33 protein-coding genes and 1 tRNA gene (1 of these 34 cut by a window edge) are annotated in these 57,671 nt (G+C 49.7%); 24 read left to right on the plus strand and 10 right to left on the minus strand.

The features are described 5' to 3' along the window. Positions 1-43: 43 nt before the first annotated feature. Entirely contained in the window at positions 44-856 is an 813-nt protein-coding gene (locus ACYVF1_RS21035) for a lysophospholipid acyltransferase family protein (RefSeq protein WP_461082521.1), read from the minus strand. A gap of 288 nt (positions 857-1,144) precedes the next feature. Between ACYVF1_RS21035 and ACYVF1_RS21040 the strand changes: the two genes are divergently transcribed. Together ACYVF1_RS21040 and ACYVF1_RS21045 are read left to right on the plus strand one after the other, a co-directional pair. Continuing rightward, the gene (locus ACYVF1_RS21040; protein WP_461082523.1) at positions 1,145-1,837 is read left to right on the plus strand and encodes a porin family protein; all 693 of its coding nucleotides are present in this window, start codon (positions 1,145-1,147) and stop codon (positions 1,835-1,837) included. 215 nt (positions 1,838-2,052) lie between these two features. Continuing rightward, complete coding sequence (locus tag ACYVF1_RS21045; protein WP_461082525.1) at positions 2,053-3,084, plus strand: fatty acid desaturase; 1,032 nt, start codon at positions 2,053-2,055, stop codon at positions 3,082-3,084. 72 nt (positions 3,085-3,156) lie between these two features. On the opposite strand, the gene ACYVF1_RS21050 is transcribed toward ACYVF1_RS21045, so the two are convergent. Beyond that, a complete protein-coding gene (locus ACYVF1_RS21050; protein WP_461082527.1) occupies positions 3,157-3,504 on the minus strand; it encodes a DoxX family protein in 348 nt (115 codons plus the stop codon). Between the two features lie 114 nt (positions 3,505-3,618). Then, a complete protein-coding gene (locus ACYVF1_RS21055; protein WP_461082529.1) occupies positions 3,619-4,794 on the minus strand; it encodes a glutathionylspermidine synthase family protein in 1,176 nt (391 codons plus the stop codon). Between the two features lie 81 nt (positions 4,795-4,875). Between ACYVF1_RS21055 and ACYVF1_RS21060 the strand changes: the two genes are divergently transcribed. The 3 genes from ACYVF1_RS21060 (at position 4,876) to ACYVF1_RS21070 (ending at position 7,532) form a co-directional block, all read left to right on the plus strand. Continuing rightward, positions 4,876-5,874 (plus strand): nucleoside hydrolase, encoded by a 999-nt coding sequence (locus ACYVF1_RS21060; RefSeq protein ID WP_461082531.1) that lies wholly within the window; start codon positions 4,876-4,878, stop codon positions 5,872-5,874. Between the two features lie 83 nt (positions 5,875-5,957). Continuing rightward, complete coding sequence (locus tag ACYVF1_RS21065) at positions 5,958-6,416, plus strand: regulatory protein RecX (protein WP_461082533.1); 459 nt, start codon at positions 5,958-5,960, stop codon at positions 6,414-6,416. Positions 6,417-6,476: 60 nt separating this feature from the next. Continuing rightward, complete coding sequence (locus ACYVF1_RS21070) at positions 6,477-7,532, plus strand: glycosyltransferase family 4 protein (protein WP_461082535.1); 1,056 nt, start codon at positions 6,477-6,479, stop codon at positions 7,530-7,532. A gap of 99 nt (positions 7,533-7,631) precedes the next feature. Here the strand turns inward: ACYVF1_RS21070 and ACYVF1_RS21075 are convergent, their stop codons facing one another. Continuing rightward, a complete protein-coding gene (locus ACYVF1_RS21075; protein WP_461082537.1) occupies positions 7,632-8,456 on the minus strand; it encodes an FkbM family methyltransferase in 825 nt (274 codons plus the stop codon). A gap of 156 nt (positions 8,457-8,612) precedes the next feature. Here ACYVF1_RS21075 and ACYVF1_RS21080 point away from each other — a divergent pair, with 156 nt between their 5' ends. The 6 genes from ACYVF1_RS21080 (at position 8,613) to nagB (ending at position 17,813) form a co-directional block, all read left to right on the plus strand. After that, positions 8,613-10,088: a M48 family metalloprotease gene (locus ACYVF1_RS21080; protein WP_461082539.1), complete on the plus strand. Its 1,476-nt coding sequence runs from the start codon at positions 8,613-8,615 to the stop codon at positions 10,086-10,088. 45 nt (positions 10,089-10,133) lie between these two features. Continuing rightward, positions 10,134-10,778: a 2OG-Fe(II) oxygenase gene (locus ACYVF1_RS21085; RefSeq protein WP_461082541.1), complete on the plus strand. Its 645-nt coding sequence runs from the start codon at positions 10,134-10,136 to the stop codon at positions 10,776-10,778. Positions 10,779-10,850: 72 nt separating this feature from the next. Beyond that, the gene (locus ACYVF1_RS21090; RefSeq protein WP_461082543.1) at positions 10,851-12,746 is read left to right on the plus strand and encodes an NADH-quinone oxidoreductase subunit 5 family protein; all 1,896 of its coding nucleotides are present in this window, start codon (positions 10,851-10,853) and stop codon (positions 12,744-12,746) included. A gap of 52 nt (positions 12,747-12,798) precedes the next feature. Further along, on the plus strand, positions 12,799-14,463 hold the full coding sequence (locus ACYVF1_RS21095; protein ID WP_461082545.1) for a complex I subunit 4 family protein: 1,665 nt from the start codon (positions 12,799-12,801) through the stop codon (positions 14,461-14,463). A gap of 106 nt (positions 14,464-14,569) precedes the next feature. Beyond that, complete coding sequence (locus tag ACYVF1_RS21100) at positions 14,570-15,712, plus strand: Gfo/Idh/MocA family protein (RefSeq protein WP_461082547.1); 1,143 nt, start codon at positions 14,570-14,572, stop codon at positions 15,710-15,712. Between the two features lie 124 nt (positions 15,713-15,836). Then, positions 15,837-17,813 (plus strand): glucosamine-6-phosphate deaminase, encoded by a 1,977-nt coding sequence (gene nagB / locus ACYVF1_RS21105; protein ID WP_461082550.1) that lies wholly within the window; start codon positions 15,837-15,839, stop codon positions 17,811-17,813. A gap of 53 nt (positions 17,814-17,866) precedes the next feature. Here the strand turns inward: nagB and ACYVF1_RS21110 are convergent, their stop codons facing one another. The 4 genes from ACYVF1_RS21110 to ACYVF1_RS21125 all read right to left on the minus strand — a co-directional run bounded on the left by ACYVF1_RS21110 (position 17,867) and on the right by ACYVF1_RS21125 (position 23,203). After that, the gene (locus tag ACYVF1_RS21110) at positions 17,867-19,459 is read right to left on the minus strand and encodes a leucine-rich repeat domain-containing protein (RefSeq protein WP_461082552.1); all 1,593 of its coding nucleotides are present in this window, start codon (positions 19,457-19,459) and stop codon (positions 17,867-17,869) included. A 147-nt stretch (positions 19,460-19,606) separates the two neighbouring features. After that, positions 19,607-20,365 carry a succinate dehydrogenase/fumarate reductase iron-sulfur subunit gene (locus ACYVF1_RS21115; protein WP_461082554.1) on the minus strand — a complete coding sequence of 253 codons (759 nt, stop codon included), beginning with the start codon at positions 20,363-20,365 and terminating at the stop codon, positions 19,607-19,609. Between the two features lie 76 nt (positions 20,366-20,441). Continuing rightward, entirely contained in the window at positions 20,442-22,379 is a 1,938-nt protein-coding gene (locus ACYVF1_RS21120) for a fumarate reductase/succinate dehydrogenase flavoprotein subunit (RefSeq protein WP_461082556.1), read from the minus strand. Between the two features lie 128 nt (positions 22,380-22,507). Beyond that, a complete protein-coding gene (locus ACYVF1_RS21125) occupies positions 22,508-23,203 on the minus strand; it encodes a succinate dehydrogenase cytochrome b subunit (RefSeq protein WP_461082558.1) in 696 nt (231 codons plus the stop codon). A gap of 391 nt (positions 23,204-23,594) precedes the next feature. On the opposite strand from ACYVF1_RS21125, the gene fabD reads away from it, so the two are divergent. The 7 genes from fabD to ACYVF1_RS21160 all read left to right on the plus strand — a co-directional run bounded on the left by fabD (position 23,595) and on the right by ACYVF1_RS21160 (position 34,564). After that, on the plus strand, positions 23,595-24,467 hold the full coding sequence (gene fabD, locus ACYVF1_RS21130; RefSeq protein ID WP_461082560.1) for an ACP S-malonyltransferase: 873 nt from the start codon (positions 23,595-23,597) through the stop codon (positions 24,465-24,467). Positions 24,468-24,582: 115 nt separating this feature from the next. Next, positions 24,583-24,653, plus strand: a tRNA-Gln gene (locus tag ACYVF1_RS21135). 231 nt (positions 24,654-24,884) lie between these two features. After that, positions 24,885-25,130, plus strand: a complete 246-nt coding sequence (locus ACYVF1_RS21140; RefSeq protein ID WP_461082562.1) for an adenylyl-sulfate kinase — start codon at positions 24,885-24,887, stop codon at positions 25,128-25,130. A gap of 624 nt (positions 25,131-25,754) precedes the next feature. Next, positions 25,755-26,300 carry a hypothetical protein gene (locus tag ACYVF1_RS21145; RefSeq protein ID WP_461082564.1) on the plus strand — a complete coding sequence of 182 codons (546 nt, stop codon included), beginning with the start codon at positions 25,755-25,757 and terminating at the stop codon, positions 26,298-26,300. A gap of 76 nt (positions 26,301-26,376) precedes the next feature. Next, positions 26,377-27,009 carry a leucine-rich repeat domain-containing protein gene (locus ACYVF1_RS21150; protein WP_461082566.1) on the plus strand — a complete coding sequence of 211 codons (633 nt, stop codon included), beginning with the start codon at positions 26,377-26,379 and terminating at the stop codon, positions 27,007-27,009. Between the two features lie 48 nt (positions 27,010-27,057). Continuing rightward, positions 27,058-27,597, plus strand: coding sequence for a phage tail protein (locus ACYVF1_RS21155; RefSeq protein ID WP_461082568.1), 540 nt, complete (start codon positions 27,058-27,060; stop codon positions 27,595-27,597). Between the two features lie 280 nt (positions 27,598-27,877). Continuing rightward, on the plus strand, positions 27,878-34,564 hold the full coding sequence (locus ACYVF1_RS21160; protein WP_461082570.1) for a putative Ig domain-containing protein: 6,687 nt from the start codon (positions 27,878-27,880) through the stop codon (positions 34,562-34,564). A gap of 591 nt (positions 34,565-35,155) precedes the next feature. On the opposite strand, the gene ACYVF1_RS21165 is transcribed toward ACYVF1_RS21160, so the two are convergent. Together ACYVF1_RS21165 and ACYVF1_RS21170 are read right to left on the minus strand one after the other, a co-directional pair. Next, on the minus strand, positions 35,156-35,830 hold the full coding sequence (locus tag ACYVF1_RS21165; RefSeq protein WP_461082572.1) for a CAP domain-containing protein: 675 nt from the start codon (positions 35,828-35,830) through the stop codon (positions 35,156-35,158). Between the two features lie 395 nt (positions 35,831-36,225). After that, entirely contained in the window at positions 36,226-36,657 is a 432-nt protein-coding gene (locus tag ACYVF1_RS21170; RefSeq protein ID WP_461082574.1) for a response regulator, read from the minus strand. 954 nt (positions 36,658-37,611) lie between these two features. Between ACYVF1_RS21170 and ACYVF1_RS21175 the strand changes: the two genes are divergently transcribed. The 6 genes from ACYVF1_RS21175 to ACYVF1_RS21200 form a co-directional block, all read left to right on the plus strand. After that, complete coding sequence (locus ACYVF1_RS21175; RefSeq protein WP_461082576.1) at positions 37,612-38,970, plus strand: serine hydrolase; 1,359 nt, start codon at positions 37,612-37,614, stop codon at positions 38,968-38,970. Between the two features lie 278 nt (positions 38,971-39,248). After that, positions 39,249-39,443: a hypothetical protein gene (locus tag ACYVF1_RS21180; RefSeq protein ID WP_461082578.1), complete on the plus strand. Its 195-nt coding sequence runs from the start codon at positions 39,249-39,251 to the stop codon at positions 39,441-39,443. A 401-nt stretch (positions 39,444-39,844) separates the two neighbouring features. Further along, entirely contained in the window at positions 39,845-43,957 is a 4,113-nt protein-coding gene (locus tag ACYVF1_RS21185) for a hybrid sensor histidine kinase/response regulator transcription factor (protein WP_461082580.1), read from the plus strand. Between the two features lie 353 nt (positions 43,958-44,310). Then, positions 44,311-45,066 (plus strand): DUF5602 domain-containing protein, encoded by a 756-nt coding sequence (locus ACYVF1_RS21190; RefSeq protein ID WP_461082582.1) that lies wholly within the window; start codon positions 44,311-44,313, stop codon positions 45,064-45,066. A 107-nt stretch (positions 45,067-45,173) separates the two neighbouring features. Then, complete coding sequence (locus ACYVF1_RS21195) at positions 45,174-51,098, plus strand: choice-of-anchor Q domain-containing protein (RefSeq protein ID WP_461082584.1); 5,925 nt, start codon at positions 45,174-45,176, stop codon at positions 51,096-51,098. 117 nt (positions 51,099-51,215) lie between these two features. Then, positions 51,216-57,671 carry the start of a putative Ig domain-containing protein gene (locus tag ACYVF1_RS21200; RefSeq protein WP_461082586.1) on the plus strand. The gene runs 8,178 nt beyond the window's last position, so the window shows 6,456 of its 14,634 coding nt (coding positions 1-6,456); the start codon lies at positions 51,216-51,218; its stop codon lies beyond the right edge, outside the window.

Genomic DNA, 57,671 nt, shown 5'->3' on the forward strand with positions numbered 1-57,671 from the left:
TAACCTGCGGACACAATGTCCGCGTTACAGTACCGCTACGTTACTAGTTCTGCTGATTCGACCACTCCGGCGGCTCTTGTTCAATGGCATGCCGAACGCGGGCCACGAGGTCTTCAACACTATCTTCGGGGCTGTAGGCCATGGGTTTTTTGAATTGGACGGTCAGCAGCGTGTTTCGTTTCTTAAAACGTAGCCCTTTTTTGTCGAACGCCCGCCGGAAGCCGTTGATCACGACCGGTACTACAATCGGTTCATTATTTTTAATTAGGTAACCCGTTCCTTTACGGATCGGAGCATAAGGCGTTGTGGTTCCCTGCGGAAAACTGACCACCCAGCCGTGCGCCAACGCTTTGGTAATCTTATCGTTGGCCGACGTATCAACACTGCGCTGCACTTCACGACCTTCGGCTCGCCACGAACGCTCGATGGTTAATGCACCACCAGCGGCAAAAACGCGGGGCACAAACCCTTTTTTCATGGTTTCGGAAGCAGCAACGTAGTATTGCCGGGCACGGGGACCGAATAGATACACAGGCGGTACGATCGTATTCTGAAACCCCCATTTAACTGCGCAAAAAATCTGAAAGAACGCAATTACATCTGCAAAATACGTCTGGTGATTCGACAGAAACAGTACGTTGTTGATGGGCAGATTTTCCAGGTTTTCAGTACCCTCAATCTGAATTCGATTCACTACGGTGTAACGTGCATACGTCAACCAGCCCACAATGCAAATCAGTATTCGTCTGACTAACAACGAACTACCAAAGGGATCACACTCAAATAGGCCCAATACGTCCAACGGCATCAGAAACTTAGGAAGGTAGCTGAATTTAGTTGGCTTTATATATTTCATCGTCCAGGTTAAGTCGTAGGTAGAGGGTAAAGTTAAATGTACGCTGCAATGTTTTCAAGAAAAAATACAAGTGTCTGATTTCTAAACGCTATTCAATGGCGATGTCTGGTTTTGATACGTCGATCAAAATAAAACGTAAAAATTTATTCAGGGCCATTAATCCTTTTCAACGTAGCACTCTCTAACCATCGTAATCAGTTAACAAAACAACTTTTTCGCCTATCGCCGACGGTTTACACAATCTAGTTCAGGTTTAATTTTTACCATCATTTTTTTCCCTTCAAAACCATGAAACGAATTGTGCTTGCCGCTGTCATTGCTTTAGCTGGCCTGTTTTCTACTCAAACTTCCTACGCTCAGGTGCAAATTGGCGTCCGGGGTGGTGCCAACTGGGGCTTTGCATCCAAACCTGATTTTTTAGGCAGCCTAACTCCCGATTTTCACGCAACCGTTGGCCCAACAGGTGCTCTTTTTCTGGAAGTTCCTTTAAGTGACTACGTATCGTTCCGGCCAGAAATTGCTTATATCCAAAAAGGAGTTGCCATTAAAGAAGGGTTCGATCTCAATTTGGGCGGATTTAATTTACCGCTAGGGGCCACAATCGCTTATCAGTCGCAAAATCTGGAAGCTCCTCTGCTGCTGAAAATCAATATGAGCGATGGTCCCGTCCAGCCTTACCTGATAGCTGGTCCGGCGGTTAGCTATGCACTTGATGGTCGGATTCGTACCCGCGCGTCGGCTCTATTTACCACTAAACCGTATGATATCGACGTGAATTACGGCGGAATGATGAATCGCTGGGATGTTAGCGCGGTTGGCGGCTTAGGGTTAGCGGTAAACGCCGGCCCGGGGAAATTCTTCGTCGAAGGTCGTTACACACACGGTTTCACGCGTCAGATTCAGGTTCCGGTAGTAAACGTAAATGTGCGCAACCGGGGCGTCGCTCTCTCGCTAGGATACTCATTTGCAATTGGTTATTAATACTTATATCCAATCCCCCCATTCCTGTTCCATTTTAATTTTTAGTGAATCAACCTGAATTAGTAAAGGCGGGGCTATTTAGCCTCGCCTTTCTTGTTAGAAAGAAATATGATTAAAATCAGGTAAATTTCAGCGGATTGCATAGAATTGCCAGATAAAATTGTGTTAATTTTACTGTCCGTTTTTCACCGACTTGTTCTGAAGACACCTCATCTATGACAAAAGTGACTGATTTTGTCCGTTCGAATGTTTCTGAGCCGCACCGGATACGTACCCGGCAGATTCTCAAAGCACACCCCGAAATCAAACAATTGATTGGTCAGAAGAACCCGACGACGTTTTGGGTAATTCTCGGCTGCGTATCCATGATGGTGGGCATGTCCTGGCTTGTCCGCGATCAGTCGTGGTGGATTGTGGTAGGAGCTGCCTGGCTTATTGGTGCTTTCCCGGCCCACACGCTGTTCGTTTGTATTCACGAAGCGGCCCACAATCTGATTTTTCGCAAACCTACGGCCAATGCATGGGCGGCCATTTTTGCGAACCTGCCCACGGTATTGCCAACAGCGCTTTCGTTCAAGAATTTTCACATCAAACACCACGCGTTTCAGGGTGTTCATGAGTTAGATGCCGATTTGCCGGACTGGTATGAAGCTAAACTCATTAACAATTACTCCATTGGTAAGGCGCTCTGGCTGCTGTTCTTCCCCATTTTTCAGGCGATACGTACGCTACGTATGCACGAGCTTGCGGTTATTGACAAATGGGTGGCGGCTAACATCATCGTTCAGTTCGCGTTCGATGCGTTGATCGTTACGTTATTTGGCTGGAAGGCCCTGGCGTTTTTGCTGCTTTGCCTGTTTTTCTCGGTTGGTTTTCACCCACTGGGCGCCCGCTGGATTCAGGAGCACTACCTGACGCTCGATCCTGAGCAGGAAACATACAGCTATTATGGCCAACTGAACGGCGTGAACCTGAACGTAGGCTTCCATAACGAACACCACGATTTCCCGTCTATTCCCTGGAATAAGTTACCACAGATCAAGAGTTCGGCGCCGGAATATTATGATACGTTGAAGTACCATACTTCGTACGTCAAGTTATTCTTCCGCTTCCTGTTCGATCAGGAAATATCGCTGTACTCGCGTATTGTGCGTAAAGAGCGCGGTCGCGTAACGGTTGCCGATCAATCGAAACCGGATTTAGAGCTTGTGCAATCGCAGGCAATTAAGCCAGAGCCAGTTGCCTAAGCAACGTAATAGTTCGCCAAAAAAGCCCGCCAAATTCTGGCGGGCTTTTTTGATGGTTAAAAATTTAATTCACTACGTATACTGATAGGCCCACCATATTAAGACACCTTGTAAAGGAAGCCGTAACCAACGTAACCAGGCCGGAAACTTTCGGAACCGGCTTGAGGTAGCCATATAAACGTTGGCTGGAAAAACGGCTACCAGCAGCAAAATGAGTCCCCAGGCCGAAATCGAGCGCGTCTGCGGAAACAACAACCCGATCCCCAAAACTACCTCTGCTACACCACTCAACTGCACCATGAGCGAGTGAGCCGGAATGTAGGGCGGCATAATACTCAAATACATTCTGGGGTTAACAAAATGATTAGTACCAGCAGCAACGTAAAGCAGGGCTTGAATATACAGACTGAGTTTATGCATGATTTATGAAAACAAGCCCAATGTCTTAATACGTCATTTATTTGACGAATAAGTAGAAGACTCACACCAAATATGCATTAATAACTCAGATTTGATACGTATTGATTTTGCCGCTTACTCCACAAGGTGTCCAACAAAACCCGACGTATTATCCAGAATAAGCCCACCCCGCCGGAAACCAAGCCCGCAGGCTTCGCCCGCGTAGAAAACGCCCGCCTGATAGCTATGCCCGACGGTGTCCTGCGGAAAATCAACGTACTGCTGGTAAATTTTTGGGTACGTATCATACTCTCCCACAGTGGCCTGACGCTCAGAACCATCCGTGTTTAAAATGCGAGTATTAGCTCCTTCACGCCCAAATATCACCTTCTCAACGCAAGGTTTACCCGGTAAGGGTTTCACGGCTGTTTCCAGAAGCAAGGGATGATACGGATACAGCTCCCACAACACTTTCAGAATGTATTTCGACTGGAAAAGCAATGTATAAGCCGGATTCAGGATAACTGCTAATCGCTTCCGCACAATTTCGGTCAGAATCTGTAATAGTTCGGGTTCTTCTTCAGCAATCGATTCCCAGGGCACCAGCTTAAACCAGAAATCGAGTTTTTCGAACTGCCCGTTTTTAGGGTTTTGCCAGAAAATTCCTTCATCGGCCGAAAACTCTACGTTATCAATAAATTCAAACTCCGTCTCGAACCCAGCTTCACTGGCTGCTTCTCCCAGAAGTGCTACGTTGGCATCGTCTTCGGGGCAATCGCGCACGGCCGATAAGAGCAGCGTCGGTTGCAGATCCGGGTTGAGCGCGAGAAGTTCTTCAAACTGGCTCGTCAGCGTTTCGAACACGGCGTTGAACTGATGGCTTTCATCCAGGCTGTTGGCCTTCAAATGGGCGTATTGCACCACGGCCGTCTCCGGCAAACACGTAGCGGTATCGGCGTTAAATTCAATCAGTTTGATGGACGATTGCCCACCTATGCCACCTGCCAAATCGAAGCGACCATAAAGATGAATATGCCGGTCATCATCCCACGATAGTTTGATAAGATCGATAAGATTGGCAGGAATGCCCAGTTCAGTAAACCGATTGTTGTCGATAATGTGCTGACCAGCAGTTACGTACATATCGAATAATTCATTGGCTGCTTCGGCATAGTCATCTGCTTCAGACGGAGTGACCCGTACTACTTCGTTAGCCAGATAAGGAAGCGTGTCCTGACCGAGCATCCAGTCCCAACCCAGATTTCGAAGCTGGGTGTTGGGGGGCGTTGTAAGCGGTTTCAGGGAAATCATACGTTAAAAATTTATTAGGGATGAATAAAGATTCCTGCGAAAACAGACCGTAATTCGCAAACCGCAAATTTCGTCATTCCTATGGCCCGGACGTATCTATTTTTGTTTTTTCTACTACTTATTGTGACAGTCGGTCCAGTATATGGACAACCGGTCAGTCAAAAAGTAACTGTTCCCGTTATCTTCGATACCGATATGGGCCCCGATTACGACGATGTTGGTGCTATTACGTTGCTTCATGCATTTGCGGATAATGGGGAAGCCCGGATTTTAGCGACGATTGCCAGTACCAACTATCCGAAAGTAACGCAGGTGCTAAGCGTGCTCAATACGTATTTCAAACGGCCTGACCTGCCCATCGGCGTTCCGAAAGGAAATGCTGTCAACGATAAAGACACGCAGCACTGGTCTGATACCATCACCGCCCGCTATCCTCACGCGATACGTTCGAACGACGACTTACCAGATGCTGTCGCCCTCTACCGACAGATTCTGGCCAAACAACCTGATCGAAGTGTAACCATCATCACGGTTGGTTTTCTCACTAATATGGCCAATCTGCTCAATTCAAAACCTGATCAATACTCTAAACTCTCTGGAAATGAATTAGTACGTCAGAAAGTGAAGCAACTGGTCAGCATGGCCGGTACGTTTCCAACGGGTCGTGAATACAACGTACACCGCGATACGCCAGCCTCAAAAACTGTCTTCGCCGATTGGCCGACGCCGGTTTTATTAAGCGGTTTTGAGATTGGAAAGCAAATTCATTCGGGGTTGCCGCTTGCCCAAAACAAAAGCATCCAGCACAGTCCGGTTAAAGACGTATTTACCATTTCATTACCAAAAGCCAAAGAGGACGCAGCAGGCCGGATGAGCTGGGATCAAACTGCCGTACTCGCGGGCGTTCGTGGTTATGAACCTTATTATAGCGTAAAATCAGGACGGCTGACCCTGAATGAAGATGGTTCCAACGGTTGGGATGACGCCGGGAAAGGCCACGAACATCTGGTCGTGAAAATGCCTCCATCCGAAGTTGAAACGCTCATTAATACGTTGATGCAGCATCAGCCGAGAAAGTAGAGCGGGTGGAACCTCACTCTACTTCCCCAAAAATATAGCTCAGAACGAAGCCTTTCAGCCCATAATTTTGTTCTATAGATACGATGACAGACGTAATAAAAGACGCGCTTCGAAAAGGCGCCATGTTTTGCGCGTATCAGGAGCGTACGCAGCAGGAAGTGCGCGACCGATTGAAAGAGTGGGGCATATGGGGCGATGATGCCGAGGAAGTAATTGCGTTGTTGATTGAGCAGAACTACCTAAATGAAGAGCGATTTGCCAAAACGTTTGCCGGAAGTAAGTTTCGGGTGAAAGGTTGGGGTAAGCGCAAAATTAAACAACACCTTCAGCAACGTGGCATCGCAGGCTACAACCTCGATCAGGCCATGAAAGAAATTGCATCCGACGATTATAAAAGCACATTAACGGATTTGTTAGACCGAAAGCGCCGGAGTATCCGTGACGATAATCCGCTAGTGGTGAAGCAAAAACTGGTACGTTATGCGCTCAGCAAAGGCTACGAATCAGACTTGATTTTTGCGGTACTCGGGGGCGAAGAATAACGAGTATTTCCAGAAGCGACCTTTTTACTCTATTTTGCGGACTCACCGTCTGTGCTGCTCATGCCCCATCTATTTCTGGATACCGAACGAATGGCCAATCTCAATAGTGGTCTGGGGCAACTTTGTCTGCATCTGGGCCGTGAATTGGTACGTCAGAAACCAGCCGGTTGGGACATTACGTTTCTGGTTAAGGAACATCAGGTTGATATGTTCGGCCCGACAGTTAATTACCGTGTGGCTACCCGTTGGGCTCGGCTGTGGCGCTGGTGGAAATACGATGTTTGGCATTGTCCTTACCAGGATACGCGCTTTTACCCGACACGGTCCACAAAATTCGTTTATACCATCCTCGATTTTAATTACCTGTCGCTCCCGCAGTATTCAGAACAACGTAAAGACCGCCGGAAGCGTCACTATCAGGTGATGGCCAACAAGGCGCAGGTGATTACCACGATCTCAAACTACGTAGCAAAGGACGTTCCGCAACGATTGAACGTAGCGCCTACTACGCCGATACGTACCATTTATTGCGGTGTCGATATTCCTGATAATAAACCGATTACCGAACCGGCAGTAGTGCCTGGCGGACCGTTTCTTTTTTTTATCGGGATGTTACAGTCGTACAAGAATGTACATACGATGCTCCCCATTCTGGCTGCCAATCCGAATCTCTGGCTAGTGCTGGCCGGTCCTGACAAGCCGGAATACAGTCAGCAGATTTGGGAACAGGCCCGCGAATTAGACGTTGCCGACCGACTGATGATGCCGGGGCCAATCGACGAATCGACAAAATGGTGGTTTTACGCCAACTGCGAAGCTTTTGTCTTTCCGTCGCTGATGGAAGGGTTCGGGATTCCGGTTGTGGAAGCAATGGCGTTTGGAAAACCCGTTTTCAGTTCGGCCCTGACCAGCCTGCCCGAAGTGGGTGGCTCCGAAGCCTTTTATTTTCCTTCCTTCGAGGCCGAGGCCGTTGTCGATACGTATCAAAAAGGTATGGATACGTATCGAAATGACCCCGCCATGCCGGAGCGATTGAAGGCACAAAGCGCAAAATTTCGCTGGGAAATCGCAGCCGCTACGTATTGGGAGTTATATCAAGGGTTGTTACGTAAATAGGCTCCGACAGCCTCTGGCTGTCGGAGTTGCGATAGCAACTAAGTCTGTAGCTACAAACTATCCGGCAACTCCAACAGCCAGAGGCTGTTGGGGCCTGTTTTACTTTCGCGTTGCCGTCAACGCGTAGCAAAATGAATTGATTGGTTCGTAATCCGTTACGTATCCCAATGATTGAACGTATTGATTAAAGTTTGCTACGTTGTTCTGCTTATCATCCAAATCATGAACTTCGACTATCATTCGATCAATTCTCTTTACCAGATCAGGCGATGTGTTGTAGATAATATCGTATTCGCTGCCTTCACAATCCAGTTTTAATAGATTGATTTTCTGAAGGTTATTTTCGTTGATAATGTCAGTCAGAGTAATGCAGGGAACCGTTATTTTCTCGGTGTTATTTTCGTGGAAATCCGAAAAAACCGATGCTACTACCTGATTCTTTCCGGCAGCTTCCATGAATAGTTCCAGTTTGTCGAGTGGCTTTCCGGTAACTGCTTTCTGAAAAAGCCGAACGCTCTGCATCATTCTTGGATTTTGCCCGACGGTTAGCCCAAAGGCTTCTACGTTGGCGGGTACTGGCTCGTAGGCGTAGATGGTTGCCTTGTCGATTTTCGATAGGAGTTGGATAGGAAAAAATCCGGCATTAGCGCCAATATCGAGCACAACGGGTGAAGCGGGTAAGTCACGGACCAACGTATCAATCTCGTACACATCGGCCATAAATATTTCCTTGAAAAGCTGATAGAGACTTTCGGGAACCTGAAATTTTATCTTTAAAGGTCGAGTCGTGAAAACAAGATCGCGTTTGTTGCGTTCGCCTTTATTAAATGCGTATTCTCCTGGATTGGCTATGTGTTTCCACAACCTGAAATACCGATTAATACCCGTTACGGCCATAAGACTATTTTTGAGGAAATGGCACAAGGTAAGAAGGTTAGCCGGAAAAATTACGTTTTATAGGCCAGCAAAACCAATTGGATACGTAGCAGGATCCTGTACGAATGCACACTATTTTGTTATACCGTAACGACGTTTAAGCTGAATTTTTATTCATTCAAATCGACCATAATCACTACGCTGATGAAAACATTTACGTATTGGCACCGGGCGGCAGTAGTCGCTGGTTTACTTATCATCTCGGCTTGTTCACGTAATCCTGTAACGGGTAAACGAGAAGTTATCCTGATGTCGAAAGAACAGGAAATTGCGCTTGGCCAGGAATCCCATCCGTCAGTGGTGGCAATAATGGGGCTTTATGAAGACAAAAAGCTTCAGGATTTTATCAATCAGAAAGGAAAAGCGATGGCACAAATTTCGCACCGGCCCGACTTACCGTATCAATTTTACATTGTCGATTCGCCGGTTGTCAATGCTTTTGCCGTACCGGGCGGCTACGTCTATTTTACGCGGGGCATTATGGCTCACTTCAACAACGAAGCCGAATTTGCCGGTGTGCTGGGTCACGAAATTGGTCATATCACCGCCCGTCACTCGGCTCGCCAGCAAACCAGTCAGCTATTCGGAACGGCCGGGCTGATTTTAGGCTCGGTCTTTCTGGACAAAACCGGCCAGTTTACGGAAGCCGCAGCCCAGGGTTTGCAACTGGCTATGCTCGGATACAGTCGCGCTCACGAGTCGGAATCGGATAAAATTGGGGTCGAATATTCCAGTAAAATCGGCTATGATGCGCACCAGATGGCTAATTTTTTCGGTACGATCAAACGGATTCAGGATAATTCCGGACAGGCCGTTCCGCAGTTTATGTCAACGCATCCGGACCCCGGCAACCGCTTCAACAAAGTGCATGAAATGGCGAAGGAATATCAGGCCCAAAACCCAGCTACGTACAAATCGGATCGGGAGTCTTACCTAAGAATGATTGACGGAATTATTTACGGAGAAGATCCAAAACAGGGCTTTGTTGAAAATAACGTCTTTTATCATCCAGAGCTGAAATTTCAGTTTCCAGTGCCGAGCGGCTGGCAGCATCAGAATTCGCCAGCGCAGTTTCAGATGGCCCCGAAAGATGGAAAATCTGCTATGATTCTGATGCCCGCAAAAGGAAATTCATTGGATGAGGCCGCCCAAAATCTGGTTAAAGAACTCAGCCTGAACGTACTGGAAAATAGCAAAACCACGATAAACGGCATTCCGGCTTTCGTACTGGTTTCTCAGCAAAAACAGCAGCAGCAACAGGGTCAGCCACAGCAAACTCCTGATCCAAAAACGACGTTACAAATCGGTACGTGGCTTATTCAGTACAATGGAGCGATTTATGCGCTTCACGGCCTATCGTCGGCCGCCGATTTTAACAATTCGTTCAATGCGTTTCGTCAGGTTGCTACCAATTTCCGGTCGCTTAACGACCCGGATAAACTCAATCGGAAACCAGAGCGCGTGGTCATTAAAACGGCTCCCCGCGATGGTACATTTCAGGAAATTATGACTGCTTTGGGTATGCCTGCCAAACGTGTCGAAGAGCTGGGTGTGTTGAATAGCCTGAAAGCTGCCGACCGCGTTACGCGAGGAAGTGCCATCAAAATTATTAGTCAGTAATGAAGTAACGCGGACATTCTGTCCGCACAGCTACTTGCGGACAGAATGTCCGCGTTACGTATGAGTACACTCGACGAACAGACAATCCAGCAATTTGAAACCATCATCGATGGCATTTTAGCCAGTGGATATGGCGTTGCCGACGATTTTTTGACCAATACCAACGTAGCAGCCCTCGCTGGTCAGTTGCACCAACGTAGAACGGCGGGGCAGTTTAAGGCAGCTGGAATTGGTAATCAGAACGTAACGGTTGAGACGGCGATACGTGGCGACGAAATTATGTGGCTCGATAAAGCCACTGCTACGTCCGCCGAAGCGGCTTTCCTGAACCGGATTGATACGTTTATAGAGTATGTAAACCGGACCTGTTACCTGGGCCTGCGCGAGTTTGAGTGCCACTACGCTCTTTACCCGCCTGGTACGTTCTACAAGCGCCATTTGGATCAGTTTCGTACCGACTCCCGCCGAAAACTATCGGTTATCTGCTACCTGAACACAGATTGGCAGGAGGCCGACGGCGGGCAGTTGGTACTCTATTTGCCAGCTAATGAAGAGCGTAGTGAACAACCGATAATCATAAATCCGACAGGCGGCCGACTGGTTTGTTTTGAAAGCGCCCGGCTCGAACACGAAGTTCTACCCGCCATCCGCGAACGGCTCAGCATAACGGGCTGGTTAAAAACTGCATAAAAGTCGTTTGGTTCCCCATTTCAGAATCGGGATATTTGCGCCGGAATTACGTTTTATCGGATGCCGCCTACCATGTCGTTTTCATTTCCTGCGTTGATTGCTACGTTGTTAAGTCTGCCCTTTGCGGGTTTTCTGACATCGGCAATCGCCGGACGACGACTGGCGGGTGGACTGGCCATTGGGTTAACCAGCGTCGGCTTGTTGCTCTCAACTTATCTGGCTTTATATCAACCGGTCAAAACCGAAATTGTACAGCTCAACTGGGCTGTGCTGTCGAACGTAGCGTTTGGGCTTAGTTTTCAGGTCGATACGCTCACGACGATGATGCTGGTGCTGGTGCATTTCATTGCGCTGCTGGTTCAGATTTATTCCCTCTCGTATCTGCACGACGAGCCGAAACTAAGTCGTTATTTCGCTTCGCTTCAACTGTTTATCGGAGCTATGCTTGGTATCGTACTGGCGGGTAATCTGCTGGTACTCTATATTTTCTGGGAATTAGTTGGTCTGGCGTCGTATCTGCTTATTGGTTTCTACGCCGAGCGATTATCCGCCAACCGGGCTGCGAAAAAAGCCTTTCTTATGAATCGGATTGGCGATGCGGGGTTTCTGCTTGGCATTTTTCTAACGTATTACCAGTTCGATACGCTTGAACTGGCTACGTTGGCCGCCAACGAGAACGGCGTCATGCCGCTTACCATACTCGGCGTTTGTCTGTTCATGGGATGCGTCGGAAAATCAGCACAATTTCCGCTGCTATCGTGGCTGCCCGACGCCATGGAAGGCCCCACGCCTGTATCGGCGCTGCTTCATGCCGCCACGATGGTGGCCGCTGGTATTTTCCTACTGGCACGTATCCACCCGCTTCTTTCGCCTGATGCGTTACTGATTGTTACGTTAGTCGGAACGATCACAACCCTTTGGGGCGGATATTCGGCTGTTTTTCAGACCGATATTAAAAAAGTACTTGCTTTCTCTACAGTTTCTCAACTGGGTTTGATGGTGGCGGGAATGGGAACGGGTAACGTAGCAGGGTCTTTATTTCATCTGCTGACGCACGCCTTTTTTAAAGCGGGGCTGTTTCTGGGTGCCGGAGCCGTTATTCATGCGGTTCACACGCAGGATATGCGCCAGATGGGAGGTCTTCGGAAAACGTTGCCTGTTACGTTTGTTGCCTATTCTATTTGTGCAGCAGCTCTCTCAGGACTTCCATTTTTCGCTGGTTTTTTGTCGAAAGAAGCGATTTTGGGAGGAGCTTTCCACTGGGCGCATGAACAACATAGCGAGTTACTAACAATCGTTCCCGTATTGCTGCTGTTTTCATCGGGACTGACCGCTTTCTACATGGTCAGACAAATAAAACTGGTTTTTTTCGGGCCGTACCGAAACAGATTAGTGCGATTGAAACAAACGCATGAACCGGACTGGCTTATGCGAGGGCCCATTGTGCTTTTAGCTGGCTTATCGATCTGGCTGTGGTTTTCCGTCGATCCATTTTCGGCGGATTCCAGTTGGGCATATACTCTTTTTCAGCCGGTAGCAGAAAGTCATCCTGGCTGGCTGGCCCCGGTTTCTATCGCGATTGTTCTGGTTGGTGGCTGGCTGGGGTTCCGGCTGCAGGAACCATCGCCTAACCAACGCTACGTTCGTCTTTCGGTTTACTACGGTTTTCTTGATACGTGGTATCAGTACTTTGTTATTATCCCTACCCAAAAACTAGCAACCCTCCTGAATCGGGCCGATCAGCGTGGTGTCGATAAGGTTGTGAACGGCGCTGGGGTGACAACAGTAGTATTGGCCCATCTTACGTATGGCGTTGATCGTCTGGGTGTTGATGGTCTGGTGAATGGATTGGCCTGGCTGGTTGGCCGGTTTGGCCGAGTAACGCGTTACGTGCAGAACGGACGCGTACAATCGTATATAACGGCTGCTGTAGTTGGGCTGTTGCTCATGCTCTGGTGGCTGCTGTAACGCGAGTGACGGCCAATTTTTTCGGATATAGTGTGGACTATCCACGTTACGTATGCTGCTTTCGTTACTTATTTTTCTGCCTATAACTGGCTCACTGCTGATTGCCCTGCTACCCGAACATCGGGCAGGCTGGTTCCGGTGGCTTGCGCTGGCTGTTACGTTTGCCGAAGTATTGCTGGCGGGTGCCGCCTATGCCTATTTCGATACTAGCCTGGCCGGAAATCAATTGCTGGAACAAGCCAACTGGATTACGTTGTCTTTAGGCCGACTGGGTGTGGCGTCTATTGATTATCTGGTCGCGGTGGATGGAATCAGCCTGCCGCTGATCGTCCTTTCGGCAGTGGTGATGTTTATCGGCGTGATTTCTTCCTGGAATATCGCGTATCGGCAAAAAGCTTACTACGCGCTGTATTTGTTGCTGACCGGTACGATTATGGGCTGTTTTGCCGCCCTCGATTTCTTTCTGTTCTTTCTGTTTTTCGAATTTATGCTGCTGCCGATGTATTTTCTCATCGGACTATGGGGTGGGCCACGGCGGGAATACGCATCCATTAAGTTTTTCCTTTATACGTTGCTGGGGTCACTGCTGATTTTGCTGGTGATGATTGGTTTGTATTTATCCGTTATGGACCCGGTGAGTACAGCCGTTGCGGCAGGATTGGCTCCTGATGCGAGCGCTGTAACCGACGATATCATCCGTACGATTCAGACGTATCTTCAGAATGGACGTATTGACCCCGCACAGATTGTTCACACGTTCGATATGCGCTATCTAAGCGATGGCGGAAACTACCTGCCCAATACGTTTCTAAATCCGGCGTCGCAGCCCATTCTGATGGGTTTACCCGTCCGATGGCTGGCGTTCTGGGCGGTGTTCATTGGGTTTGCCATAAAACTGCCGATGGTACCCGTGCATACCTGGCTGCCCGACGCCCACGTAGAGGCTCCTACGCCCGTTTCGGTCGTGCTGGCGGGCGTATTGCTTAAAATCGGAGGGTACGGCTTTTTGCGTATCGTTTGGCAATTTTTTCCGGATGGAGCGACCCACTACGCACCTGTCCTGGCTGGACTTGGTACGTTGTCAATTGTGTATGGCGGTCTCAATGCATTGGCGCAGGCCGATCTTAAAAAAATGATCGCTTATTCGTCCGTTTCGCACATGGGTTTCGTGCTGCTGGGTGTTGCGTCATTGACGGCGGAGGGTATCAACGGGGCTATTTATCAGATGGTTAGCCACGGTATTTTGTCGTCCATGCTTTTCCTGATTGCCGGCGTTGTATACGACCGCACCCACGACCGACGTATCGATTCGTATCGTGGCCTGATGAAACCCATGCCGCAGTATACTACATTGACAACGGTCGCCTTTTTTGGTTCGCTTGGTTTGCCGGGTTTCTCGGGTTTTGTGGGCGAATTATTTACGCTCATGGGTAGCTTCCAGTCGGTCTGGTTGCCGGGCTGGTTTACGGTCGTTTCCACAACGGGTATTTTGCTGGCGGCCGCCTATTTCCTCTGGACACTCCAGCGCATGTTTTTCGGGCCTTACTGGTCGCGCCATGATGGTAAAACGGTACTTACTGACCTAACATACCGCGAGAAACTGCTACTTATCCCTTTGGGTATTATGGCTCTGGTACTTGGCATTTTCCCAAACCTGGTGTTTAACGTAACGAGTGCTACGGTGGCCCAATGGCTGGTAAAATTTTCGGTGGAATAGTTTATAAGTCGCAAAATGCATGGGGTAATAACCTCAAAACTTGCTCTATTCTGCCAACATAAACGCGTTTAGTACAGTTGTTTTGGTGAGTACAACCCAACAACGTATGGAAACAGGCGCGTCGAAAGAGCAAACGATTGGTATTGGTATCATTGGCATGGGTGGTTTTGGCTTATTTGCTGCCCAACAATTTTTACAGGTTCCGCACACAAAATTAGTAGCCATTGCCGGCTCAAAACGGGAAGAAGCTATTACTGCCGCCAAACGCTTTGGTGCCGAACAGCTGGAAAGCCTCGAAGAGTTGGTCAATCACCCCGACGTTGACCTGATTTATATCGCAACGCCCCCGTTTTTGCATTATGAACAGGCCATGCTGGCGCTCAACGCCGGAAAACACGTCATCTGTGAAAAGCCGCTGGCGACAAATCCTGAGCATGGGCGTGAAATGATCGAGACGGCGCGGCAAAAGGGGTTGCTGATGGTGACCAACCTGATGCAACGCTACAATCCAATGTTTGCCCGAATCAAGCACCTGATCGACAAAAAATTGTTGGGCGATTTTCTGCACGGTTACTTTGAGAATTACGCTGGCGATGAAGGTCTCGGGCCGCAGCATTGGTTCTGGGATCGCAGCAAAAGCGGTGGTATTTTCATTGAACACGGCGTTCACTTTTTCGACATGTTTGCGGGTTGGCTGGGCGATGGAACGGTAAAAGCAGCTCAGGTCGTAAAACGTCCGGAAAGTAATGATATCGAAGATCAGGTTCAGGCGACGGTTGAATACGGCGATGACACTACGGGCCGAAAACTCGTCAATTTTTATCACGGATTCACGCAAACCGGGCGGATGGACCGTCAGGAAATGCGGCTTCTGTTCGAGCGGGGTGACGTAACACTTTTTGAATGGGTGCCGACCCGCATGGTGCTACGTTGTGCTGTTAATGAAGAAACGACGCGCGCATTGATGGATCTGTTTCCGGGTGCACAATTGAACGTAACGGCCAATATTGGCGGCAAAGATCGCCCGTTACGTGGTCGGCACAAGGAGTTTGACGCCTACCAACAGATTGAGCTTAAGTTTGGATTTGGCGAAGAGAAACAGCACATCTACAGCGAGATACTACGTCTCATGTTCCGCGATCAGGTGCAGGCTATTCACTTTCCGGGCACGCATCGGATTATCAACGAGCAAAACGGATTATCCTCGCTAGAAACGGCTACGACGGCTGATTCGATGGCCCGGTCCTGAATGACGTAGCACGCCAATAACTTTATAAAAAAATTTAAAAATCTTACCAACGTTTGGTAAATTATCTGACAGCGCGCTTATTTTTTTCCGACCTTTGCGGCTCTACCTTTTCCTCACGTAGCGCATGATATCGGAATCTCCTGCACTCGATGCTCCAGACGGACAATCGTTGAGTTTGACAACAACATCTGGTGGCCCCATTCAATCAGCCATCACGTACGAAAAAATTCCTACCCACATTTACGCCGACGCGAAAGACGCTTCCAGAGCTGTGGCGCAGGAAATTGCTGATCTGATTCGGCAAAAGCAGAGCGAAGGAAAACCCTGCGTATTGGGTTTGGCAACGGGCTCTTCGCCTAAAACGGTTTATGCCGAACTGATTCGGATGCACCGTGAAGAAGGGCTGAGTTTTCAAAACGTTGTTACGTTCAATCTGGACGAATACTACCCCATGGAACCCGACTCCATTCAGAGCTATTGGCGGTTCATGCGGGAACAATTATTCGACCATGTTGATATTCCGCAGGGCAATTACCACGTTCCCGACGGTACGTTACGTACCGATAAAGTGGCCGATTTCGCTAAACAGTATGAAGGCGAGATAGAAGCAGCAGGCGGACTGGATTTTCAACTGCTGGGTATCGGTGGAAACGGCCATATTGGTTTTAATGAGCCGGGTTCGCTCATCAACTCGCATACCCGCCTGATGATGCTCGATAATTCGACCCGTGCTGCGGCTTCGGGCGATTTTGGTGGACTGCCTAAAACACCTCGCAAGGCGATTACGATGGGTGTAGCGAGTATTTTGGGGGCTCGTCGCGTTGTGTTGCTGGCTTGGGGGGAACGTAAAGCGCCGGTCATTCGTGGTGCAGTAGAAGGCAACGTAACGGAAGCCAATCCGGCATCGTACCTGCAAACGCATCCGAATGCGTTGTTTGTGATTGATGAAGCGGCCGCTTCGGAACTCACCCGCATGAAAGCGCCGTGGCTGGTCGACTCGGTGGTTTGGGATAACAAGATGAAGAAAAAGGCCGTTACGTATCTTTCTCTCGCCCTTAGCAAACCCATTCTGAAGCTGACCGACCGCGATTACAACGACAACGGTATGAGCGACCTGCTGGCGCAATACGGGCAGGCCTACGACATCAACATCGATATTTTCAACCAGCTTCAGCACACTATTACGGGTTGGCCAGGCGGAAAACCCAACGCCGATGATACCAATCGACCGGAACGGGCGCTTCCGGCTCACAAACGATGCCTCATTTTCAGTCCCCACCCCGACGACGATATTATTTCGATGGGCGGTACGTTCCAGCGTCTGCGCGATCAGGGACACGAGGTACATATTGGTTATCAGACTTCCGGAAACATTGCCGTTGCTGATGACGAAGCACTACGTTTCGCCGACTACGTAGTGGATTTCAATACGAAATTTGGCATCAAAAGCCCCGAAGCGACCCGTATTTTTAAAGATGCAGCGGTGTTCCTGAGCGAGAAGAAAGACAGTGAAGTCGATTCGGCGGAAGTGCGTTACGTCAAGGGCCTCATCCGGATGGGCGAAGCCAAAGCGACTTGCCGTTTCGTAGGTATTCCGGTCGAGAACGCGCATTTTCTGAATATGCCTTTCTACGAAACCGGCACCGTAGCGAAAAAGCCCCTCGGTGAAGACGACATCAAGATTACGATGGCGCTGATTGAGGAAGTTAAGCCGCACCAGATTTACGCAGCTGGTGACCTCGCCGATCCCCACGGTACGCACAAGGTTTGTCTGGACGCTGTGCTGGAAGCCGTTCGCCGGTTAAAACATAAGAATTTCATGAAAGACTGCTGGGTATGGCTTTATCGTGGTGCCTGGGCCGAGTGGGATATTCACGAAATTGAAATGGCTGTACCAATGTCGCCTGATCAGGTGATGAAAAAACGGTTAGGTATTTTCAAACATCAGTCGCAGAAGGATGGCGTAGTGTATCAGGGCACCGACTCGCGGGAGTTCTGGCAGCGCGCCGAAGAACGTAACAGAGCCACGGCCGGCTTGTATAATCGTCTTGGCCTTGCCGAATACGAAGCCATGGAAGCTTTTGTCCGTTGGCGGTTTTAATTTTAAATTCAAAACGAAATAGCCCGCTACGTAGCGGGCTATTTCGTTTTGAGTCATTGACCAATTCTTAATTTACCAGTTCCGCCATACCTTAGCCGCCCGCTGTTTGTGTATATAATTTTCCGACTCTGTCCCGACAATGATCCTGGAAGTGTTACAGTATTCCGAATCGTTACGTAGTCTTTTAGGGTAGGGACCTTTCCGCACGACCAAACTGTTGAATCAAACCAATTACCATCTTTAGTGGTCTCTAAACTGTTGGCACCAGTAGAACAGAATTCACTCCAGGAAGGCAAATTGTAGTTGTTGTCAATAAGGACGGTTTTACCACATAGCGCAGTAAGTGATGAAGGAATACAACCAGAGAGCTGATTATAATCCAATATCAATTGATATAAATTAGGTAAGGTACCAAGAAATGCAGGAATCGAACCAGAGAGTTGATTACTTCCCAGATGTAACGTATTTATCTTATTTAAGCTTGCCAATGTGCCCGGAATTGCTCCCGTTAATTGATTGCTACTAAGATCAACATATTCAGCGTTAATTAAACTACCAAGGCTAGCCGGAATATCACCTGTAAATTGGTTACTGCTTAAATCGAAATTTGCTACATTAGTTAAGTTGCCGAGACTGGCCGGAATATTACCCGTAAGTCGGTTAATTCTCAAAGAGAACCAAGTTAAATTAGTTAAATTTCCTAACTCAGACGGAACCTGGCCTGTTAACTGATTACTTGAGAGATCAAGGTGTTGCAGATCAGTTAGTTGGCCTAAACTAACGGGAATTGTTCCCGTAAATCCACCTGCATCAGAATTAAAAAGCCGACCTCCACTCAGATATAAAAACTTTAATTTAGTCAGCACACTGATGCTGGCAGGTATATTTTCACTGAATTGATTATAGGATAAATTTAGATTTTCTAAATCATTAAGCTTAGTCACCTTATCCAAAACAGTACCTGTAAATCGGCAAAAGGTTAAGTCTAATTTCTGCAATTTACTGAGTGCCGTGAAGCTGCTGGGAATTGTGCCGGTATCAAAACCAGTGTTATAGGATATATTTAATTCCTTTAATTCATTTAGGTTTCCAATACTTGATGGAAGCGTACCCTGCAGATTATTGCCCCACGCATAATTTACATTGTGTGTCAATGAAATGCTTGTTACTCTGCTATTTGTGCAAGTTACGCCAAACCACCCGCTGCAAGGATCACAATTAGTGAGCCAGCCAGTTTTGGTATACCAGTTTGGCCCGCCCGTCGAGTAATAAAAATCAACTAAAGGTTGGTAATCCGGATGTATGCTACTACCGACTAAAACAGTATTGCTAGCTACGCACGTTCCGGCATCATTAGTCGCTGTTACGCTGTAAACGCCACTTACCGTTACAGTTACGAAACCTGATAAATTGACTTCATTAAAATCGTTGGGGCCTACAAATAAGTACGTAAGTGATTCATTACAAGTAGACATCGCATGCAACATAGAACTTAAGTTCTGGCAGGATAAGTCGTTACTGGAAGTCAGGGTTACTGAAGCTACCTGCGCCCGACTCGGTAAAGACGTAATTAGAATAGCGCAAAGGATGGCAAATTGGAGGGAAACGATACGCAGTTTGTTAGTAATTAAATAAATGTGTTTCATTTGGTGTTCTTAGAAGTGAATCATTAAGGAGTAGTCTACAATAATACTATCTAATCTTTAGATAAGATAAGTTTTAATATGATAATAAAACAAAATCCGGCGTTCTCTAGAATTAGAAAACGCCGGATTTTGATTATGCTGAACGTATTATCCGTTAACGTTATCGGAGGTCAGTTTCGCCCCTAGATACTCACGGTTTAACCGGGCAATGTGATCGAGTGAAATCGACTTTGGACATTCGACAGAGCACGCGCCGGTAAATGAGCAGGCTCCGAAACCTTCAGCGTCCATTTGGGCAACCATTCGTTCGGCGCGCTCTTTGTGTTCCGCCTTTCCTTGTGGCAGAATCGCCAGTTGCGATACTTTAGCCGCCACAAACAGCATAGCCGACGCATTTTTACAGGCCGCTACACAGGCACCGCATCCAATACAAGCCGCTGCATCCATCGCTTCGTCGGCAATGGTACGTGGAATCAGAATTTCGTTAGCATCGCGCGCCGAACCTGTATTCACCGATACGTAGCCACCCGATTGGATAATCCGGTCAAAAGCCAGTCGGTCAACCATTAGGTCTTTAATGACAGGGAAAGCCCGCGCCCGCCAAGGCTCTACCACAATGGTATCGCCATCGTTGAACGACCGCATGTGCAACTGGCACGTAGTAGCACCCGTTTGCGGGCCGTGCGGCCGACCATTAATGTACATCGAACAAGTACCGCAAATACCTTCCCGACAATCGTGGTCGAACGCAATCGGCTCTTCGCCTTTGCGGGTCAGCGAATCGTTTAATACGTCGAACATTTCCAGAAACGACATATCTTCTGATATGTTATCCAGTTGATATTCAACCAGCTTCCCTTCAGTATTACTATTTTTCTGTCTCCAGACTTTCAGTGTAATTTTCATAATTGTAGTCGTTAGTCGATCATCGTCAGTCAATAGTTCATCTGAAGACAGCTATCGACTGACGACTTGACTACTGTTATTTATAACTCCGCTGTGTCAGTTTTACGTTTTCGAAAACTAATGGTTCTTGATTGAGTATTTCGGGTTTTCCTTCTCCCTGATACTCCCAAGCTGCTACGTAGGCGTAGTTAGCGTCATCGCGCAGGGCTTCGCCGTCGGGCGTCTGGTATTCTTCGCGGAAGTGACCTCCACACGATTCGTTCCGGTTCAGCGCGTCGTCAACCATCAGTTCACCCAATTCAATGAAATCTGAAATGCGCGAAGCCTGTTCAAGGGCCTGATTCATTTCATCGGCACCGCCCAAAATTTTGGCATTGGTCCAGAACTCCTTACGTAGCGCCTGGATCTTTTCCTTAGCAATTTTTAAACCTTCTGCCGTCCGTGACATACCACAGTATTCCCACATGATATGGCCCAGTTCTTTATGCAAATCATCAACTGGTCGCTGCCCATTAATAGACATCAACTTTTTGATTTGCTCTTGAACTTTCTGCTCCGTTTCCTTAAAGGCAGGCGATTCTACGGGAATTTTATCGGCCGGACCGATGGTAGCGAGGTAATCGCCAACGGTGTATGGAATCACGAAGTAGCCATCAGCCAGCCCCTGCATCAGCGCCGAAGCACCAAGCCGGTTGGCGCCGTGGTCAGAGAAGTTTGCTTCGCCAAGGGCGTACAAACCAGGAATGGTCGTCATGAGATTGTAATCGACCCAAAGTCCACCCATCGTGTAGTGAACAGCCGGGTAAATCATCATGGGCACCTCATACGGGTTTTCGCCGGTGATTTTTTCGTACATCTCGAACAGGTTACCATATTTGGCTTCGATGGTTTTCTGACCGTCGCGTTTGATCGCATCGGCAAAGTCGAGATAAACAGCCAGACCTGTCTTACTAACGCCACGTCCTTCATCGCAAACGTATTTAGCGTTACGTGACGCTACGTCGCGCGGAACCAGGTTTCCGAACGATGGATACCGCCGTTCAAGGAAGTAATCGCGTTGATCCTCAGAAAGATCATTCGGGCTCATCTGCCCTTTCTGAATCTTTTCGGCATCCTCTTTGGTTTTGGGAGCCCATACCCGGCCATCGTTACGTAGTGATTCTGACATCAACGTCAGTTTCGACTGGTAGTGCCCCGATACCGGAATGCAGGTGGGGTGAATTTGCGTAAAGCAGGGATTGCCGAACAAAGCACCTTTTTTGTGCGCCCGCCAGGCAGCCGTTACGTTACATCCCATAGCGTTGGTCGACAGGTAAAATACGTTGCCGTAGCCACCCGTACAGAGCAAGACCGCGTGGGCCGAATGCGATTCGATTTTTCCGGTGATCAGGTTGCGGGTAACAATACCGCGGGCCTTACCACCCTCTACAACGAGGTCGAGCATTTCGGTACGTGTAAACAGCTTTACCTTACCGTTTGCTACCTGCCGGCTCAAGGCTGAATAAGCACCTAGCAGTAGTTGCTGCCCGGTTTGACCACGAGCGTAGAACGTACGCGATACCTGCGATCCACCAAATGAGCGGTTCGCCAGCAAGCCGCCGTACTCGCGGGCAAACGGAACGCCCTGCGCTACGCACTGGTCAATAATATTGACACTCACTTCGGCCAAACGGTGTACGTTGCCTTCGCGAGCGCGGTAATCGCCCCCTTTGATGGTATCATAGAACAGACGAAACACGCTGTCACCGTCATTCTGATAATTTTTGGCTGCATTAATACCCCCCTGAGCCGCAATGGAGTGCGCCCGGCGGGGACTATCCTGATAGCAGAATGCTTTTACATTATAACCAAGTTCGGCCAGCGATGCTGCTGCCGATGCACCCGCCAGCCCCGTACCCACCACAATAATATCGTACTTACGTTTATTGGCCGGGTTAACGAGTTTCAGCGAGAACTTATGCCGTGCCCATTTTTCGGCAAGAGGGCCTTCGGGGATTTTAGATTCCAGTTTCATGCTTTAAAGAGCGAAAGACTGAAAGAGCGAAAGAGCGAAATCGGACCGCCCAGGCGGAATAACTCACTATCAAAGAAGTGAATTTTGACGTAAACTATTCGCCATTCACTCTTTCGCTCTTTCACTCTTTAAATTATATGGTGAACCTGTAAATACACATAAATAGGCATGGCCGCGAAGGCTGCCGGAACAATGATAGCAAAGAAGTATTTGCCTATAAACTCAACAATCGGCGTGTACTTTTTGTGCCGTATTCCTAATGTTTGAAAGCCACTTTGGAAGCCATGCCACAGGTGATAACCAATAGCTACCATGCAGATAACATAGAGCGTTACGTACCACAATTCACCGAATGCCACCTGCACAACGGCATACAAATCTTTGTACTGTTTGCCGTCATACTCCGCCATCGGTACTGAGCCAAAGTGCATTTCGTACCAGAAAGTCCGCATGTGAATAATGATAAACAGCAGCAGTATAGTGCCCAGAATCCCCATGTTCCGCGATGCCCACGCGCTATTCGCTTCGGGTTTGTTGTAGGCATACTTTACGGGGCGCGATGCCTGGTTGTGGCGCGTCAGAACAAATGCCATCAGCGCGTGAACCAGAATTGAAGTGTAGAGTACGTACGAAATCGTCATGATCAGCGGATTATGCGTCATGAAGTACGTATACTCATTGAAAGCCCGACCGCCATCGCCCTTAAATAACTGGAGATTACCGGCCATATGAACAATCAGAAATGAACAGAGAAACAGTCCCGTCAGCGACATAATAACCTTTCTGCCGAGGGAGCTGGATAGCGTTTGTGTTACCCAAGCCATAGGATGAACGACACGTAATTTTAGTGGTAAACTGTTGAAAAAAAGCCGGTTTAAACGGCGCATCAAAACTAAATCACAAACCCGATGGAAACAAGATTAAGCCACTTTATCCGTTGGTTTACGCCTTATTTACAGTCGGTATAAATTAGACTAAATAGAATGACTGATGACGTAACGGAATGTTGTAGTATATAGTTACGTTGATGGACCTATCCCTAACAACGTAGCAAAGATAATTCGTGAACTCATCGTTAACGTAGCAATAAGCAACGTATTAACTGGTTGAAAATGAGGCAATAGATGCTTTTGTGGAGAATTCATTTTTGAACAACGCATATTATCCAGCTAATTTGCGGCCATTCGCTATTTCATTGACTAATCTACTTTTAACATGAAAGCATACGTATTTCCTGGGCAGGGTTCACAATTTCGCGGAATGGGTCTGGACCTCTATCAAAATTCAGAAACCGCCCGCCGATTGTTTGACCAGGCCAACGAAGTATTGGGTTATAACTTGACGGCCATTATGTTTGAAGGTTCCGACGAAGACCTCAAACAGACCATTTATACCCAGCCAGCTGTTTTTCTGCATGGTGTTGCCATGGCTTTGTCGAATGCGTCATTTGCTCCCGACATGGTAGCTGGCCACTCATTGGGCGAACTATCTGCCCTGACAGCCGCGGGCGTACTTTCTTTTGAAGACGGATTAAGCCTGGCGTCGGTACGTGCCACCGCCATGCAACGCGCCTGCGAGTTAATACCTTCGACTATGGCTGCCGTATTGAATTTGCCGGATGACGTAATCGAAAAAATCTGTGCTGAAATTACCGAAGTAGTCGTACCGGCTAACTACAACTGCCCCGGTCAGGTTGTGATCTCGGGTAGCGTACCGGGTATTCAGCAAGCGGAGGAAAAGCTGAAAGCAGCTGGCGCTAAACGGGTGCTTCAATTGGCAGTGGGAGGGGCGTTCCATTCACCTTTTATGGAGCCCGCTCGCACCGAGTTTGCAGAGGCCGTGCAGAATATGCCATTTAGCGCTCCCCGCTGTCCGATCTATCAAAATGTGAATGCTCAGCCTGTAACCGATCCGGCGCAACTAAAAGCTAATCTGATTGCTCAGCTGACTTCGCCCGTTCGCTGGACGCAGTCGGTTGAGCGTATGATTGCCGACGGCGCAACTGAATTTCTGGAATGCGGGCCGGGTAAAGTATTGCAGGGGCTCATTAAAAAGATAAACCCGTCCGTTTCGGTTGGGAGTATTTAGTTTAGTATGTAGCGAGGGGTCTAAAAGCGACTGGAAACGAAATCGCTATTTTTTTCGAAACTCTATTTGCTTTTGACGCCCATTACCTGTTATCTTTGCACTCGCAAACGCGGATAGCCCGATAGTATAAGGGTAGTACGACAGATTTTGGTTCTGTTTGTCTAGGTTCGAATCCTGGTCGGGCTACTAGAAGGTTTACAGGGGTTAATTGTTTTCAAAGCAAAATTTTGCTCTAAAAACAATTAACCCCTTTTTCTTTTCAAAGCTTTACTACTCTTGATAAAGCTTTGAAAAGGTTTTTCGTCACCTGTATCCCTTTAATTGTAGAATAAACGCATCTGGCCTGTCCAGTTTCGGCAATCAATAGACCCGACAATTGGCTGGCAGGTTGCCATCGGCTTGAATTATAAGATTATTTTGGCAACGTCCTATTGTTTCGTCGAAGAAAGGCTCAGTAAACCGACGATTACGGAACTAACGTATTTGGAAGCCGATCGACAGGAAAACCTCCGGCGCATGGGATACCTGGCCAAAATGTTTACTCGGCAATGTGTACTTGTTCTAATAGCATCCATTAATCTATACCAGCACATTCGGGCCGAACTTGCTAAGTATAACGGCCCGCCAAAACGATTTTTGTCTCCTGCGGCCTTTCGACACTAATTGACCGAAACGCTAAAGGCTTGTATGCAAGGGCTTTATTCCCATCCGATCATCCCAACAAATTAATAAAGCTTACGGGAATAAATGCTCTCTACGAAATTCCCATACATCCAGGTTTCACTTCATATACGGATCAGCAATCGGAAGATAGTTGTAAAGAGCACCTTCTGTAATTCATTATCATATCACTACGTTAAGTAAACCTGATACATCTATTTCTCAAGTATTACCGGAGCCCATAAAATAAGTATTGCGCTATACGTCTGTATAAATATGTCTAAACTATTAAATTAATTACTACACCGGAAAAATTATATAAACAATAGAAATATAATAATAATGTTATGTTACCAAATATTTATTAATAATAACCTATATTAGCCCCCAAGAGGTAATAATTGAGTATTTGTACGTCATAAATGCCTTGTGATGTACATCTATATTAATTAATTGCTTTTTTTAATATATTAAGTACTAGCTATTTACAATTAGTGGATTATTCGTAAGTTTACGGTCGGCAAAACAGCTGCCCAAGCTTTATTTTTCGTATTGCCAAACTGCCACTCCATTGTTTGAATCAGGTTTCCAGATCATTACACACATTATGTAACAAACCTTTACCTTATGGACCGCCGTCTATTTATCAGACAATCCGCTATCGGATGCACGTTTCCTTTTTTGCCTTCGTCTATTCTTTCTGAATCTTACTCTGAGAATCGCCAATTAAACCAAGTAGCTACTGAGTTAGCTGATTTGATTCAGAATAATACAGTTGGCACTATTGAGCGATTGTTTTATTCGCACGTATATTGCCCCAAGCAAACATCCTGGTCCAGTCTTATCGCTACAGCCCAACAGGATTTTAGTCTTATTGCCAAAATGTCAGGTAATAAACTAACGGCTGATCTTCCAGCGCTTCTCATTGAGGCAAAGCCCGATGCTTTCGGCTCTTTTTCTACACGTATTGCTCATCGGGAAATGACGTTGGGCTGGCAGGCGCTTGCCCGCACAAATGCCCTGACAAGTACTCCGCTACGTTCGCTCGTGCTGGCTGGCAATAAAGGTGTTGTACACTTAAGCCTGGCTGATCCAGGCTACAAAATTGTTGACTTTCGTGGAAAGACCGTAGCTAAAACCAGCAGCAAAACCGCTTTCCGACTGGCTATCTAGCCGCTTATGGTCGTTCGCTGGCTGTACTACGTTTAGTGGCTTATCAGGGACCTCTTTATTTTTCTAAGGACTGATTATGAATCCAAACGTTACGCTTTCCAATAAGCCTTTGCCTGCAATGGCGGATACGCATTCGAAACGAATCCGCTGGTGGTTAGATCTGGAACCACAATGGCGGGCTGCTTTTCAATATTCTTTTTTCAGACATTCCGACCACCCCTCGGCAGAAGAATTAGAAAATCTCTGGCAAACAAACATTCTACGTCTTGTGGGCCCCAAAGCTCCGAATCCAAACATGACGTTTGAACTCACCAACTGCTCTGGGATCAAAGGCATGATCAATCTGGAAATCCTGATTGTAAATCACCATCAGCTCACTACAATTGACGAGCTAGCCGATTTGACTCACCTTAAAAGCCTTTTCGTTAACAACAATGCCATTCAGGACATAGCTGTTGTCAAAAAATTCAAAAAATTAGAGCAGTTGTACGCACAGGTTAACGCAATTGAGTCAATTGAGCCAGTTAGTGAGCTAACCAACCTGCGCGACTTGTATGTAAGCCTAAATGCGCTGAAAACCTTGAATGGTATTACCCGAAAACATAGTAAAACTCTCAAATCCTTTTTCTGCCTACCTAATGATCAACTTCCTGATAAGGAGGTGATTCGAGTTGAACGAAATCTGGGTATTCGATGCCGATACCTATAACTAAATCACCTTATTAACTAATTTCTCACTTACCAAAAACACTATTTTATGGAAGGTTATATTGCTGAAATGAGATTATTTGCGGGCAACTTTGCTCCACGTGGCTGGGCTTTCTGTAATGGGCAGATATTGTCAATCGCTCAAAACACTGCCTTGTTTTCGCTGTTAGGTACTACGTTTGGCGGAAACGGACAAACAACTTTTGCCCTTCCTGATCTACGGGGGCGTGTAGCTATTAGCCCTGGTCAAGGTCCTGGCCTTCCCGCTGTTAATTTAGGGCAAGTAGGCGGTGCGCCTACCCATACGCTTATCATCACCGAAATGCCTGGTCATAATCATACAGCGCAAAACAGTATACGAGCAAACAACACCTCTGGTACATCTGGCAATCCTACAAACAATTATTGGGCAGGCACGGGTTCGTTAGACCCAGAATATAGCGCTACGACCAATACCACCATGAATGCTGAAGCAGTAGCAACCACAGTTGGTATTGCCGGTGGAAGCCAGCCGCACAATAACATGCAGCCTTACTTAGGAGTAAATTACATTATCTGCATGGAAGGAATCTATCCTTCACGCAACTAGCCAATAGCTACTCTTATAGACTTTATCCTTTTCCGATCAAAAGCCAGCAAACTGGCTTTTGATACTAACCCTGTTTTCAGAACCACCTCAGACTCAATCTCCTCCTTACATGAATTATCTTTTCTATAGACAATGTACATCGCCTACGCTTCTGCATAACTGGCGGTTATGCTTAGCCAGCGGCCTGATTTTACTGCTTACACTTATTAGTTGGCAGACAAAAGCTCAAACGAATCCAGCCTCTATTACGGTCACTGGCGCATGCTTGAATAGTAGTTATGTGTTAACCAAAACTACAGATAACTATGATGGCACAGGAAGACCTCTCTATCAAGGTTCGGGTACTGTAACCATTAATACAACATCATACCCAGATGTCTCATTCGCCGTGTATTATGAGCCGGCCGGGCCGGCCTGGGTGCTTACCTTCGACGGGCAACCCTATTTGTCTAATCCATCAACAGCGACAATTCCCCCTACTACGGGTTGGACAGCTGTGACAGATGGCACTAATGGTAATAGCTGTACAGGTTCTGCTCCATTAGGTGTAATAACGATTCCGCCTTCTGTAAGTATTTCACCGGCCAATCCTGTGGCTGTCTGCGCAGGATCTTCTGTAAACCTGACAGCAACGGCCGCTGGAATTACTACACCTATTACCTATGCCTGGAGCAGTAATCCGGCCGGTTTTTCAAGTTCAAGCAACCCGCTTTCTCAAAATGCGCCCAGCGTAAGCACGCCCACTACGTATACTATCTCAGTAACAGCCAGTAACGGCAGCGCAAGTGCTACATCAAGTGTTACGCTCAGTGTAAAACCCACGCCTACGCTCACGTTGGGAAGCCCATCGAACCCAACTACATGCGGGGGAACCAATGGCAGCATTGCCTTTACTACGAGCAATCTGCCAAATGGTACGTATACACTTACCTACACGGGCACGGGAAGTCCACGGGCGGTGGTAGTTACCGGGGGTGCCTTTAGCTTGACAGGCTTGAGTGCGGGCAATTACTCGAACTTCTCGATCACTAATAATGGCTGTACAGGCTCTGTAGCTACACTCATTAGTTTAGCCAATCCTACGCCAACGTTAACAACTGGGGGTATTAATAATCCAACGACTTGTAGTGGAACGGATGGTTCTATCAACTTTACGACTACGAATCTTAACAACGGCACGTATACGCTTACGTATACGGGGACAGGTAGCCCCAAAACAGTTACTGTTACCAGCAACGCATTCAGTCTGACGGGCTTGGGGCAAGGGACGTATTCGAACTTTTCTTTAAGCGGTGGTGGCTGTACAGCCTCCAACACTTCTTCTGTGCCTTTAACGGATCCTACTCCTCCTACGCTGGTTCTGGGTACGCCGGTTAACCCCAGCTCCTGTAGCGGCACCAACGGGAGCATTGGTTTTACCACTAATGTTGCCAATGGTTCGTATCAATTGACTTATTCAGGTACGGGTAGTCCTAAGACAGTTTCAGTAACCAGTGGTAGCTTCTCGCTGGCAGGACTCGGTGCTGGTGTTTATTCCAATTTTTCGCTGACTCGCGCCGGTTGTACCGCAACGGTTCCTACAGCCGTCACGCTGACCAATCCACCAACACCAACGCTGGCCATTAGTACAACGGCTAATCCAACCACTTGCGGGGGCACTAACGGTAGCGTCGGCTTCACGACCAACCTGACTGACGGAACATACTCGCTCAATTATACTGGAGTTGGTAGTCCCAAGCTCATCACCGTTACGAGTGGTATTTTTGGTCTGACGGGTCTGGCATCAGGTACATACTCGAATTTCTCCATCACCAACAACGGTTGTACTGGCACAGCTAGTGTTACTGTCAATCTAACCGATCCAGCTACGTCTCCTATCTCATTGAGCAATGACGGCCCATTGAGTTGTTTGACTCCTAATGTTACATTGACGGCGACGACCGGTTTCACCAGCTATACTTTCAGCGCAGGAGCAGCCCAACAGGGTGGCTCGACCGGCAATACGGCCACGGTGAACGTAGCGGGCACTTACTCGGTCACTGCTGTAAACGCATCAGGCTGCATCTCAACCACCAACGTAACGGTAACCGGCAGCACGACCGCTACCCCAGTTGACCTGACCGTTAGTGGTACGTTGAGCTGCTCTAATACGACGGTGACGTTGACAGCAACGGCAGGTTTTACCAGCTATAGCTTTAGCGCAGGCGCAGCTCAACAGGGTGGTTCGGCAGGAAACACGGCCACAGTGAACGTAGCGGGTACCTATTCGGTGACTGCTGTCAACGCATCGGGTTGCGTTTCGACCAGCAACGTAACAGTAACGGGCAGCACCACGGCTACCCCCGTTGACCTGACGGCGAGCGGGGTGATCAGTTGTACGTCAACCAGCGTTACGTTAACAGCCACGCCAGGTTTCACCAGCTACATCTTCAGTGCAGGAGCAGCCCAACAGGGCGGTTCGGCGGGCAACACCGCTACGGTGAACGTAGCCGGTACGTATTCGGTAACGGCTACCAATGCAAGTGGTTGCCAATCGACCAGCAACGTAACGGTAACGGGCAGCACCACGGCTACCCCCGTTAACTTGACGGCAAGCGGGGTGATCAGCTGTACGTCAACCAGCGTAACGCTGACGGCCACGCCGGGCTTTACCAGCTACGTCTTCAGCTCGGGCGCTGCTCAGCAAGGCGGTTCGGCGGGCAATACGGCCACGGTGAACGCAGCCGGTACCTACTCAGTAACCGCTGTGAACGCGTCAAGTTGTATCTCGACCACCAACGTAACAGTGGTGGGCAGCACGACCGCTACGCCAGTTAACCTGACGGCCAGTGGTACGTTGAGCTGCTCTAATACGACGGTGACGTTGACAGCGACGGCAGGTTTTACCAGCTACGTCTTCAGCGCTGGCGCTAGTCAAGTCGGCGGTTCAGCGGGTAACACGGCGACGGTGAACGTAGCAGGCACCTATTCGGTGACCGCTGTGAACGCATCGGGTTGTGCTTCGACCAGCAACGTAACAGTAACCGGTAGCACTACGGCTACACCGGTTGACTTGACGGCGAGCGGGGTGATCAGCTGTACGTCAACCAGCGTAACGCTGACGGCCACGCCGGGCTTTACCAGTTACATCTTTAGTGCTGGCGCTGCTCAGCAAGGTGGTTCGGCAGGCAACACCGCTACGGTGAACGTAGCCGGTACGTATTCGGTGACCGCTGTGAACGCATCAGGTTGTGTTTCGACTAGCAACGTAACGGTGACCGGTAGCACTACGGCCACCCCCGTTGACTTGACGGCGAGCGGTCCATTAAGCTGCTCGGCACCGAGTGTTACGTTGACGGCCACGCCAGGTTTTACTAGCTACATCTTCAGTGCAGGCGCAGCCCAACAGGGCGGTTCGGCGGGCAATACGGCCACGGTGAACATAGCCGGTACGTATTCGGTGACCGCTGTAAACGCATCAAGTTGTATCTCAACCACCAACGTAACAGTGGTGGGCAGCACGACCGCTACACCAGTTAACCTGACGGCCAGTGGTACGTTGAGCTGCTCTAATACGACGGTGACGCTGACGGCCACGCCGGGCTTCACCAGCTACGTCTTCAGCGCTGGCGCTAGTCAAGTCGGCGGTTCGGCGGGTAACACGGCCACGGTGAACGTAGCAGGCACCTATTCAGTAACCGCTGTGAACGCATCGGGTTGTGCATCGACCAGCAATGTAACAGTAACCGGTAGCACTACGGCTACCCCCGTTAACCTGGCGGCAAGCGGGGTAATCAGCTGTACGTCAACCAGCGTAACGCTGACGGCCACGCCGGGCTTTACCAGTTACATCTTTAGTGCTGGCGCTGCTCAGCAAGGTGGTTCGGCGGGTAACACCGCTACGGTGAACGTAGCGGGTACGTATTCGGTGACCGCTGTGAACGCATCGGGTTGTGTTTCGACTAGCAACGTAACGGTGACCGGTAGCACGACTGCATCGCCCGTAAGCCTGACGGCCAGTGGTCCATTAAGCTGCTCGGCACCGAGTGTTACGTTGACGGCCACGCCAGGTTTTACTAGCTACATCTTCAGTGCAGGCGCAGCCCAACAGGGTGGCTCGACCGGCAATACGGCCACGGTGAACGCAGCCGGTACCTACTCAGTAACCGCTGTGAACGCATCGGGTTGTGTTTCGACTAGCAACGTAACGGTGACCGGTAGCACGACTGCATCGCCAGTTAACCTGACGGCCAGTGGTACGTTGAGCTGTTCTAATACGACGGTGACGTTGACCGCTACGCCAGGCTTCACCAGCTACGTCTTCAGCGCTGGCGCAGCCCAACAGGGCGGTTCAGCGGGTAACACGGCGACGGTGAACGTAGCAGGCACCTATTCGGTGACCGCTGTGAACGCATCGGGTTGTGCTTCTACTAGCAACGTAACAGTGGTAGGCAGTACGACCGCTACGCCAGTGAGCTTAACTTCAGATGGACCTTTGAGCTGCTCTACCACAACGGTGACGCTGACGGCCACGCCAGGCTTCACCAGCTACGTCTTCAGCCCAGGGGCCGCTCAGCAAGGTGGTTCGGGTGGTAACACAGCTACGGTCAGCACCACGGGAGTCTACTCCGTCACCGCTACTAATGCCGACGGCTGTGCATCCATCGCCAGTGCGGCCGTAACCTATCAGGATTGCCCACCCGCCAATAGCTTCACTATTGTCAGTGTGAACATACTGAGCTGTAGCCCATCGGGACCCAACCGTCGCTACTTCAGCTTCACGCCGGTGTACGCTGGGCTGACCGGTCAGCCGATCAGCTTCTCGGTAGTCAATCAACTGCCACCGACCACCCAGACAGGGCCGTATTCGTTAGATCTGTACACGGATAATCCGGTGATTGTCTTGAAAGCCACCCAGCAGGGAACACCCGGTGAAGCAACGTTTAGCTATAACTGGCTCAACGCCTGCATGAGCATGCCTGCTCCCAACACGCCACCCTCAGTTGTATCACCTATCGATCCACAGGTGGCCACGGTCAATCAGACGTTCAGCTATGTGATCAATCCAGGTACGTTCACCGATGCCGAAACACCCAGCAGCCTGACGTATGCGGTGACGGGTCTACCACCGGGTATTGGTTTCTACGCGCCTAACTTTATCTCGGGTACGCCATCGACTACCGTAGGAACACCCTTCTCGGTAACGGTGACAGCTACCGATCCAGGCGGTTTATCGACCTTTACAACGTTCGCGCTGACGGTTAATCCGGCCGCTACGACAGCTACGTTTGGCATCACGGGTGTGAATCTGGTAAACTGCGTTACGCTCAGTCCCAATCGCAGAGCCATCAGCTTTACTCCGGTTTACAGCGGTCTGACCGGTCAACCGATTAGTTTCTCGGTCGTTAATGAGTTGCCTGCCACCACTGCCTCGGGTCCCTATAGCTTGAGTCTATACACGGACAATCCGGTGATTGTGCTCAAAGCTACTCAGCAGAATACGCCAGGTGAAGCCTCTTTTAGCTATAACTGGTTAGACGCCTGCAACGGTACGCCATCGACCAACACCCCGCCCACGGTGGCCAATCCGATTGGTCCACAATCAGCGACGGTCAATCAGGGCTACAGCTTCGTGATTCCGAGCAACACCTTCACCGATGCCCAGACGCCGGGCAACCTGGCCCTGTCGGTGAGCGGTCTGCCAGCCGGTCTGGGCTTCACCCCACCAGCCACCATCTCGGGTACACCGTCCACCTCGGCCGGCTCGCCCTTCTCGGTGACGGTGACCGCGACGGATCCCGGTGGCTTGTCGACCTTCACGGTCTTCAACCTGACGGTCAATCCGCAAACCTCGACCCCGCCAAGCACCTTCGCCATCACGGGCGCTACGCTGGTCAACTGTAGTTCGCTAACGCCGAACCGTCGGGCCATCAGCTTCAGCCCAGTCTATAGCGGGTTGAATGGGCAACAGATTACCTTCTCGGTGGTCAACGAACTGGCGCCAACGACGGCAGCTGGACCCTATCAGTTGAACCTGTACACGGATAATCCGGTGATTGTGCTCAAGGCCACCCAGCAGGGTACGCCGGGCGAAGCCACCTACAGCTACAACTGGTTAGACGCTTGTAACAACGTACCCTCGACCAACACGCCCCCAACCGTGGCTAACCCGATTGGGCCACAGTCGGCGACGATCAACGTGAGTTACAACTTCAACATTCCGGCTAACACGTTCACTGACGCCGAGACGCCGGGCAGTCTGGCTCTGTCGGTGAGTGGACTACCAGCTGGTCTGAGCTTCAATCCGCCGGCCAACATCTCGGGTACGCCTTCGGTGTCGATGGCTGCCCCTTACTCGGTGACAGTGACGGCAACGGATCCCGGTGGCTTATCGACCTTCACGGTCTTCAACCTGACGGTCAATCCGAACACGAGCACGACGACTTTTGCCATCACGGGGGCCACGCTGCTGAACTGCACCAGCCTGAGCTCGAACCGCAAGTCGATCAGCTTCAACCCCGTCTATCAGGGCGCCACGGGTCAGGCCATCAGCTTCTCGGTGGTCAACGAATTGACGCCCACGACGAATCCTGGTCCTTACCAACTGAGTCTGTACACGGACAATCCAGTGATTGTTCTGAAGGCGGTTCAGGCGGGTACGCCTGGGGAAGCGACGTACAGCTACAACTGGCTGGCGGCCTGCAACGCCATGGCGCGGGTGGGTGCGCCCGAAACCTCGCTTGAAGTGGTGGTGCTGGGCAACCCGGTGGTTGGTGAAAGCGTGGAAGTGGGTGTGAAAGGCGCCGCCGGCAGTGCGCTGCGTCTACGGGTGGTGAATGCACAGGGCCACCCGGTTCACGAGCAGACGATTGAGCAAGCGGGCACTGACGAACGCATTCGGGTGCATGTGGGTCAGACCAGCGGTATCTATCTGTTGGATGTCAGTATTCCAGGCCAGCGGCAAACAATCAAACTGGTGAAGCCCTAGTTGTACATGTTGTTTTAGTTTAATAAAGTGGCAGACTTTACTTCGGTGGGGTCTGCCACTTTATTAATATTATTAATAAGCATATGGCTTCAGATGAGATTAAAAGAAATTGCAAAACCAAGTAATTGAATCACCATAATTTATAATAAGACGTTCCGAATTACCGGCCACCAAAATGGCCAGCTGGTGCTATAAGTTAAGCAAGGCATAGCCTAACATTTTCTCTGTCTATATTACCGCATAATAAAACGCTCGACTTAATGATACGCCTTCGTCTCAGTTTGGATCGATTAAGGAGATGCACCATTAACAAGTACCCCCATTTTGAGTTACCTTTTTAACTAATCAATGCAAACGGATGAAGAATATGTCGATAACCTTTCTGCTGGCGGGGGCAGTATTGGGCCTGCTTTTAGTTGTCACGGTAGAACAGGCTCGTACCAACCTGAACCGATCACTAAAGGCTAAGTAATTGAGCAGAACAAGATAGGGGAGGAGCGCCACTGCGACGCCGAGTAGGCAATTCCTCACTTGACTAATGAGAAGCGGAACGTACTGTAAACAGGAGCGAAAGAGAATTACAAAGGATGGTTATCGCCTATCCTGAGTCAGTACGCGAGCGCAGCCAAAGTTTTGTACTACCCTACCAAAGGGTGCTCGAGGCTGTTGAAAGGGTTTTACGGACAGACGGCCAGCACAGCCAACATGAGTAAAGTAGGGATTTAACAAATTGGCTCGGTGATGGGCCGAGTTTAGCCATTGCTGTACTGCATACCGAGCATACTGCGCATAGCTGAAGGGCTTGTAAAGTGCCTGGCTCTCCGCATCCAGATACTCATATCGTTTACTGCGTGAGTTGAAGCGTACACCATACCACTCTGCCGTGTTAATCGTTTGATACTGACCAATATTTTCGGCTATTTGATAAAAGTGTTTAGTATGGTTCTCAATCCGTTTCAGTGGATTTATAGCCGCAAGTTGATATAAGTTTTGGTGCCCGTAAAAATCATAGCGAATCATGGATTGAGCATGGTGGCGAGCGGCTTTGTCTAAGCTTGGATCATAGTTAAAAATGGGAAGTTTAAAAGCTCGACGGGCTTCATTGGTGGCTTGAAACAGTGCCGCATCCAGTAAGAGTGTATCTGGCTGGTCGAGGTCAATAAGTTGGTGGCAATTGGGCAGGGCAAAAAAGGCAGCATCCTGGAGCTGGTAAAGCTCAGGCGTGTTCCTGCTGTCTGTAAACCATTGTCCAGCCAGAATAACCATCCACCAGTACATAGCCTTCTAAATAAGCGAACTTTTTGCTCTTATAAGTATTCATTGACAGGCGTTTACTCACCTGTTGGCTCCTCAATGGGATAGATACTTGGTTGGGATTTTTGTGTAGAGTACGGATCAACTACATAAACCTTCCTTCGTCTCACATAGGAGCGTTTTCATGAGATTATGCAACTAATTTCGACAGCCATTCAACATAAATATTAATTAGAAGCACGATGGCCTCAATAATTGACGGTGGTTCGGAACAAATTAATTTATACAGGCGTGACCACCCATTCCAGTGGGACAATCGTGCCTGTGTATTCATTGACCGACTCGTCAGGTCATGTCCTTTTGGATGCAGCCTGATTAATAGAAACTACATAACAACTAGCTTATGCCTATTCGGTAAATCGGTTGGGGTGCAGGCACACCTTCCAATAGTTGATAATGGCTTCTAGCTGCTGTTCCATCTGTTGAATACTGGGTAGTTTCTCGAAAAAACCCTGAATAGTTAGTTGATAGGCTTCATCCACCAAGTGCTTATCCACTGGATGCGTAAAGAAAATAAAGGGAACTGCTCTCCGCTTGAGCTGCGGATCATTTTCCAACTGGCGTCGTAGTTCCAGCCCATTGACAATCTGCATACTCACTTCGGAGATGATAATAAAAGAAGGTTGATTGGTTGTCCTGAAGTAATCGATGGCTTGCTGACCATTGTCAAAGAAGATAACCTGATTATTGGGGGCTAAACGTTCCAGAATGGGTTTGAACAAGATTCGATCATCTTCGTCGTCGTCAATAAAGATGATGGGGCCAGGGGTATCTTCCACGCGTTTGTTAGTAGATAAGTGAGTGTATTTGGTCCAAACTAATCAGCTATGAAAAATGATTTAAATTTTTATTAAACAAACGGTCAGACTAGCTAGCAGACTATAAATTATAACTATTTCTTCCAAACTGCGTAAAACAATATCGTGATGATTGAAAAGGGAATACTTTATAAAACGCCCCATTTTTGGAGTAGACACATGAACGCTCGTTCGTCTCAAGTGGGCGCATTTTATGAGAATGAACCTAGTCGGAATTTTTAATTTCTGACAACTTTACTTAGTAACATACGCCTGACTGTTATACACTCAATTATTGTACTATACACCCTCACACTGACTGTAGACAGTTTGCTGAAAGCGGGATTTAACGTTCAAGCCCTCATCGACCAGCACTCTGCCTATAACAAGCCATAAACGTTGATAGCTGTACGTGACTTTGCGTATCTACTTCCAAGACCACGATAAAAATAGTAGAAATAGTGCCGGAGCGTAGAACGTCGCTTAGGGTAGAAATTACGACCATACTATGGCTTTTCGGCTTCTCGGGTATACTCAGGCCAAAAATGATCGGTTCGTTAGAAATAGCGTTTTCGGGGTCCATACAGTGCGATTGTAAGTAATGTAACACGTTCCATTAACCATCTCCAGACGATCTCACTCTATGATCGTTTTTTCACCGTTCTTTATACTGGCAACTGACAAATAGGCTATAAGTAAAGCCCAAAGGTTGGATTTATACAACTGGCATGCAAGATTTGGTACCCGGGAAATAACTTACTTAGTATTACAAAGGAGGATGTTGTGAGATGAACCATTTGCAATGGAATTGAACCGTTTGTGTATCTTGTATAACAAGGTACACGGTAATACACCTTATTGCGGTGCTAAATCGTCTAACGAACTAGTGAGGGATTAATTAAACAACAAACAAACCAATCGATCGAAGAAAAGCTGATGAGCCCATTTCGTAACTTATATACCCTGATCCTTTTTGCCTGCTCACTGAATGCATTCGGCCAATCGAAGGCCCACAAGCTCGATGAATTAATGCAGGCTTATCGCAACGTCAATGAATTTAACGGATCTGTTCTGGTGAGTCGTCAGGGGAAGATCCTACTCAAAAAAGGCTATGGCTTTAGAGACCGTAAATTGAACGCAACCAACGAGTCCCAAACCATCTTCCAAGTTGCTTCAATCACCAAAACATTGACCGCAACGCTGGTTTTGAAATTGGTCGAACTCAAAAAATTAACCCTACAGGATAAGCTTAGTCAATTTTATCCCCAGTATCCGCATGGGGATAGTATCTCCGTCCAGGACCTGTTGGCCCATACCGCTGGGATCTATAATTATACCCAAGATCGGGAGTTTATGTTCCAGCAAGCCAGCAAGCCTGCCACCGAAGCTAAAATGCTGGCCCTATTCCAGAATAAGCCCTTGGACTTTTCGCCTGGAACGGATTGGAATTACAGTAATTCTGGCTATTCGCTGCTGGGCTATATTATCCAGAAGGCCACCCAGATGAGCTATCAACAAGCGCTCAGTAAGTATGTATTGAAACCCTTACAAATGACACATAGTGGTTTTGATTTTAGCCAGGTAAACCCCGACAAGCGGGCCACCGGTTATTACGCCCAAACGGGTAAAGAGTACACTCAGCAAGCCCCGATTGTCGATTCATCCGTCTCTTTTTCGGCCGGTTCGCTCTATTCTACGGTTGAGGATCTCTACCGATTTCATCAAGGCTTACAGCGTCATCAGATCATCGGTGCTCACTTACAAACGGAAGCCCATCGGCCTATTCGCCATCAATACGGCTTGGGCTGGATGATCGATACGGTATATGGGCAGCGGGTTGTTAGTCATAGCGGAGGTATTTTCGGTTTCCGGAGTAACATCGCTCGCCTGCCAGCCGATGATGTGTGTATCATTTTGCTGGCCAATATTGAGACGCCCGCGCTCGCTGAATTGACAAAGGGCTTGCTGGCCGTCCTCTATGAGCAGCCCTATGAGCTACCTGTTCAGAAACGATCGATTACCCTGCCGGAATCAATCTTGATGTCTTATAAAGGAACCTACGAAATAAGTGAACCACATCTGGTCATCCAGGTGAAAGTGGAAGATGGTCAATTAATAGCCTACCCTGCTAACGGGCCTCGATCGGTGCTGGTAGCGGAAGATGAGACTCATTTTTTTGATCAGCTACAGGAAAGCATCCGTATCTGGTTTGAAAAGGATTCATCTGGACGTGTGGATCGGATGCTGATTAAAATGAATGGGAATACGCGTACAGGGAAGCGAAAAAGTGATTAAAATTTAAAACGATATCTCATGAAATATCCCTTTTTCAAAGACAGTTATAAGGTCCACTCATAACTATAGAAGATCTTGCTAGGGTGGTCTTAAATTGTCATCTCGCGAATCAACGTCTCAAATTCGAACATGGATTGAGTTTGTAAAACGCTTTACTGAACAAATGTTGTTGCGGCTGATCAGTCAAACGCATATTGGCTAGTCATCAGCAGGTGATCATTCAACTGAGGACTGATATCTATAATACACTGGCTGGGCGCAAGTTATCGACAGCAGTCATGTCGGCAAAGAATGAATGGCCACTACCTGGTGAACTTTATAAACTGGCCAGTCTGGAGCTGGTTTACCCTGAACATAGACCCGTCAGAACGCCGGTCCGAAAACCGACGATTGATACGATGAGCACAGACAACCGGCAGGCCATAATTCACCGAGCGTTTGCTGTCTATCCATACCAGATGTATGCCAGCTGAGAGCTAATCTGATCGAAGCCGCTGAATACGTTGGTGTAGCCATGGCAAAAACACGCGCTGAAATATTCTATTCGATACCCCCATGTTGCAACTCGGCTGTCTGATCAAATGGGTGGAGTCTGGTCAGCGATTCGAATGCTAGCAACCTGATGTTGACTGGCTGTACGAACTAACCTAATCCGATACCTAGTGCAATGATACATCAATCACCACTTATCGCCCGCAAATACTGATCACACTGATATTTCTAAAACTCAGAAGTGATATTCTGAGTTATTATCTAATTGGCGACTCGGGTTACTAAAGACGCTTGATAGCCTCCTTCTAGGGCTTCTGATTTTCTCCGCTATAAATCCAGCTTGGCACGATTTTGTGTACCTTTCAGGTTAAAAACTAGTGGAATGCGCCTTCTTTGTCTGGTATTCACTTTGCTGCCTTTCTCGATCTTCGCCCAGTCTAAGGGATGGCAGGAAATTACTATATCTGAGGGCCTATCACAGGGCATGATCTATGATCTTAAACAAGATCAAAACGGGTTTATCTGGGCAGCCACCAAAGACGGATTAAATCGCTACGACGGTTATAATTTTACGGTTTTCACCCACGACGCTTATAATAAATACAGCCTGTCGTCTAATGCCTGTTCAACGATACTGGTCGATCATCGGGGGCGTTTGTGGGTAGGAACGCTCACGAATGGTCTGAACCTATTCGACGACCGAACGCAGCGGTTTTATTATATCGATATGAGTGATCCAGCATCGCCCGATGCCGGTAATTTCGAAATTGTCTCACTCCATGAAGATCCTGAAGGCAACATCTGGGTAGGAACCAGTCAGAATAAACTCGTCAAAATCACCCTGTCCGAATCGCTTAAAACCGGTTTCCCTGCTCAGGCTAATGCCACCGGGCAGGTTCGATTCAGCCGGTTCTCATTTCCGTTATTTGGCGCCGACAATCGAGATTCCCCTACGCATATTGTCTTTCATGCCGATGGACAAGCGATGGTGAGTGCCGCCAGAGGATTGTTTACGATCAACTGGCAGCATCCCGAAGGCGTTACGCAAATTCCTCAATTTGGAAGTATGGCCTCCATGGTCCAGGTCACGCCGAAAAAAAACCGATCCGATTACTGGTTTGGGTTCATCGCCAATAAGCTCTTTGGCTGGCAGAAGACCAAACGCAAGATTATCCGGTTGCCACCCATCAAAAACTACAATGTGTATCTGGTTGCGATGAACGACCATACAATAGCCGTGGCGACGCCCGATTTCTTGTGGCTCATGTCGCCTGAGCAGCTCTATGCCCAGGATAGCTTGTCGGCTCGTAATGCATTTGCCGTTATGCCCCCGAATGTATTTGCGGTGTCCAAACTGCTCATCGATAAGACCGGTAATATCTGGGTGGGTACGGGTGGGTATGGTCTACGACGATTCAGTCCACGTATCAAGCAATTTAAGACGTACCTCCCAGGTGCTTCACTTGCGTATCTATTTCAGGATAGACAGGGGCAAATCTATGTTCGGGATCAGTTCGACTACAGGCAGTTAGTTCAGTCCGATAATCGTCGGATAAAGATCCCTTTTCGGGATAATACCAGCAGTATCCTGTACGAGCAGTCAAAGTATTTAATGCAGGACCGGCAAGGTTTTTTCTGGGCATCCGTAAATAGTACCCAACCCGTTGCTACTACTCATCAGTTCGTTAAGTTTTCGGAGAATTGGCAACGGCTGAAAACGTATTTGATGCCGTCCGGAACCGCTTTTGGTCGGTATGGCAACCAAACCCGGGAAGACAAAGCGGGGCGTCTCTGGATCGGGGCAATGAATGGAAAACTCCTTCGATTTGACCCGACCACTGAACTTTTCACTGTATTTTCTTACCAGCATCTATTGCCCAGGCAGGCCGCAGAAGTTGAAACGTACTCTCTGTATTTCGATGGCAGCGGTACGTGCTGGATTGGTACGCAGAGTGGCCTTGTTCGGGTTGATCATCCAGAAACAAAGCCCGCTTTTTCGATCTACAAAAATGATGTTTCCAGGCGTGAAAGTCTGAGCAACGATTTTGTATCGAGTACCATCGACGACCCTGATCAGCCGGAAAAATACCTCTGGGTGAGCACGAAAGGAGGAGGCTTGGACCGGCTCGATAAACAAACGGGTCAGTTTCTGCACTTTACCGAAGCGCAGGGCTTGCCCAATAAAGTGGTGTATGGTATCCTGACAGACGAGTTTAAAAATCTTTGGATGAGCACCAACCGGGGAATGGCTCAGTTTAACCCCCGAACGCTCAAGTTTCGGAATTATACGAAAACCGACGGGCTTCAGGACGATGAATTCAATACGGGTTCGTTTCTGAAAACGGCATCTGGCGAACTACTTTTTGGGGGTGTAAACGGACTAACGGCCTTTCAGCCCAAGAACATAGCAACTACTACGTCCGGTTCGACACCCCCGGTTCATATTATTGGTCTGAAAATCAATAACGAAGCTGTAGTTGTGGGCGCTCCCGATGGTATTTTGCCGGTCAGTATCGAACAGACAAAACGACTCGATTTGTCGCATACCCAAAACTTACTGACACTCGAATACGCTCTCATGGATTACACCAATTCGACCAAAAATCAGTTTCGCTACCGGCTGAATGGCATTGATCAGGATTGGGTAGAGGCTGGTACTAACCGATTTGCCAACTATGCGCAACTGCCCAGTGGTACGTATACGTTTGAGCTGGAAGGATCGACCAATGGCGATGTTTGGAGTAAATCCGTTCCGTTGACCATTCGCATTCATCCACCGTTTTACCGCAGCTGGTGGGCTTATTTGCTGTATGTCTGTATCGTGCTGTTCATTATTTGGCAGTTGTATAAATTCCAGAAGCAACGGTGGATGCTGCAACAGCAGGTAGCTTTTGAGCACAAAGAGGCTAGTCGACTAGCCGAGCTTGATACGTTGAAAACGCAGTTTTTTACGAATATTTCCCACGAATTTCGTACCCCGCTGACGTTGATTCTGGGCCCACTGACGGATTTGAAACAACGGTTTCGAACCGAAAAAGTCGTTACGTTGACCGAGCCAGTCGTTACGTTGATGGAGCAAAACAGCAATCGCCTGCTGAGCCTGATCAATCAGCTCCTCGACTTGAGTAAACTGGAAGCCAACCAGCTCAAAGCCGAACCTCAACCGGGAGATATTGCTACGTTCTTCCGCACGCTGGCAAGCTCGTTTAGTTCGCTGGCCGAAAGCCGACAGATCAAGTTTTCGTTTTCGCAACCCTATAGCCATTTGCAGGCTAACTTTGATCGCGATAAGATCGAAAAAATAGTTACCAACTTGCTGTCAAACGCCTTTAAGTTCACGCCTGGGGGCAAGCAGGTTCAGCTACGTATCAATTACCCATCTTCGGGCGCTACTGGTGAGTTAGTCATTACGGTAGAAGATACGGGCATTGGCATTGCCGCGGCTAACCTGGCGAACGTATTTGAGCGTTTCTACCAGGTTGATAGTAAAGCGAACCGGATGTATGAAGGCACAGGGATTGGGCTGTCGCTGGTCAATGAGCTGGTGAAAGTACTGGGCGGTACTATTATGGTTTCTAGTACAGAAGGCGTTGGCACGACGTTTACCGTTCGCTTGCCGTTGGTCAGTCTCGATCAGCCGATACGTAGTGATAGCTCCGAATTACCTGAGCCGGTTAAACGTAGCACTACGTCTCTGGCAGACCTGAGTGATACGTCTTCACCGGCTCCTGTAACGGATAACGTACTGCTGATCATCGACGATAACGCTGATATTCGGGCTTATGTACGTAGCGTTTTTGAATCGGACTATCACATTATTGAAGCCACCGATGGGCAGGACGGGCTGGAGAAAGCCACCGCCAGCCTACCTGACGTAATCATCTGCGATTTGATGATGCCCCGGCTCGATGGACTGGGTTTCTGTCGGCAGTTGAAAAGTCAGGAAACCACCAGTCACATTCCGGTCATCATGCTGACGGCGAAGGCAACGGTGGAAGATCGCATTGAAGGACTTGAGTTAGGCGCTGATGATTACCTGACTAAACCTTTCAACCAGGCCGAATTAAAAGTCCGTGTGCGGAACCTCATGCAGAAACAGGTCCGATTGCAGCAGTATTACAGTGGTAAAATGAACGTAGTGAGCAGCGTAGCCAATGAACCTGTTCACTCTGTAAAAGAAGAAGCGTTTTTACAGAAAACTCATACGGTGGTAATGGCCCAACTAGTCGACAGCGGCTTTGGCGTAGAAAATTTTAGCCAGTTGATGAATATGAGTCAGAGCCAGTTGGTGCGCAAACTGAAAGCACTGACCGGGCAGACGGCGGTGGAATACATACGTAGCATTCGACTAGAGCAGGCAGCCCAGCGATTGCGTCAGGGAGAAGGTGTATCAGAAGTGGCGTATGGAGTGGGCTTCGAAAGCTTGTCTTATTTCACGCGGGTTTTCCAGGAAAAATATGGCGTATTGCCTTCCGCCTACGAGTCGCTCACGTAGTCGGGTAGTGCGTGTCTTATAATGATTTTAATCCAGTCTGTATTACCCATAACCCCTTTGAGGGGGCTTGCGTTGAGCATTGTTAAGCAAAGAGCCTTCAGGAGGCTGGGGGGTAATACAGACTGGATTAAAAATAAGTTGTTAGTGTTTTTCTTTAAAAGAATGGTAACAAATAATGGCCAATTATTGGCCATTATTTGTTTTTATAAACCTAAAAACGGCAAAATGACGAAAATGAGCTAAAGAATGACGAAAGAGAGTTAACACGCGCTGGCTGAAATAGGGCAATTTTACCCCCATCAATATGATGGAATTATCAATTGACTTTGTCCTCTTCCAACGCTCTTTTTATCATGAAACAATCCGTTTACCTGCTCATCATTGCCGTCTTTTTGAATGCCTGTTCCAAAAGTGATTCCGTCAATCAGCCCCAGCGTGTGTATGGTCCATCGTTGAAGATGGGCAATGGCACGGCCAAAGCCTGGCTCATGCCCGACGCTCAGGGCAACCCGGCCTCCATCGGTTTTACGCTGAGCAAAGGCGCATTTGAGAACTTACCCGCTACGTTGCCCGAAACAGACTTCATGCTGGCCCTGCCCGACGAAGCTACCAGCAAAACGCCTTACAAACACGTCATGATCAACTGGAATCCGCAGGGTCATGAACCGGCGGGTATTTACACAGTGCCTCACTTCGATTTTCACTTTTACATGCAGCCGATGAATGAGGTAATGGCGATCCCCGTGTATAGCGCTACCACCGCGGCCAAGTTCGATAAAGTACCCGCTTCGGCGTACCTTCCGACTGATTTTGTTAAAGGACCAGGTGGTGTGCCGATGATGGGCGCTCACTGGTCGGATATGACCAGCCCGGAGTTTAAAGGAAGCCCCTTTACCGAGACGTTTGTCTATGGCAGTTACGACGGACACGTTACGTTCTGGGAGCAGATGGTAGCGATGAGTTACCTAAAAACCAACCCCACGTTCGACAAAGCCATTAAACTACCGGCCCAGTACGAAACGCCCGGCTACTACCCCACGCGCTATAGCATACGTACCAATGCCGATGGCAGTCAGGACGTAGCACTCGACGGATTCACCAAACGATAACCGCTTTCCGCTTCACATACCATTCCGCTTTTTCCCGCTCAATTGATCCGGGGTCGAGACGCGCTGTCCCCAATAAATCCTGCGTGAACCTTTAGTCTTTACCTGTTATGAATAAATCGCTACCGCATGCTTCGGTTACTGTCTGGTTACGGCTGGTTCTGCTGCTGATAATACTGCCGTGTCTGAGTCTGAACGCACAGGCACAGACCATTCGCTACGTTAAACCGTCGGTTTCCGGCACCGGCGACGGTACGTCCTGGGCCAATGCTTCTGGTGATTTACAGGCTATGATTACCGCCAGTACGTCGGACAATCAGGTCTGGGTGGCGGCTGGTACGTATATACCGACTTCGACGACTGGTCCCGACAGCCGTACTATAAGTTTCTCGATGAAAAGCGACGTAGCGATTTACGGCGGCTTTGCCGGAACGGAAACTACGCTGAATCAACGTAACACGACTGCTAATCCAACGATTCTCTCCGGCGAAATTGGTGCTCCGAACAGCACCACCGACAATAGCTACCACGTAATTAGCAACACGGCGGTAACAGGTACGGCAATTCTGGATGGTTTCACGATCAGGGGGGGCAATGCGAACGGCAGCGGTACCAATCAACGGATTGGGGGCGGTATGCTGAATACGGCTAGCAGCCCGCAAATTTCCAACTGCTTTTTTATCAGCAATATAGCAAGTGATGGCGGAGCGATGTATTCCCAGAGTAACAGCAATCCGTCTATTCTTAACTGCGCGTTTTTGAACAACACCGCCAGCTCCTTCGGTGGAGGGCTCTACGTCAATAGTAGTAGTCCAACGTTGACGAACTGCTCGTTTCAGGGCAATACTGGATTTGGCGGAGCTATTTATAGAAGTTCGGGCAGTGTTACGTTAATGAACTGTGTGCTATTTGGCAATGGAAGTACTGCCCTTTTTATTGCCGGTACTTTATCTGCCAACTACTGCCTGGCCGACCCCACAACAGCGGGAAATTTTACGGGTACGGGTAACCTCTCAACAATTATTTCACCGTTTGCCAGTACCAGTAGTGTTGCGCTCAACAATTGTGCTGTCGCTATCAACGCTGGTAATCCGGCTTACACTACGTCAACAGTAGGTACTACCGATCTGGCTGGTAATCCCCGCATCTTTGGCAACGTAGTAGACATGGGGGCCGTGGAGTATCAGGCGGCAGGAAGTGGGTTTACCGTTACGTTGACAGCTAGCCCCAGCACAACGCTTACCTGTAACCAGACCAGTCTGACACTCACGGCTGGGGGGAGTGCCGGAGCGCCCTTCTCCTACACATTTGCGCGCTCGGGCGGAGGGGGCATTCTCAGCCAGAACGCATCGACGGGCGTGGCTGAGGTCAACCTGGCCGGCACCTATTCGGTTACAGCTACCAATTCGCAGGGGTGTATTAATGGGCAGACTACGACCATTACCAGCGCAACCCAGATTTCAGTTAGTAATCCGGCGACGAACACTGCTATAGTTGGCTACAATTTTAGTCAGACATTCAACGCATCGGGTACTGTAAGGCCTTACAGTTTTAGTCTGGCCAGTGGCAACCTACCGTCTGGCCTGACGCTAGCAACGACCGGTGTACTATCAGGTACGCCCACGCAGAACGGCAGTTTCTCCGTAACAGTACGGGCCAATGATACGAATGGCTGCACGGCTGTCGCGCCAACCTACGTACTGACGGTTGCGCCACCTCCTCCACCGATCCGGTACGTAAAGATGGGGGGAACGGGCGACGGAACCAGTTGGGCCAATGCCTCAGGCGATCTTCAGTCGCAGATCAACATACTAGGTGCGCAGCAGGTTTGGGTAGCCGCCGGTACGTATAAACCGACCAGTACTACGGCACGTACCATTAGTTTTTCGATGAAGAATGGCGTGGCGATTTACGGGGGCTTTCCCGCTACGGGCGTACCAGCCATGACCGACCGGAATCCGGGCAGCTTTACTACCCTCCTCTCTGGGGAAATTGGCGATCCAACCAGCACGACCGATAACAGCTATGCAGTTATCAGCAATTCCGACGTCAATACTACGGCTATACTGGATGGCTTTACGATTACAGGCGGGCGTGGCAATAGTGTAAGTTTTCCCTACTATTATGGCGGGGGAATGTACAACAGCAGAAGCAGTCCAACTGTGTACAACTGCCTGTTTATCGACAATAGTGCGACGAATGGAGGAGCGGTATACACTGGAGGTGCCTCTACTCCATCATTTATCAATTGCGCCTTTCTTAACAACACCGCCAGCAGCCAGGGTGGGGCTATCTACTCAAGCAGCAATACGCTGACACTGACGAATTGTTCATTTCAGAGTAATTCGGCGGTTACCGGTGGGGTTATTTATTATATCGGCGGTAATAATGCCTGTCTGTTAACGAATTGCGTCGTATTTGGGAATGGAAATAATGCCTTCTCCGGTAGTACCATTCAGGCTCGATACAGCCTGTTTGAAGCCACTATAACCGGCTACACCAGCCTGACGGGCAATCTAACCACCACGACTAATCCTTTTGTCAGCCCCAGTAGCTTTGCTTTAGTGAATTGCTCGCCGGCTATCAACGCGGGTGACCCTGCTACTACGTCGGCAACGGTAGGTATTACCGATCTGGTCGGGAATCCTCGATTCTACGCGAATGGTCGGATTGATATGGGCGCCGTTGAAAATCAGATTGCGGGAAACGGGTTTTCAATCGCCATTACCGGTGCTCCCAGCACTACTCTTTCCTGCGCAGCACCTAGTCTGACACTCACGGCCGGGGGCAGTGCGGGGGCACCTTTCTCCTATACGTTTGCGCGCTCGGGCGGGGGGGGGATTCTGACGCAGAACGCCACAGCCGGAACGGCCGAAATTAATCTGGCCGGTGTATATTCGGTAATCGCTGTAAATGGGTTAGGCTGTACAAGCACACAGTCGACGACGATTGTCGATACGTTCCCAGTGGTCAGTAATCCATCGGTAACGACGGCTACGTTTGGGGTTCCGTTCAGCCAGACCTTCACGGTGTCGGCGGGTAGTGGCGTCAGTCCGTTTAGTTTCAGCATCGTCGGGGGGAACGTACCGCCGGGCCTGAGCCTGTCGACTGCGGGTGTTTTGTCGGGTACGCCTATTCAGGGCGGTAGTTTTTCCATCGCTGTGCAGGCAGCGGACGCCAATAACTGCCAGTCGATTGTATCGATCTATACACTCCGAATTTATACTACGTCGCAGCCTATTCTGTTTGCCAGAGCAGGTGCCAATGGGGCAGGTTTCAGCTGGGCCGATGCGTCGGGCGATTTGCAAAGCCTGATTAATACGCCAACGGTGCAGCAAATCTGGGTGGCGGCTGGTACGTATAAGCCAACAACTGCAACTGGGCCCGATAGCCGAACCGTCAGTTTCTCCATGAAAAATGGCGTAACGATTTACGGTGGTTTTGCCGGAACCGAAACGACGCTCAGCCAGCGAAACCCGGCGAATAACCCAACGATTTTGTCGGGCGAAATCGGCGATCCGGCCAGCACCACTGATAACAGTTTTCATGTCATTTTTAATAACAACCTGGATAGGACGGCTGTACTGGATGGTTTCACCATCACGGGTGGTTATGCGAGCAGCGGTAATACGATACAGTCGGCAGGGGCTGGTATGGCTAATGTTGTCAGCAGCCCGACGATAAGCAATTGTTGGTTTACGGGTAATTACGCGCCACTTGGCGGGGGGGGGATATTTAGTGGGAACAACAGCAGTCCGCTCGTGACGAACTGCGCGTTTACGAGTAATACGGCCCTTTCGGGTGGAGGTGTCCGGTACGACAGCGCTCCTTCAGAGCTTATCAACTGTTCGTTTCAGGGAAATGTGGCCACAAGCTCGGGGGGGGCTATCTATAGCTTTGCTACTAGCCTGACGCTGACCAACTGTATCCTGTTCAACAACGGGGGCGCAACCGGTTTGGCCACTAATGGCGGAAGTGTGCGAGCTCGCTATTCGCTATTCGAAATCGGAATAACGGGCTATACGAGCCTTACCGGAAACGTTACCGCTTCTGTGTCGCCGTTTGTCAGCACCAGCAGTATTGCGCTGAATGCGTGCGCGCCAGCTATCAATGCGGGTTCGCCAGACAGTCAGACCGTTAGTAGTGCCCCCTATTCATCCACCGCTTTACCCGCCACGGATGTGGTCGGCAATCCCCGCATTTTTGGCAACGTAGTGGACATGGGAGCCGCCGAGTTTCAGACAACAGGCAATGGATTTGCCGTTACGTTATCGGCCAGCCCCAGTACTACCCTTACCTGCAAACAAACCAGCCTGACGCTGACCGCCGTGAGTAATGATGGTGCTCCGTTCTCCTACTCGCTCACCGGCGGAAACGTCGTTAGTCAGAGTCAGTCGGGGGGTACGGCCAGGGCCGTTATCAATACGCCTGGTACGTATACCGTGTCGGCAACCAACGCCCAGGGCTGTACCAATGCACAGACGATTTCCATCACCAGCAAAACGCTGATCGTGGTTTCTAACCCGACGGCCAACACGACTACGATCGGTGCTACGTTCAGTCAGACGTTTACGGCATCGGGCACCGTAAGTCCCTACAGTTTCAGTTTGGCGAGTGGCAGCCTGCCACCCGGCCTAAGCTTATCGGCAACCGGCATCCTGTCGGGTACGGCGACCCAGAGCGGCAGCTATTCACTGGCTGTGATGGCTGGCGATACCAATGGCTGCGTAGGTATGGGAGCAACCTACGTACTGACGGTGCCGGCTCCTCCGCCGACCCTCCGCTACGTTCGGGCGGGGGCAACGGGCGACGGAACCAGTTGGGCCAATGCCTCGGGCAATTTGCAGAGCCAGATCGATGCGGCCGGTGTTCAGGCGATTTGGGTATCCGCTGGTACGTATAAACCCACTAGTACCACGGCTCGCAACATCAGCTTCACGCTCAAAAGTGGAGTCGCAGTTTACGGGGGCTTTCCCGCTACCGGTACGCCCACTATGAACGACCGCAAACCGGGTAGTTTCACCACGATTCTCTCCGGAGAGATCGGCGATCCGACCAGTACCACCGACAATAGCAGCCGGGTCGTTTTTGGTACTGATCTATCCAGTTCGACCATTTTCGACGGCTTTGTCATTACTGGGGCCTACGGGGTTGGGCTGAGTATTTCAGCGAGTAGTCCGCAAATTCGGAACTGTGTCTTTATCGATAACACCGGCAACAATAGCATCCCTGGCTCCACTAGCCGGGGAGCAGGTATCTATAGCTACAATACATCGAACGTACCCTGTAGTCCCCTCATCATTAACTGCGCCTTTATCCGCAATACTGGCTCCTATACGGGCGGAGCTATCTATACGGGAAGTAGCGGAGCCAGTAATACGCCCGTGATTGTTAACTGCTCGTTCCTTAATAACGCAGCATCATATGGCGGGGCCATTGCTACCGAAAGTTTTCAGGAAGCATCCGCTCCACAGCTTACCAACTGCGTCTTTTTCGGAAATAATGCTTCTTCCGGGTACACTTTTTATAGCATTGCCTCCAGCGCAACACCGTCGGCCCGCTACTGCTTATTCGATGCATCGACAACGGGATACACGAGCGTGACGGGCAACATTACGACCACTACGTCGCCGTTTGCCAGCACCGGCAACGTAACCATCACGAATTGCTCGTTGGCCTTCAACGCCGGCGACCCGGCCAGTCAGACCGTAGCCAGCGGACCTTATTCAGCCTCGGCGTTGCCCGCTACCGATCTGGCCGGAAATCCACGTATCGTCGGGAATCGGGTCGATATAGGCGCGTACGAAGTTCAGGCGGCTGCGGGTGGTCTGGGCATTGTAAGCGTACAGAATGGCTCCTGGAACGATCCCGCTACGTGGTCCTGCAATCAGGTGCCGGGTGCGGGTAGCGTAGTGACTATTGCGCACCAGGTTACGGTGCCCGCCAGTACGGTCGTGAACTGCCAGCGTATTGGCTACGTAGCGCAGGGCCGATTAGCCATCGGTACCGGCGGAAAGCTCCGACTGGGGCAGTAAGCATGTGTTACGTTCCTGATGGCCCATCAGGAACGTAACACTACATCAATGATCGATTCGCTGTAGCATCAGCCTGTCGCTACGTATCACTACGTGAACTTTTTACCAAACGCGTTTATGAATTCATCTTTACTTTTCCAAAAACCTACCAGCGGTCTGCAACTATGGCTGCTGGTCATTGCCTTGCTCTCGCTAAGCCTGACGACCCAGGCTCAGACCATTCGCTACGTTAAACCCACCGCCAGTGGTAACGCCAACGGCACCAGCTGGGCCAATGCCAGTAGCGATTTGCAGGCCATGATTAACGCCAGTGGGGTGCAGCAGGTGTGGGTAGCGGCTGGTACCTACAAGCCGGGGGGTAATGCCAATACTAACCGAACTGTTAGCTTCTCAATGAGAAATGGGGTGACGATCTACGGGGGCTTCGCGGGCAACGAAACGGCTCTCAATCAACGCCCGGCGATTAACCCAACCAGTGGACAACCCTCCAGCAGCACCCTCTCGGGTGAAATTGGCAACTCCGGCAGTACTGACAATACCTTTCATGTGGTTAGCAACGACCAGACGGGCATTGACAATACGGCCATTCTGGATGGCTTTGTCATCAGGGGGGGCAATGCCAATGATATTGACAATGGTAACGATGGTACTGGTGGCGGCATGATTAATGTATTTACCAGCCCAACGGTTCGTAATTGTAGCTTCCTCAACAATTCAGCTTCTGATTATGGGGGAGGGGGAATATACAATCTCAGTAGCAATCCCAGTCTGATCAACTGTTTCTTCCAGGGTAATACTACGTCTGGTAATGGCGGAGGGATGTACAATGCTACCAGCAATTCCAGCCTGACCAACTGCGTCTTCCAGACCAATTCCGCTTCTGGTAATGGCGGTGGAATGTACAATGAATCCAGCAGCAGTCCCAACCTGACTGCCTGCTCCTTCCTGAGTAATACCGCTAGCAATGGCGCAGGGCTGTACAATTATAGTAGTAATCCTGGTCTGACCAACTGCGCCTTCCAGAGTAATTCCGCTTCCAGCACTGGCGGAGGAATGTATAACGGAACCAGCAGCAATGCCATCCTGACCAACTGCACCTTCCTGAGCAATACCGCTACTAATGCCGGGGGCGGGGTGTACAATGATCGCAGCAATCCCAGCCTGACCAACTGTTCTTTCCAAACGAATACCGCTAACAGTGGCGGAGGGATATACAATAGTAACAGTACGTACAGCCCGACCAACTGCTCTTTCCTAACTAACTCGGCACTCACTAACGGGGGTGGCATCTACAGCAATTCCAGCAGTGTAGTCAACGCGATTAACGGCTCCTTCCAGGGTAACTCGGCGCTCGTTAGCGGGGGGGCTATCTATACGGAGAGAGCTTGTACGCTGACGAACTGTGTACTATTTGGCAATGGGGCCGCCAATACGCTGGCTACCATTCGTAGTAATGTCACGATAACGCTCCTGTATAGCCTGATTGAGGTTTCTGAAACAGGCTTCACCGACGGAGGCAACAACAGCCGTACGCCCACCTCGCCCTTCACATCCACCACCTCCAACCAGCTCAAAGGCTGTGCCCCAGCCATCAATGCGGGCAGCAGCTCCGCTTATACCACCGCCAATGGACCTGCCAATGATCTGGCGGGCAACACGCGGGTGTTTGGCGGCACGATCGACATGGGGGCTTATGAGTATCAGGCCGCGCCCAGCGCTGGTTTGACCATCACCAATCCAGCTACCACAGTCGCTACGCAGGGGAACTCGTTCAGTGGTACGTTTAATGCATCGGGAGGTACGTCTCCGTATAGTTTTAGCCTGGCCAGTGGTACGTTGCCGACGAGTCTGAGTCTGTCCACAACAGGTAGTTTGAGCGGATCCCTCACGCAGACGGGTAGTTTTTCGATTGCTGTCTGGGCCGTCGATGCCAACGGCTGTTCAAGGATGAGTGCTGCGTATACGTTGACGGTGAATCCAGAACCCTGCCCGCCAGACTTACAGGTTACGAATACCAACGATGCCGGAGCCGGTAGTTTGCGCCAGGCCATGCTCAAGGTAGCCGCAACGACATGCGCGGCTCCTTTTACCATTACGGTCGGCGTAAGCGGTACGATCAATCTGGCCAGTGCACTGCCTGATATTGATAAAAACATAACCTTCATCGGGCCGGGTGCCAGCAATCTGACCATCCGCAGAAACTCGGGCGGTAACTACCGGCTTTTCAACATTATTCCCGACAGAACGGTCCGCTTCGATGGCTTTACACTAGCCAATGGGAGCGCGTCTGATCAGGGTGGGGCGATTTACTTTTCCAGCGGATCGTTGACGGTCGCCAATTGTGTGTTTGTTGATAACCAGGCCGGTTTGATTGCTGGAGCTATACGGAGTGGGGGTAATTTAGTCGTAACAAACTGTCAGTTTGTCAACAACAGGGGTTTGGGAGTCCAGGCCACGGGTGGAGCTATTTCTCAGGCCGGTGGCTCCTGTGCCATTACGAATACTACGTTCACGGGTAATCAGGCCAATGCTGGTGGTGCCTTTTTCAATGACGCGGGCGCGCCAACGCCTATATTTACCAATTGCACATTTAGTGCCAATACGGCTACCGTGTACGGAGGAGGTCTGTGGATACGAGGGGGCGGAACCTTAATAAACTGCACCATTACGAATAATAGCGCAAGCATTGGGGGCGGAATTTCTGCTCCTGACGTAAATGCGACCCTAAAGAACTGTATTTTAGTCGGTAATACGGGCGACTCTGATGCTAATTTAGATGGTACGGCTGCGGCATCATCTTCGTATAATCTTATCGGAGCCAACGGATCTGGCGGATTAACGAACGGTTCCAATGGAAATATTATCAGCGTAAGCAATCCGCTACTGGCTCCCTTAGCCAACTACGGAGGCACAACCCAAACCCACGCCCTGCTGCCAGGTAGCCCAGCCATCAACGCCGGTACGGCCAGTGGCGCACCCAGCACCGATCAGCGGGGCATTAGCCGGGTGAGTACAACTGACATTGGTTCGTTTGAGTCGCAAGGTTTCACGCTGGCGCTCAGTAGTGGTAGTTCGCAAACGGCTACCGCTGGAACGGTCTTTGCCAATCCGTTACGGACAACGGTGAGCAGTGCGAACAATGAGCCAGTAAATGGTGGCGTAGTTACGTATACGGGTCCTGGTTCGGGAGCGGGTATCAATCCAATATCGGTCACGGCCAGTATTGGCAATAATACGGCTTCTGCGTCCGTCACGGCCAACGCCACGGCGGGGTCTTATAACGTAGCAGCCACGGCCAGAGGTGCGTCGCCGACCATCAATTTTAGTCTAACGAATTCGTCGGCGACACCAACTGTTACGGGATTTGCTACGTTGAGTACGTCTGTCTGTGCAGGCAGTCCCATTACCTTCACGGCCACGGTGGGCAACGTAACAGGCAGCTATAACTATACGCTCACCAATGGCAGCAGTACGTCGATAGCTAGTACTACGTCCAGCACGGCCTTCAGCCAGAACCTGACGGCGGCTGGTTCGGGTAGCCAGAGCTTTACGCTGATTGTAAGCGATAACGGGCTGAGTGCCCGATCAGTTACGAACGTAACGGTGGTTCAACCGCCGATTCTCACCATCACCTATCCCGGAACAAGGTTTTGTAATAGAAGTAATCCGCAATTAATAGACCCAGACGGAACTATAACGGCTGATTTCCCAATGGGCTCGGGAGTCTACACGAGCAGCCCGGCCGGACTTTCCATTGTGGCCGCTACGGGACGGGTAAGTACGGTAGCAAGTTCACCCGGTGCCTATACAATCACATATACCTACACCAGTACGGCCGTGTGTTCGGTGGTGACGGCTACCGCAGCCATGACCATTGTAGGTGCCCCTCAGTTTGTTAATTTGAGTCGCATTCAGCCTAGCTGTGCTACGCCCACGGGAACCATCAGTGTTACGTTTACGGGCAATGGTACACTTGAGTATTCCATTAACAACGGCTCCACCTGGCAAACCAGTAACGTATTCAGCGGTCTGGCACCCGGGTCATACGATATTTTGGCGCGTTCGCGAAGCGAGACAGGCTGCGTGAGTAATGTATCGCTTATCTCCATTAATTCGCTTCAGAATACAGTACGTATCAGCTACCCGGCGGGGCCGTATTGCCGGAACGCGTCGACTACTTATACGGCCAGCGTAACAAGCACCGGAGGGCAAGGTACCTTCACCAGTAGTCCGGCCGGATTGAGCATTGATGCAGCTGGTACTATTATCCCGAATGAGAGTGAGCCGGGCAGTTATACGGTCAGTTACGTATCGTCGACCTGTACGAACGTAACGGCAACAGCCGCTATCACCATCGTAGACAACCTTATCATCGGTCTTGACGTGACCCAGCCTACCTGCGCTACGGTTACGGGTACGATCAACGCGAGCGTGACCGGGTTGAGTGGGGTCGAGTATAACCTTAACGGAGGTGCCTGGCAGCCCAGCGGTCTGTTTAGCGGATTGGCCGCCGGTCAGTTGTATACGGTTCGGGCTCGTTTGGCAAGCTCGCCCACCTGCGAGAGCAATCTGACCGACATCCCGATCAATGCTGTTCCTACGCCACCGTCGGTGACGAATCCAAGCGTCACCACGGCTACGATTGGCGTTGCCTTCAGCCAGAGTTTCACGGCGGCGGGTGGCACGGGGAATGCCAGTTTCAGCCTGGCTAATGGTGCTACGTTGCCCCCGGGTCTGACGCTGAACGCTGTGACGGGTGTTTTGAGTGGTACACCTACTGCACTCGGTAGTTTTACGCTTGCGGTGCGGGCTACCAATGCCAATGGTTGTTTTGGGGAGAGTGCTACGTATACGCTGACGGTTCAGGAACCCTTTTCGCCCATCCGTTACGTCAAACAAGGCGGAGCCGGTACGGGCAGCGGTAGTAGCTGGACCAATGCCTCGGCCGATCTGCAAAGTCAGATTAATCTGGCAGGCGTAACGCAGGTGTGGGTAGCGGCTGGTACGTATAAGCCCACCACGACAACCGGGCCAGCTAGCCGTACCATCAGCTTCGTGATGAAGAACGGGGTAATAATCTATGGTGGTTTTGTCGGTAACGAAACCGTTCTTAGTCAGCGTCCATCGATTAATCCGGTAACGGGTCAACCCAGTAGCACTACGTTGAGTGGGGAAATCGGAGATCTCAGCAGTAGAGCCGACAATAGCTACCACGTGATCAACAACGCTCAGACGGGCATCGACAACACGGCGGTGCTGGATGGCTTTGTTATTACGGGCGGTAACGCCAATGGGACTGGTAATGCCGATGGTGGTGGGGGCATGCTCAACGTGTCGAGCAGCCCAACGGTACGTAACTGCAGCTTCCTGGCCAATTCCGCTACCTTTGGCGGGGGCATGCACAATTATACCAGCAGCAATCCCAATGTGAGCAACTGTAGCTTCCTGGCCAATTCGGCTCCTGCTGGCGGAGGGATGTACAATATGTTCAGTAGCAGTCCAATCCTGACTAATTGCAGCTTCCTGACAAACTCCGCTTCCAATGGCGGGGGAGTATACGATGGTAATGGCAGCAGTCCCCGCCTGACCAACTGTAGCTTCCAGGTCAACACCGCTACCAATGGCGGAGGAATGTACAATAGTGGCGGTAGTCCTAGCCTGATCAACTGTAGTTTCCAGGCCAATACCGCTTCTGGCCTGGGTGGGGGGGTATACAATGATAACGGCAGTCCCAGTGTGACTAACTGTAGCTTCCAGGCCAATACGGCTTCTAACAACGGCGGGGGGATGTATACTGAGGGCGGCAATCCCAGCCTGACCAACTGTAGTTTTCAGGCCAATACCTCTTCTTCCAGTGGCGGGGGGGTGTTTACTGTTAACGGTAGTCCTATCCTGACCAACTGCGTGCTCTTCAACAACGGAGGGGTCAAAACATTCGGTGGCAGCATGCGGGTCAGCTACAGCCTCCTCGATGAATCGGTGACTAACTTCACCGACCAGGGCAACAACCTGCGCACCAGGATATCGCCCTTTGCTTCAACCACATCCACCCAGCTCAACGGATGCGCCCCGGCCATCAATACTGGCAGCAACTCCGCTACTGGTCTGAATGGGATCACCACCGATCTGGCGGGTAATCCACGGCGCTACAACAATGGCACCGTGGACATGGGCGCTTATGAGTACCAGGCTACCCCAAACCCTGGACTGACCGTCACCAATCCCTCGATCACTTCGGCTACAGCGGGGACGCCTTTCAGCCAAACCTTCACGGCATCCGGTGGAGTGTCTCCCTACAGCTTCAGTCTGGCTAATGGTGCTACGTTGCCCCCGGGTCTGACGCTAAGCACTACCGATGTGTTGAGTGGGACGCCTACTCAAACGGGTGTTTTCACCCTCACCGTCAGCGCCTTTGACGCGCTGGGTTGTTCAGGAACCAGTGTTACGTACAGGCTGACGGTACAGGATGCGTTTTCACCCATTCGTTACGTGAAGCAGGGGGGAGCCGGTACGGGCAACGGGAATAGCTGGGCCAATGCATCGGCGGATCTGCAAAGCCAAATCGATCTGGTG

The sequence above is a fragment of the Spirosoma flavus genome (assembly GCF_054778555.1).

What these genes read in the sequence shown, in the direction of transcription:
- ACYVF1_RS21120 (WP_461082556.1), bottom strand. Translation starts at nt 22,379, where the DNA reads ATGAAACTGGAATCTAAAATCCCCGAAGGCCCTCTTGCCGAAAAATGG.
- ACYVF1_RS21100 (WP_461082547.1), top strand. Translation starts at nt 14,570, where the DNA reads ATGGAAACAGGCGCGTCGAAAGAGCAAACGATTGGTATTGGTATCATT.
- ACYVF1_RS21110 (WP_461082552.1), bottom strand. Translation starts at nt 19,459, where the DNA reads ATGAAACACATTTATTTAATTACTAACAAACTGCGTATCGTTTCCCTC.
- ACYVF1_RS21080 (WP_461082539.1), top strand. Translation starts at nt 8,613, where the DNA reads ATGAAAACATTTACGTATTGGCACCGGGCGGCAGTAGTCGCTGGTTTA.
- ACYVF1_RS21175 (WP_461082576.1), top strand. Translation starts at nt 37,612, where the DNA reads ATGAGCCCATTTCGTAACTTATATACCCTGATCCTTTTTGCCTGCTCA.
- ACYVF1_RS21145 (WP_461082564.1), top strand. Translation starts at nt 25,755, where the DNA reads ATGGACCGCCGTCTATTTATCAGACAATCCGCTATCGGATGCACGTTT.
- ACYVF1_RS21035 (WP_461082521.1), bottom strand. Translation starts at nt 856, where the DNA reads ATGAAATATATAAAGCCAACTAAATTCAGCTACCTTCCTAAGTTTCTG.
- ACYVF1_RS21085 (WP_461082541.1), top strand. Translation starts at nt 10,134, where the DNA reads ATGTCCGCGTTACGTATGAGTACACTCGACGAACAGACAATCCAGCAA.
- fabD (WP_461082560.1), top strand. Translation starts at nt 23,595, where the DNA reads ATGAAAGCATACGTATTTCCTGGGCAGGGTTCACAATTTCGCGGAATG.
- ACYVF1_RS21095 (WP_461082545.1), top strand. Translation starts at nt 12,799, where the DNA reads ATGCTGCTTTCGTTACTTATTTTTCTGCCTATAACTGGCTCACTGCTG.
- ACYVF1_RS21125 (WP_461082558.1), bottom strand. Translation starts at nt 23,203, where the DNA reads ATGGCTTGGGTAACACAAACGCTATCCAGCTCCCTCGGCAGAAAGGTT.
- ACYVF1_RS21190 (WP_461082582.1), top strand. Translation starts at nt 44,311, where the DNA reads ATGAAACAATCCGTTTACCTGCTCATCATTGCCGTCTTTTTGAATGCC.
- ACYVF1_RS21055 (WP_461082529.1), bottom strand. Translation starts at nt 4,794, where the DNA reads ATGATTTCCCTGAAACCGCTTACAACGCCCCCCAACACCCAGCTTCGA.
- ACYVF1_RS21185 (WP_461082580.1), top strand. Translation starts at nt 39,845, where the DNA reads ATGCGCCTTCTTTGTCTGGTATTCACTTTGCTGCCTTTCTCGATCTTC.
- ACYVF1_RS21180 (WP_461082578.1), top strand. Translation starts at nt 39,249, where the DNA reads ATGTCGGCAAAGAATGAATGGCCACTACCTGGTGAACTTTATAAACTG.
- ACYVF1_RS21065 (WP_461082533.1), top strand. Translation starts at nt 5,958, where the DNA reads ATGACAGACGTAATAAAAGACGCGCTTCGAAAAGGCGCCATGTTTTGC.
- ACYVF1_RS21070 (WP_461082535.1), top strand. Translation starts at nt 6,477, where the DNA reads ATGCCCCATCTATTTCTGGATACCGAACGAATGGCCAATCTCAATAGT.
- ACYVF1_RS21115 (WP_461082554.1), bottom strand. Translation starts at nt 20,365, where the DNA reads ATGAAAATTACACTGAAAGTCTGGAGACAGAAAAATAGTAATACTGAA.
- ACYVF1_RS21050 (WP_461082527.1), bottom strand. Translation starts at nt 3,504, where the DNA reads ATGCATAAACTCAGTCTGTATATTCAAGCCCTGCTTTACGTTGCTGCT.
- ACYVF1_RS21165 (WP_461082572.1), bottom strand. Translation starts at nt 35,830, where the DNA reads ATGGTTATTCTGGCTGGACAATGGTTTACAGACAGCAGGAACACGCCT.
- ACYVF1_RS21150 (WP_461082566.1), top strand. Translation starts at nt 26,377, where the DNA reads ATGAATCCAAACGTTACGCTTTCCAATAAGCCTTTGCCTGCAATGGCG.
- ACYVF1_RS21060 (WP_461082531.1), top strand. Translation starts at nt 4,876, where the DNA reads ATGGCCCGGACGTATCTATTTTTGTTTTTTCTACTACTTATTGTGACA.
- nagB (WP_461082550.1), top strand. Translation starts at nt 15,837, where the DNA reads ATGATATCGGAATCTCCTGCACTCGATGCTCCAGACGGACAATCGTTG.
- ACYVF1_RS21155 (WP_461082568.1), top strand. Translation starts at nt 27,058, where the DNA reads ATGGAAGGTTATATTGCTGAAATGAGATTATTTGCGGGCAACTTTGCT.
- ACYVF1_RS21045 (WP_461082525.1), top strand. Translation starts at nt 2,053, where the DNA reads ATGACAAAAGTGACTGATTTTGTCCGTTCGAATGTTTCTGAGCCGCAC.
- ACYVF1_RS21040 (WP_461082523.1), top strand. Translation starts at nt 1,145, where the DNA reads ATGAAACGAATTGTGCTTGCCGCTGTCATTGCTTTAGCTGGCCTGTTT.
- ACYVF1_RS21195 (WP_461082584.1), top strand. Translation starts at nt 45,174, where the DNA reads ATGAATAAATCGCTACCGCATGCTTCGGTTACTGTCTGGTTACGGCTG.
- ACYVF1_RS21090 (WP_461082543.1), top strand. Translation starts at nt 10,851, where the DNA reads ATGTCGTTTTCATTTCCTGCGTTGATTGCTACGTTGTTAAGTCTGCCC.